Source organism: Thermomonas sp. S9 (assembly GCF_024704365.1).
Classification (GTDB): domain Bacteria; phylum Pseudomonadota; class Gammaproteobacteria; order Xanthomonadales; family Xanthomonadaceae; genus Thermomonas.
The window spans coordinates 892436-948375 of sequence record NZ_JAJDFY010000001.1; the positions used below are offsets into that span (position 1 = coordinate 892436).

46 protein-coding genes, 1 tRNA gene and 11 pseudogenes (2 of these 58 running past the window's edge) are annotated in these 55940 nt (G+C 71.1%); 37 read left to right on the forward strand and 21 right to left on the reverse strand.

All coding sequences use genetic code 11. The annotated features are described in order from the left end of the window. The 3 genes and pseudogenes from LJB71_RS04430 to LJB71_RS04440 all read left to right on the forward strand — a co-directional run. Positions 1-596, forward strand: a pseudogene (locus LJB71_RS04430) (YihY family inner membrane protein); it begins 677 nt to the left of the window's first position. A 5-nt stretch (positions 597-601) separates the two neighbouring features. Next, the gene (locus LJB71_RS04435) at positions 602-1171 is read left to right on the forward strand and encodes a TlpA disulfide reductase family protein (protein WP_259303237.1); all 570 of its coding nucleotides are present in this window, start codon (positions 602-604) and stop codon (positions 1169-1171) included. After that, entirely contained in the window at positions 1171-1440 is a 270-nt protein-coding gene (locus LJB71_RS04440; RefSeq protein ID WP_259303238.1) for an acylphosphatase, read from the forward strand. The genes LJB71_RS04435 and LJB71_RS04440 overlap by 1 nt, the downstream gene beginning before the upstream one ends. A gap of 17 nt (positions 1441-1457) precedes the next feature. On the opposite strand, the gene LJB71_RS04445 is transcribed toward LJB71_RS04440, so the two are convergent. The 5 genes from LJB71_RS04445 to hemA form a co-directional block, all read right to left on the reverse strand. Then, a complete protein-coding gene (locus LJB71_RS04445; protein ID WP_259303239.1) occupies positions 1458-2843 on the reverse strand; it encodes an Nramp family divalent metal transporter in 1386 nt (461 codons plus the stop codon). A gap of 143 nt (positions 2844-2986) precedes the next feature. Next, positions 2987-3766 carry a polyphosphate kinase 2 gene (ppk2, locus tag LJB71_RS04450; protein WP_259304734.1) on the reverse strand — a complete coding sequence of 260 codons (780 nt, stop codon included), beginning with the start codon at positions 3764-3766 and terminating at the stop codon, positions 2987-2989. Positions 3767-4206: 440 nt separating this feature from the next. After that, positions 4207-4665, reverse strand: coding sequence for a GNAT family N-acetyltransferase (locus tag LJB71_RS04455; protein WP_259303240.1), 459 nt, complete (start codon positions 4663-4665; stop codon positions 4207-4209). Positions 4666-4727: 62 nt separating this feature from the next. Next, entirely contained in the window at positions 4728-5816 is a 1089-nt protein-coding gene (prfA, locus tag LJB71_RS04460; RefSeq protein WP_259303241.1) for a peptide chain release factor 1, read from the reverse strand. After that, complete coding sequence (gene hemA / locus LJB71_RS04465; RefSeq protein ID WP_259303242.1) at positions 5813-7078, reverse strand: glutamyl-tRNA reductase; 1266 nt, start codon at positions 7076-7078, stop codon at positions 5813-5815. The genes prfA and hemA overlap by 4 nt, the downstream gene beginning before the upstream one ends. Positions 7079-7165: 87 nt before the next feature. On the opposite strand from hemA, the pseudogene LJB71_RS04470 reads away from it, so the two are divergent. From LJB71_RS04470 to ychF, 8 genes and pseudogenes are all read left to right on the forward strand, one after another. Continuing rightward, positions 7166-8870 (forward strand): annotated as a pseudogene (locus LJB71_RS04470) (tetratricopeptide repeat protein). A 185-nt stretch (positions 8871-9055) separates the two neighbouring features. Further along, positions 9056-9517, forward strand: a complete 462-nt coding sequence (locus LJB71_RS04475) for an outer membrane lipoprotein LolB (RefSeq protein ID WP_259304735.1) — start codon at positions 9056-9058, stop codon at positions 9515-9517. After that, a complete protein-coding gene (ispE, locus tag LJB71_RS04480; RefSeq protein WP_259303243.1) occupies positions 9514-10431 on the forward strand; it encodes a 4-(cytidine 5'-diphospho)-2-C-methyl-D-erythritol kinase in 918 nt (305 codons plus the stop codon). The genes LJB71_RS04475 and ispE overlap by 4 nt, the downstream gene beginning before the upstream one ends. Beyond that, positions 10410-10485: transfer RNA gene (locus LJB71_RS04485), tRNA-Gln, on the forward strand. Before ispE ends, LJB71_RS04485 begins: the two co-directional genes overlap by 22 nt. A gap of 66 nt (positions 10486-10551) precedes the next feature. Next, positions 10552-11509: pseudogene (locus tag LJB71_RS04490) on the forward strand (ribose-phosphate diphosphokinase). A gap of 108 nt (positions 11510-11617) precedes the next feature. Further along, entirely contained in the window at positions 11618-12274 is a 657-nt protein-coding gene (locus LJB71_RS04495) for a 50S ribosomal protein L25/general stress protein Ctc (protein WP_259303244.1), read from the forward strand. Between the two features lie 66 nt (positions 12275-12340). After that, a pseudogene (gene pth, locus LJB71_RS04500) lies at positions 12341-12926 on the forward strand (aminoacyl-tRNA hydrolase). A gap of 49 nt (positions 12927-12975) precedes the next feature. After that, positions 12976-14066: pseudogene (ychF, locus tag LJB71_RS04505) on the forward strand (redox-regulated ATPase YchF). Between the two features lie 88 nt (positions 14067-14154). On the opposite strand, the gene LJB71_RS04510 reads toward ychF, so the two are convergent. Further along, entirely contained in the window at positions 14155-15054 is a 900-nt protein-coding gene (locus LJB71_RS04510) for a PhzF family phenazine biosynthesis protein (RefSeq protein WP_259303245.1), read from the reverse strand. A gap of 29 nt (positions 15055-15083) precedes the next feature. Next, positions 15084-15950, reverse strand: a pseudogene (locus LJB71_RS04515) (PhzF family phenazine biosynthesis protein). A 127-nt stretch (positions 15951-16077) separates the two neighbouring features. On the opposite strand from LJB71_RS04515, the gene LJB71_RS04520 reads away from it, so the two are divergent. The 4 genes from LJB71_RS04520 to LJB71_RS04535 all read left to right on the forward strand — a co-directional run bounded on the left by LJB71_RS04520 (position 16078) and on the right by LJB71_RS04535 (position 22348). After that, a complete protein-coding gene (locus tag LJB71_RS04520) occupies positions 16078-18693 on the forward strand; it encodes a bifunctional aspartate kinase/diaminopimelate decarboxylase (protein ID WP_259303246.1) in 2616 nt (871 codons plus the stop codon). A gap of 25 nt (positions 18694-18718) precedes the next feature. Further along, positions 18719-20080, forward strand: a complete 1362-nt coding sequence (murL, locus tag LJB71_RS04525; protein ID WP_259304736.1) for a UDP-N-acetyl-alpha-D-muramoyl-L-alanyl-L-glutamate epimerase — start codon at positions 18719-18721, stop codon at positions 20078-20080. Positions 20081-20084: 4 nt separating this feature from the next. Next, a complete protein-coding gene (gene murD, locus LJB71_RS04530; protein WP_259304737.1) occupies positions 20085-21482 on the forward strand; it encodes a UDP-N-acetylmuramoyl-L-alanine--D-glutamate ligase in 1398 nt (465 codons plus the stop codon). An 83-nt stretch (positions 21483-21565) separates the two neighbouring features. Further along, positions 21566-22348 carry a dienelactone hydrolase family protein gene (locus LJB71_RS04535; RefSeq protein WP_259303247.1) on the forward strand — a complete coding sequence of 261 codons (783 nt, stop codon included), beginning with the start codon at positions 21566-21568 and terminating at the stop codon, positions 22346-22348. Between the two features lie 21 nt (positions 22349-22369). On the opposite strand, the gene LJB71_RS04540 is transcribed toward LJB71_RS04535, so the two are convergent. Next, positions 22370-23368: a polyprenyl synthetase family protein gene (locus tag LJB71_RS04540; RefSeq protein WP_259303248.1), complete on the reverse strand. Its 999-nt coding sequence runs from the start codon at positions 23366-23368 to the stop codon at positions 22370-22372. A 138-nt stretch (positions 23369-23506) separates the two neighbouring features. Here LJB71_RS04540 and ssb point away from each other — a divergent pair, with 138 nt between their 5' ends. Both ssb and LJB71_RS04550 read left to right on the forward strand, forming a co-directional pair. Further along, complete coding sequence (ssb, locus tag LJB71_RS04545; RefSeq protein WP_259303249.1) at positions 23507-23998, forward strand: single-stranded DNA-binding protein; 492 nt, start codon at positions 23507-23509, stop codon at positions 23996-23998. A gap of 35 nt (positions 23999-24033) precedes the next feature. Then, positions 24034-24531 (forward strand): acyl-CoA thioesterase, encoded by a 498-nt coding sequence (locus tag LJB71_RS04550; protein ID WP_259303250.1) that lies wholly within the window; start codon positions 24034-24036, stop codon positions 24529-24531. A gap of 102 nt (positions 24532-24633) precedes the next feature. Here LJB71_RS04550 and LJB71_RS04555 read toward each other — a convergent pair whose 3' ends face one another. Both LJB71_RS04555 and LJB71_RS04560 read right to left on the reverse strand, forming a co-directional pair. Next, positions 24634-25350, reverse strand: a complete 717-nt coding sequence (locus LJB71_RS04555) for a C40 family peptidase (protein ID WP_259303251.1) — start codon at positions 25348-25350, stop codon at positions 24634-24636. A 148-nt stretch (positions 25351-25498) separates the two neighbouring features. Continuing rightward, positions 25499-26065 carry a C40 family peptidase gene (locus tag LJB71_RS04560; protein WP_259303252.1) on the reverse strand — a complete coding sequence of 189 codons (567 nt, stop codon included), beginning with the start codon at positions 26063-26065 and terminating at the stop codon, positions 25499-25501. A 61-nt stretch (positions 26066-26126) separates the two neighbouring features. Between LJB71_RS04560 and LJB71_RS04565 the strand changes: the two genes are divergently transcribed. Together LJB71_RS04565 and LJB71_RS04570 are read left to right on the forward strand one after the other, a co-directional pair. After that, on the forward strand, positions 26127-26609 hold the full coding sequence (locus LJB71_RS04565) for a peptidylprolyl isomerase (protein ID WP_259303253.1): 483 nt from the start codon (positions 26127-26129) through the stop codon (positions 26607-26609). 46 nt (positions 26610-26655) lie between these two features. Further along, positions 26656-27918, forward strand: coding sequence for an FAD-dependent oxidoreductase (locus LJB71_RS04570; protein WP_259303254.1), 1263 nt, complete (start codon positions 26656-26658; stop codon positions 27916-27918). 83 nt (positions 27919-28001) lie between these two features. On the opposite strand, the gene LJB71_RS04575 is transcribed toward LJB71_RS04570, so the two are convergent. Together LJB71_RS04575 and parE are read right to left on the reverse strand one after the other, a co-directional pair. Beyond that, positions 28002-29954: an alpha/beta fold hydrolase gene (locus LJB71_RS04575; RefSeq protein ID WP_259303255.1), complete on the reverse strand. Its 1953-nt coding sequence runs from the start codon at positions 29952-29954 to the stop codon at positions 28002-28004. 202 nt (positions 29955-30156) lie between these two features. After that, the gene (gene parE, locus LJB71_RS04580; RefSeq protein ID WP_259303256.1) at positions 30157-32046 is read right to left on the reverse strand and encodes a DNA topoisomerase IV subunit B; all 1890 of its coding nucleotides are present in this window, start codon (positions 32044-32046) and stop codon (positions 30157-30159) included. 219 nt (positions 32047-32265) lie between these two features. Between parE and LJB71_RS04585 the strand changes: the two genes are divergently transcribed. The 8 genes and pseudogenes from LJB71_RS04585 to truD all read left to right on the forward strand — a co-directional run bounded on the left by LJB71_RS04585 (position 32266) and on the right by truD (position 39790). Continuing rightward, complete coding sequence (locus LJB71_RS04585) at positions 32266-33234, forward strand: glucokinase (RefSeq protein WP_259303257.1); 969 nt, start codon at positions 32266-32268, stop codon at positions 33232-33234. Positions 33235-33384: 150 nt separating this feature from the next. Further along, the gene (locus tag LJB71_RS04590; RefSeq protein WP_259303258.1) at positions 33385-35052 is read left to right on the forward strand and encodes a CTP synthase; all 1668 of its coding nucleotides are present in this window, start codon (positions 33385-33387) and stop codon (positions 35050-35052) included. 8 nt (positions 35053-35060) lie between these two features. Continuing rightward, positions 35061-35894, forward strand: coding sequence for a 3-deoxy-8-phosphooctulonate synthase (gene kdsA, locus LJB71_RS04595; protein WP_114960113.1), 834 nt, complete (start codon positions 35061-35063; stop codon positions 35892-35894). A 23-nt stretch (positions 35895-35917) separates the two neighbouring features. Continuing rightward, positions 35918-37210 (forward strand): phosphopyruvate hydratase, encoded by a 1293-nt coding sequence (eno, locus tag LJB71_RS04600; RefSeq protein WP_259303259.1) that lies wholly within the window; start codon positions 35918-35920, stop codon positions 37208-37210. A gap of 17 nt (positions 37211-37227) precedes the next feature. After that, entirely contained in the window at positions 37228-37563 is a 336-nt protein-coding gene (ftsB, locus tag LJB71_RS04605) for a cell division protein FtsB (protein WP_259303260.1), read from the forward strand. Further along, a complete protein-coding gene (ispD, locus tag LJB71_RS04610; protein WP_259303261.1) occupies positions 37560-38243 on the forward strand; it encodes a 2-C-methyl-D-erythritol 4-phosphate cytidylyltransferase in 684 nt (227 codons plus the stop codon). The genes ftsB and ispD overlap by 4 nt, the downstream gene beginning before the upstream one ends. Beyond that, a pseudogene (gene ispF / locus LJB71_RS04615) lies at positions 38240-38723 on the forward strand (2-C-methyl-D-erythritol 2,4-cyclodiphosphate synthase). The gene ispD and the pseudogene ispF overlap by 4 nt, the downstream one beginning before the upstream one ends. Next, the gene (gene truD, locus LJB71_RS04620; RefSeq protein ID WP_259303262.1) at positions 38720-39790 is read left to right on the forward strand and encodes a tRNA pseudouridine(13) synthase TruD; all 1071 of its coding nucleotides are present in this window, start codon (positions 38720-38722) and stop codon (positions 39788-39790) included. Before ispF ends, truD begins: the two are co-directional and overlap by 4 nt. A gap of 46 nt (positions 39791-39836) precedes the next feature. On the opposite strand, the gene LJB71_RS04625 is transcribed toward truD, so the two are convergent. Continuing rightward, positions 39837-40400, reverse strand: coding sequence for a Smr/MutS family protein (locus tag LJB71_RS04625; protein ID WP_259303263.1), 564 nt, complete (start codon positions 40398-40400; stop codon positions 39837-39839). Between the two features lie 72 nt (positions 40401-40472). Between LJB71_RS04625 and surE the strand changes: the two genes are divergently transcribed. The 4 genes and pseudogenes from surE to LJB71_RS04645 all read left to right on the forward strand — a co-directional run bounded on the left by surE (position 40473) and on the right by LJB71_RS04645 (position 43338). Next, positions 40473-41261, forward strand: a complete 789-nt coding sequence (gene surE, locus LJB71_RS04630) for a 5'/3'-nucleotidase SurE (protein ID WP_259303264.1) — start codon at positions 40473-40475, stop codon at positions 41259-41261. Further along, a complete protein-coding gene (locus LJB71_RS04635; protein WP_259303265.1) occupies positions 41258-41938 on the forward strand; it encodes a protein-L-isoaspartate(D-aspartate) O-methyltransferase in 681 nt (226 codons plus the stop codon). Before surE ends, LJB71_RS04635 begins: the two co-directional genes overlap by 4 nt. Then, positions 41938-42552: a YqaA family protein gene (locus tag LJB71_RS04640; protein ID WP_259303266.1), complete on the forward strand. Its 615-nt coding sequence runs from the start codon at positions 41938-41940 to the stop codon at positions 42550-42552. The genes LJB71_RS04635 and LJB71_RS04640 overlap by 1 nt, the downstream gene beginning before the upstream one ends. Positions 42553-42560: 8 nt before the next feature. Further along, positions 42561-43338 (forward strand): annotated as a pseudogene (locus LJB71_RS04645) (peptidoglycan DD-metalloendopeptidase family protein). 115 nt (positions 43339-43453) lie between these two features. On the opposite strand, the gene LJB71_RS04650 reads toward LJB71_RS04645, so the two are convergent. From LJB71_RS04650 to purM, 3 genes are read right to left on the reverse strand one after another with little or no spacing between them, the layout of a single operon-like run. Beyond that, positions 43454-44125 carry a DUF3108 domain-containing protein gene (locus LJB71_RS04650; RefSeq protein WP_259303267.1) on the reverse strand — a complete coding sequence of 224 codons (672 nt, stop codon included), beginning with the start codon at positions 44123-44125 and terminating at the stop codon, positions 43454-43456. A gap of 58 nt (positions 44126-44183) precedes the next feature. Beyond that, positions 44184-44828, reverse strand: coding sequence for a phosphoribosylglycinamide formyltransferase (gene purN, locus LJB71_RS04655; RefSeq protein ID WP_259303268.1), 645 nt, complete (start codon positions 44826-44828; stop codon positions 44184-44186). A gap of 10 nt (positions 44829-44838) precedes the next feature. Continuing rightward, positions 44839-45855 (reverse strand): phosphoribosylformylglycinamidine cyclo-ligase, encoded by a 1017-nt coding sequence (gene purM / locus LJB71_RS04660; protein ID WP_310649434.1) that lies wholly within the window; start codon positions 45853-45855, stop codon positions 44839-44841. Positions 45856-46214: 359 nt separating this feature from the next. Between purM and LJB71_RS04665 the strand changes: the two are divergent. From LJB71_RS04665 to hda, 3 genes and pseudogenes are all read left to right on the forward strand, one after another. Next, positions 46215-47141, forward strand: a pseudogene (locus tag LJB71_RS04665) (DUF2066 domain-containing protein); the annotation flags it as partial. After that, positions 47138-48291 (forward strand): annotated as a pseudogene (locus LJB71_RS04670) (AI-2E family transporter). The pseudogenes LJB71_RS04665 and LJB71_RS04670, both read left to right, overlap by 4 nt. A 2-nt stretch (positions 48292-48293) precedes the next feature. Continuing rightward, the gene (hda, locus tag LJB71_RS04675) at positions 48294-49004 is read left to right on the forward strand and encodes a DnaA regulatory inactivator Hda (RefSeq protein ID WP_259303270.1); all 711 of its coding nucleotides are present in this window, start codon (positions 48294-48296) and stop codon (positions 49002-49004) included. Here the strand turns inward: hda and murU are convergent. After that, a complete protein-coding gene (murU, locus tag LJB71_RS04680; RefSeq protein WP_259303271.1) occupies positions 48983-49699 on the reverse strand; it encodes an N-acetylmuramate alpha-1-phosphate uridylyltransferase MurU in 717 nt (238 codons plus the stop codon). The genes hda and murU overlap by 22 nt on opposite strands. Beyond that, positions 49696-50703 (reverse strand): phosphotransferase, encoded by a 1008-nt coding sequence (locus tag LJB71_RS04685; protein ID WP_259303272.1) that lies wholly within the window; start codon positions 50701-50703, stop codon positions 49696-49698. Before LJB71_RS04685 ends, murU begins: the two co-directional genes overlap by 4 nt. A gap of 52 nt (positions 50704-50755) precedes the next feature. On the opposite strand from LJB71_RS04685, the pseudogene LJB71_RS04690 reads away from it, so the two are divergent. Together LJB71_RS04690 and LJB71_RS04695 are read left to right on the forward strand one after the other, a co-directional pair. Next, a pseudogene (locus LJB71_RS04690) lies at positions 50756-52160 on the forward strand (mannose-1-phosphate guanylyltransferase/mannose-6-phosphate isomerase). A gap of 70 nt (positions 52161-52230) precedes the next feature. Continuing rightward, positions 52231-52683, forward strand: a complete 453-nt coding sequence (locus tag LJB71_RS04695; protein WP_259303273.1) for a hypothetical protein — start codon at positions 52231-52233, stop codon at positions 52681-52683. Positions 52684-52738: 55 nt separating this feature from the next. Here LJB71_RS04695 and cysK read toward each other — a convergent pair whose 3' ends face one another. Next, complete coding sequence (gene cysK / locus LJB71_RS04700; RefSeq protein WP_259303274.1) at positions 52739-53698, reverse strand: cysteine synthase A; 960 nt, start codon at positions 53696-53698, stop codon at positions 52739-52741. 197 nt (positions 53699-53895) lie between these two features. On the opposite strand from cysK, the gene LJB71_RS04705 reads away from it, so the two are divergent. After that, positions 53896-54861 (forward strand): LysR family transcriptional regulator, encoded by a 966-nt coding sequence (locus LJB71_RS04705; RefSeq protein WP_259303275.1) that lies wholly within the window; start codon positions 53896-53898, stop codon positions 54859-54861. A 51-nt stretch (positions 54862-54912) separates the two neighbouring features. Here LJB71_RS04705 and LJB71_RS04710 read toward each other — a convergent pair whose 3' ends face one another. Then, positions 54913-55110, reverse strand: a complete 198-nt coding sequence (locus tag LJB71_RS04710) for an energy transducer TonB (RefSeq protein ID WP_259303276.1) — start codon at positions 55108-55110, stop codon at positions 54913-54915. A 717-nt stretch (positions 55111-55827) separates the two neighbouring features. Beyond that, positions 55828-55940, reverse strand: partial view of an SIMPL domain-containing protein gene (locus tag LJB71_RS04715; protein WP_259303277.1) — the end only. The gene runs 631 nt beyond the window's last position; 113 of the gene's 744 nt are visible here — the last part of the coding sequence; its start codon lies beyond the right edge, outside the window; it ends in the stop codon at positions 55828-55830.

Below are 55940 nucleotides of genomic sequence, written 5' to 3' on the forward strand. Positions count from 1 at the left end.
GTTCGAACTGGTGAAGTCGGGGCTGGGGCTGTATCTGGGCACCTTCGATTCCTACCAGAAGCTGTACGGCGCGGTGGCGCTGGTGCCGATCCTGATGCTGTGGATCTACCTCAGCTGGTGCGCGATCCTGTGCGGGGCCTCGTTCGCCTCGTCGCTGGCCGCGTTCCGCTATCAGCCGAGGGCGCTGCGGCTGCCGCACGGGCACGAGCTGTACGGGTTGCTGCGCATGCTCGGCCGCTTCCGCCAGGCACGCGTGCGCGGCAAGGGCCTGTCCGAGGCGGACCTCCTGGCGCTGGAGCCGGCGTTGACCGACAGCTCAGCTGCAGGATCTGCTGGACCGGCTGGCGGCGATCCAGGTGGTGCAGCGCGCGGAAAGCGGCGAATGGCTGCTGGCGCGCGATCTCGACGAGGTGCGCCTGGACGAGCTGTACGAAGCCGCACGGCTGCGGGTGCCGCTGGCCGAGGTGCCGATCCCGCCGCCCGAGGATGCGCTGGGCGCGGCGGTGCGTGCGGCGATCGCGCAGTTGCGCGAGCCGCTCGGCGATCTGCTGCGGCGGCCGGTGTCCAGCGTGTATGCCGATCTTCCCGAGGAATGAAGCCGATGTCCGTCCCCCGTCTTTCGCTGATCCTGCTGCCGCTGTGGCTGGCGGCCTGTTCGCGCGCGCCGCAGTCGCCGGCGCCTTCCGCGCCCGTCGCTGCACCGGCGTCGACGCCATCGGCGCCCGCGCCGGCGCCGGGCGATGCCGCCGCCGCGCAGCGCCCGCAGCTGCGCGTCACCACCCTGGACGGCGCGGCCTACGACCTTGCCGCGCAGCGCGGCAAGTGGGTGCTGGTCAATTACTGGGCCACCTGGTGCGGGCCGTGCCTGAAGGAGATGCCCGAGCTGTCGGCGCTGGCGGCGATGCGGCCGCACATCGCGGTGATCGGGCTGGCCTATGAGGACACCGATGCGAGTGTTCTGCGCGCGTTCCTGGCCAGGCATCCGGTGGTGTACCCGGTGGCGCAGGTGGACGTGTACGACCCGCCGCGCGACTTCGGCGCGCCGCGCGGGTTGCCGACCACCTGGCTGATCGCGCCCGATGGCCGGGTGGCGCGCAAGTACACCGGGCCGGTGACGGCGCGGATGATCGAGGACGACATCGCCGCTGGCGGCGGGCCGAAGGCGGGCTGATGCAGGCCGCGCGCTTCCACGTCTCCGGGCGCGTGCAGGGCGTGTCCTACCGCGCCGCCACCCGCGCGCAGGCGCAGCGCCTGGGCCTGCGCGGGCATGCCCGCAACCTGGCCGATGGCCGGGTCGAGGTGCTGGCGGTGGGCGCGCCGCAGGCACTGGAGGAACTGGCGCGCTGGCTGCGGCAGGGGCCGCCGCGGGCGCGGGTGGCGGAGGTCGTGCGCGAGGACCTGGCGTCGCCGCCGGACTGCGACGGCTTCGCCATTGGCTGACGTGTCCGGGCGTCGCCTCAGCTTCCGCGCAGCAGGCCGGCCAGCGGCCACAGGTTGAGGGCCACGATCAGCACCGTCACCAGCCAGCCCAGCAGGTTGATCGCGCGGGTGTTGGCGAGCGCGCCCATCAGCTCGCGGCGCGCGGTGAAGCGCATCAGCGGCACCAGCGCGAACGGGATGCCGAACGAGAGCACCACCTGCGAGAACACCAGCACCCGGGTCGGATCCAGCCCGAGCAGGATCACCACCAGCGCCGGCACCGCGGTCAGGCTGCGCCGCAGCCACAGGCTGATGCGGAAGCCCACGAAGCCCTGCATCACCACCTGTCCGGACAGGGTGCCGACCGCGCTCGAGGACAGTCCGCTGGCCAGCAGCGCCACCGCGAACGCGCTCGCGGCCACCGGGCCGAGGGTATGGCCCATCTTCGCCCACACCGCGCCGAGGTCGTCCATTCCCTGCTGGCCGGCGAATGCACCGGCCGCCACCGCTAGCATCGCCAGGTTGATCAGCCCGGCCAGGCCCATCGCCAGCAGCACCTCACGCCGGGTCTGGCGCATCAGCGCCGGCTTTTCCGCCTCCGGTACCACCAGCCGGTGCTGGGTCAGGCTGGAGTGCAGGTAGATGACGTGCGGCATCACCGTCGCGCCGAGGATGCCGACCGCCAGATACGTCGCCTCCGGCCCCGGTAGGCGCGGCACCAGCAGCCCTTCCAGTGCCGGCGCGACCGCGACCTGGGTGAACAGCAGTTGCACCCCGAAGGTGAGCGCGATCACCCCCACCAGCGCGGCGATCGCCAGCTCGATCCCACGGAAGCCGTGCTGCTCCAGGTACAGGATGCCCATGGTGGCCGCGAACGCCAGCACCACCGCGGCTTCCATCGGCAACCCCAGCAGCAGATGGAAGCCGAGCGCGGCGCCGAGGAATTCGGCGAGGTCGGTGAAGATCGCCACCAACTCGGCCTGTACCCAGTAGAACCACACCAGCGGCTGCGGCCAGTGGTCGCGGATCACTTCCGGCAGGTTGCACCCGGTGGCGATCCCGAGCTTGGCCGACAGCCCCTGCACCAGCATCGCCATCAGGTTGGCCCACAGCACCACCCACAGCAGGGTGTAGCCGAACTGCGAACCGGCCTGCAGGTTGGTGGCGAAGTTGCCGGGGTCGATGTAGGCCACCGAGGCGATCACCGCTGGGCCGATGAACGGCAGCAGGCGCATGCGGCCGCGGGAGCGCAGCGCCGACAGCGCGGCGTCGCGGGTGCGGGCATCGAGCTTGGCGCTGATCGCGTTCATGCCATCGACGGCGTGGGGTGGTCCGGGGTGGGGATGCGGCAGGCCATAGCGATGGGTGCGGACGATCGCGATGGCGCGTTCGATCACATTAGTCGATGCGGCGGGGTGTTCCATTCGAAAATCTCGATCATCACCATCGGCGCCACCGATGCACATGGCAAGGGTGGCAGGCGTGGCGTGAACGCATGGCGGCAGCGCCGCAGCGGAGGATTTCCGCAGTGTGCCTGTGCAGACGCTTGCCCGCCCTGATCGCGCGCCTAATCCTGTGTCCAGGAAGGCAGCGGCCTGAGCGTGCCGAAGCGTTCGCGCGCGGGCTTGCCGGGCAGCGGCGGCAGGTCGAACACCGGCTCGGGCACATCGGTGGCGGGCAGGTGATCCAGCAGGTCGCGGATCAGGGTCAGGCGGCCGCGGCGCTGGTCGTTGAAATCCACCAGCCGCCACGGTGCGTGGCGGGTATGGGTGGCCGCGAGCATGGCCTCGCGCGCGCGGGTGTAGTCGGTGTAGCGGGTGCGCGCGGCCACGTCCACCGGCGAAAGCTTCCAGCGCTTGAGCGGATCGGCGCGGCGCTCGGCGAAGCGGGCTTCCTGCTCGGCCTGGTCGCAGGTCAGCCAGTACTTGAACAGCAGGATGCCGTCGTCCACCAGCAGCTTTTCGAACACCGGCGCCTGTTTCAGGAAGGCGGCGACCTGCGCCTGGCTGGCGTAGCCCATCACCCGCTCGACCCCGGCGCGGTTGTACCAGCTGCGATCCATCAGCACGATCTCGCCCGCGGCGGGGAGGTGCGGTACGTAGCGCTGGAAATACCACTGGGTGCTTTCGCGTTCGGTCGGCTTGGGCAGCGCCACCACCCGGAACTGGCGGGTGTCCAGGTGCTGGCTGATGGCCTTGATCACGCCGCCCTTGCCGGCGGTGTCGCGGCCCTCGAACAGCACCAGCAGACGCTGGCCGGCGTGCCTGACCCAGCGCGCGGCGGCATCCAGTTCGAGCAGCATCGGCTCCAGCGCCGCTTCATAGGCCTTGCGCCTGAGCGGCTTCATGCCGGCTTCCCTGCGCCGCGGCGCGGGCCTGCGGGGGGCGGTATCGCCGGCTCCGGCATTGGTCGCCAGGCCGCGCGCCACCTCCAGCAGCGCGCCCTGCTGGCGCGGAGACAGCGCGCGATAAGCGGCCAGCAGCTGGTGCTCGCCGCGGGTGCGCGCCGGGTCCAGGGTCTGCGCCAGCTCCGCCAGCAGCGCGCCGGCCGGCACGCCCAGCGCGCGCGCCAGCGCTTCGGCCTGATCTCGCCCCGGCAGCTTCTCGCCCTTCAGCCAGGCGTTGACGGTGCCGATCCCGGCGCGCGGGATCGCGGTGGCGATGTCGGCCACGCTCAGGCCGCGGGCCTTGCTGAGCAATCGCAGGGTGGCATCGATCGGCACCGGCAGGCCCTCGGCATGGACGACGCCGGCAGTGTAGGCCGCCGTCGCCAGGGCTGCACGCGCGCTCAGTGTACGCCGGCGGCGAAGTCCAGCGAGTACCACTGGGTAGCGTCCTCGCGCCAGCCGGCGGCGCGGTACAGCGCGCGCGCGGCGGCGTTGTCCCGCGCGGTTTCCAGCGCGATGCCGGCGGCGCCATCGCTGCGGGCGAACGCGGCGGCGGAATCCAGCAGGGTGCGGCCCACCCCGCTGCGGCGCGCGTCCGCGGCGACGTATAGATCATTCAGGACCCACAGGCGCGCCGTGCGTACCGAGGAAAAAATGGGGTAGAGCTGCGCGAAGCCGACCGCCGCGCCGTCGCGGCGGGCCAGCAGCGCCACCGCCTCGCCCAGACGCAGGCGGCTGCGCAGCCACTCGCGCGCCCGCGCCAGGTCGGCCGGCTGGCCATAGAACTGGCGGTAGGCGTCAAACAGGAGGGCGAGATCATCGAGATCGGCGGGGCCGGCGCGGACGATGGCGAGCGGCATGGCAACCTCATGTGGAATGGATATCGCGCGGACGGGCGGGATGGACACCATGGGGCGCTGGGTCAGGTTTCGCGTGCCAAGCGTGCCAGCGCTTCGGCCTGCTGCTCCTGCTGCAGGCGATCGATCAGCGGATCGAGCGCGCCGTCCAGCACGTTGGGCAGGTCGTACAGGGTCAGGCCTTCCACCCGATGGTCGGTGATCCGGCCCTGCGGGAAGTTGTAGGTGCGGATGCGCTGGCTGCGGTCGCCGCTGCCCACCTGCAGCTTGCGGTCGGCGGCGGTGGCGGCGGCGCGCTTTTCCAGCTCGGCTTCCACCAGCATCGCCTGCAGGCGCTTCATCGCCTTGTCGCGGTTGGCGTGCTGGCTGCGCTCGGTCTGCGATTCCACCACCAGCCCGCTCGGCAGGTGGGTGATGCGGATCGCCGATTCGGTCTTGTTGACGTGCTGGCCGCCGGCGCCCGAGCTGCGGAACGTGTCCACCTTCAGGTCGGCGGGATTGATGACGATCTCGGTGTCGCCCTCGGGCTCCAGCGCGATGATCGCCACCGTCGCCGCCGAGGTGTGGATGCGGCCCTGCGATTCGGTGGCCGGCACCCGCTGCACGCGGTGGGTGCCGGCTTCGTACTTCAGCCGCGCATACGCGCCTTCGCCCTCGATACGCGCGATGATTTCCTTGTAGCCGCCGTGTTCGCCGGGATTGGCCGATTCCACTTCGACCCGCCAGCCGCGCGCTTCCGCATAGCGCGCGTACATCCGGAACAGGTCGCCGGCGAAGATCGCCGCCTCGTCGCCGCCGGCACCCGCGCGCACTTCCAGGTACAGGCCGCCGTCGTCGCGCGCGTCCTTCGGCACCAGCTGCGCCAGCAGCTCGCGTTCCAGCTGCGCCAGGCGCGCACTGGCAGTGGCGATTTCGTCGTCCGCCAGCGCGCGCAGCTCCGGATCCTCGCGCAGCGCCTGCGCGGCTTCGAGGTCGGCGCGCGCGCGCGCCTCCGCCGCCAGCGCATCGGCCAATGGCTGCAGGCTGGAGAACTCGCGCGAGAGCGTGCGGAACCGCGCGGGGTCGGCCGCCACCGCCGGATCGGCCAGCAGGCGCTCCACTTCCTCGCGCCGTTCCAGCAGCGCTTCCAGCTTGCGGCGCAGGGCCGGGGTCATGGGTGCCCGTCGCCGGTATCCGCGGGCGGGAACAGCCGCGTCGCGGCGCGCGCCAGTTCGGCATCGCCGCCGCGCGCGGCTTCGCGCAGGGCCACCGTGGGGGCATGCAGCAGGCGGTTGGTCAGGGTGTGCGCCAGCAGCTCCAGCGCCTGCTCCGGCGGTAGCCCGGCGGCGAGCTGGGCGCGCGCCTTGGCCAGCGCCTCGGCGCGTGCCGCCTCGCCGTGTGCGCGCAGCTGCAGCAGCGGCTGCTGGCGGGCGCTGGCCTGCCAGGTTTCCATGAAGCGGGCCGCCTGCAGTTCGATGATCGCCTCCGCCTGCTGCGCCGCTTCGCGCCGGCTGCGGCGGTTGTCCTCGATCGCGCGCTGCAGGTCGTCCACGGTGTACAGGAACACATCGCGCAGCCCGGACACGTCCTGCGCGATGTCGCGCGGCACCGCCAGGTCGATCAGCAGCATCGGCCGGTGCCGGCGCAGGCGCAGCGCGTGCTCGATCTGCACCCGGTGCAGGATCGGAGTGCGGCTGGCGGTCGCGGCGATCACGATATCGGCCTCGGCTAGGTGCCGGTCGAGTTCCTCCAGCGGCAGCGCGATCCCGCCATGGCGGCTGGCCAGCGCCTGCGCGTGGGCGAGGGTGCGGTTGGCGATCAGCAGGCGCTGCACGCGTGCCTCGGCGAGATGGCGGGCGGCCAGCTCGATGGTCTCGCCGGCGCCGATCAGCAGCACGCTGGAGTCGTCCAGGCGCGCGAAGTTCTCCTCCGCCAGGCGCACCGCCACCGAGGCCACCGAGACCGGGTTGGCGCCGATGCGGGTGTCGGTGCGGGCGCGCTTGGCGGTGGCGAACGCCTGCTGGAACATCCGGTCCAGCGGCCCGCCCAGGGTGCCGGCCGCGCGCGCGGCGGTCCACGCCTGCTTCACCTGGCCGAGGATCTGCGGCTCGCCCAGTACCAGCGAATCCAGCCCGCTGGCGACCCGGAACAGGTGGCGCACCGCCTCGCCGTCGCGATGGCGGTACAGGTAGGCGTGCAGGTCCTCGCCGGCGCCGGGGTGCCGCGCCAGCCAGTCGGCCAGCGCGCGGCCGTCGCCTTCGGCATGCGCGTACAGCTCGGTGCGGTTGCAGGTGGACAGCAGCACCGCCTCGCGCACGCCGTCCACGCCACGCAGGGTCTCCAGCGCCGGCGGCAGCGCCTCGGCGGCGAACGCCACCCGCTCGCGCAGGGCAACCGGCGCGGTCTGGTGGTTGATGCCGAGGACGAGCAGGGGCATGGGCGGGAATGGCGTGGACGCGGCGGAATTCGTTCAGGCGCCTGCGCTAAGCTGCGGGCCCGACCAATCATTGTAGCCGCCGCGCCCATGCCCATCCCGCATCGTCCAGGTCTGCGCCTGCTCGTCCTGCTGCTGGCGCTGGCCTGCGCCGCCCCGGCCCTGGCCGCGTCGCCGGCGGCGAAGCCTGGGCCGAAGCCGGCCGCGCAGGCGGCGCGGGTGGATCCGCTGGAGGCCAGCATGGCCGGCGAGTTCGCCCTGCAGGGCGGGCTGCTGCCGGAGGCCGCGCGCGACTACCTGGCCGCGGCGCGTGCCGCTGCCGACCCGGTGTTGGCCGAGCGCGCCACCCGCATCGCGCTGCTGGCCGACCGTGACGCGCTCGCGGCCGAGGCGCTGGCGACCTGGCGCCAGCTGCAGCCGCAGGACAGCCAGGCGCGGCAGATGATGGCGGCCACCCTGGCCCTGCGCGCCGGGCAGAAGGCGCCGGCGCGGCGGGAGCTGCGCCGGCTACTGGCCGCGGACGACGGCTGGCAGGCCGCGCTGGCGGCCCTGACCGGGGCGGTCGGGCGGCAGCCGGCGCTGGTGGTGGCGATGGTGGGCGAGATCGTCGATCGCGGCGAGCTGCCCGCGCAGCTGCAGGCCTGGCTGGCGTTCGGCGGGCTGGCACAGCGGCTGGAGCAGCCGAAGCTGGTCGATCGCATCGTCGCCCAGGTGGTGAAGCGCTTCCCCGGCGAGCCGCGGGTGGCCCTGCTGCGCGCGCAGTGGCCGCGCGAGGCCGGTGATCTGGAGCAGGCGCGCGCGGTGCTGGACGCGGTGCCGGCGCCGGCCCGGCGATCGACCGCCCTGCGCGGCGGCCTGGCCAGCGAATACGAGGCCCTGGGCGACGCCGCGCGCGCCGCGCAAGTGCTGGCGTCCGGCCCGCAGGACGATTCCACCTATGCGCGCCGCGCCGACCTGCTGGACGGCTTGGGCGACAAGGACGGGCTGGCCGCGCTGTACGCCGAGCTCAAGGCCGGCGCCACCCAGCCGAATCCGATGCGCCGCCTGCTGCTGGGGCAGGTGGCCGAGCTGCTGCAGCGCTACGACGAGGCGCTGGCCTGGTATGCCAGCGTGCCCGGCAGCCGCGCGCAGGTACTGGCACGGCTGCGCGCGATCGGTGTGCGCCATGCGATGGGCAAGAAGGCGCAGGCTTACGACGAGGTGCGCGCGCTGCAGTCCGATGCCGCGCTGGATGACGATGCGCGCCGCGACGGCTACCTGCTGGAAGCCGAGCTGCGGCAGAAGGACGGTGACGTTGCCGGCGAGCGCGATGCCTACGCGCGCGGGCTGGCGGCGTTCCCCCGACAACCTCGAGCTGCTGTACGCACGCGCCCTGATGTGGGAGCGCCAGGACCAGATCGACCGCGCCGAGGCCGACCTGCGCCGGGTGCTGGTGATCGCGCCGGACAACGTGGCCGCGCTGAACGCGCTGGGCTACACCCTGGCCGACCGCACCACCCGCTACCGCGAGGCGCTGGAGCTGATCGACCGCGCGCGCGTGGCCGATCCCGGCAATGCCGCCATCATCGACAGCTACGGTTGGGTGCTGTTCAAGCTGGGCAAGCCGCGCGACGCGCTGGAGCAGCTGCGCCGCGCCTATGCCCTGCAGAAGGACCCCGACATCGCCAGCCATCTCGGCCAGGTGCTGTGGGTGCTGGGGCGCAAGGACGAGGCGCGCCGCTATTTCGACGATGCGCGCAGGCGCGATCCGGGCAACCGCTCGCTGCAGCGCGCGCTGCGGGAGACCGGCGCGTGAGCCTGCGCGCGGGCGCGGCGCTGGCCGCGTTGCTGGGGCTGGCCGGCTGCGCATCGCTGCCGCCGCCGGCTGCGCCGGTGGGCGATCCGGATGCGGGCGCAGCGGCCCAGCGCCTGCGCCTGCAGGCCCTGGGCCTGGGCGGCGACGGCGATTGCGCCGCCCCGGCCTGGCGGCTGTCCGCGCGGGTGGCGCTGGCCAACGGGCGCCAGGGTGGCAGTGGCCGGCTCGACTGGGTGCAGGGCGGGGGCCAGCTGCACCTGCAGCTGTCGGCCCCGGTGACCCGCCAGGGCTGGGAACTGGACGTGGATGCCGGCGGGGCCACCCTGCGCGGGCTGGAGGGTGGCCCGCGCCGGGCGGCGGATGCCGCCGGCCTGCTGCGCGACTCCACCGGCTGGGATATCCCGCTGGCCGCGCTCGGCTGCTGGCTGCGCGGCGCGCAGGCCCCGGCTGCGGCCTTCGGCCCGGCGCGGATCACCTACGCCCCCGACCTGCTGCCGCGCCGAATCGAACAGGCCGGCTGGGTGGTCGAGTACGCCGGCTGGGCCCCAGGCAGCTTCGACGGCCCGGCCCTGCCGCTGCGGGATCGAGGCCCGCCGCGGCGAGGATCGGGTGCGCCTGGTGGTGGATGCCTGGGGTGGGCGCGATGACTGAGGCGCGCGCGGATGCCCGCACTGGCTTCCCCGCGGTGGAAGGCTGGAGTGCCTGGCCGGCGCCGGCCAAGCTGAATCTGTTCCTGCACATCACCGGCCGCCGCCCCGACGGCTACCACGCGCTGCAGACCGTGTTCCGCCTGCTCGACTGGGGCGATACCGTGTTCCTGCGCCCGCGCGCGGATGGCCGCCTCCTGCGCGCCGGCGCCGGCGTGCCCGGCGTCGCGGCGGCCGACGATCTCCTGCTCCGCGCCGCGGATCTGCTGAAAAAAGAGACGAACTGCGCGCAAGGTGTGGAAATCGGCATCGAAAAGCGCATTCCGATGGGGGGCGGCTTCGGCGGCGGCTCGTCCGATGCCGCCAGCGTGCTGGTGGCGCTGGACCGGCTCTGGGGCCTGCACCTGGGCGAGGATCGGCTGGCCGCACTGGGCCTGCGGCTGGGCGCGGACGTGCCGGTGTTCGTGCGCGGGCGCAACGCTTGGGCCACCGGGGTCGGCGAGCAGTTGGTGGCGATCACGCTGCCCCCGGCCTGGTACCTGCTGGCCGACCCCGGCGTGCATGCCTCCACCGCGGCCCTGTTCCAATCCCCTGAATTGACGAAGGATGCCGCGCCCGCGACAATAGCGGACTTCCTTTCCGGGAACGTGCGCGGCAACGCGTTCGAGCCGGTCCTGCGCCGGCGCGAGCCCGCCGTCGAGGCGGTGTTCGCCGCGCTGGCACAGGTCGGGCTGCCGCGGTTGACCGGCTCCGGCAGCGGCTGTTTCGTGGAATTCGCGAACCGCGGTTCCGCCGAAGCGGCACTGGCGGCGCTGCCGGCGGGCGTGAACGCCTGGCTGGCGCGCGGCGCGGAACGGTCGCCACTGCTGGATGCGGTGGAGCGTCATCCAACAGGGGCGTCGCCAAGTGGTTAAGGCACCGGGTTTTGATCCCGGCATACGTAGGTTCGAATCCTTCCGCCCCTGCCAGCCTGTCCCTGCCGTCCCCGGTTTCCGCCCCGCCCACCCCCATCGCCCTCCAACGCGGTCATCGCCATGCAGGACAATCCCAACTTGCTGGTCTTCTCGGGCAACGCCAACAAACCGCTGGCGAGCGCGGTGTGCCGCGAGCTCGGAGTGCGCCCCGGCAAGGCGCTGGTGAGCCGCTTCTCCGATGGCGAGGTGCAGGTCGAGATCGAGGAGAGCGTGCGCGGGCAGGAGGTGTTCGTCATCCAGCCCACCAACGCGCCGACCGCCGAGAACTTCATGGAGCTGCTGGTGCTGATCGACGCGCTCAAGCGCGCATCGGCGGCCAGCGTCACCGCGGTGGTGCCGTACTTCGGCTACGCCCGCCAGGACCGCCGCCCGCGCTCGGCGCGGGTGCCGATCACCGCCAAGGTGGCGGCCAAGATGTTCGGCGCGGCGGATGCCGACCGGGTGCTGACGGTGGACCTGCACGCCGACCAGATCCAGGGCTTCTTCGACATCCCGGTGGACAACGTGTACGCCTCGCCGCTGCTGCTGGCGGATATCTGGCGCGTGCACGGCACCGACAACGTGATCGTGGTGTCGCCCGACGTCGGCGGCGTGGTGCGCGCGCGCGATCGCCAAGCGCCTGGATGATGCCGAGCTGGCCATCATCGACAAGCGCCGGCCGAAGGCCAACGTGGCGACGGTGATGAACATCATCGGCGACGTCGAGGGCAAGACCTGCGTGCTGGTGGATGACATCGTGGACACCGCCGGCACCCTGTGCGCCGCCGCCAACGCGCTCAAGGAGCGCGGCGCGCGCAAGGTGGTCGCCTACTGCGTGCACCCGGTGCTGTCGGGCGCGGCGCTGGACAACATCAACCGTTCGTCGCTGGACGAGCTGGTCGTCACCGACACCATCGCGCTGTCGCCGGCCGCCCAGGCCTGCGCCAGGATCCGCCAGCTGAGCGTGGCCGAACTGCTGGCCGAGACCATCCGCCGGATGGCGTTCGGCGAATCGGTCAGCTCGCTGTACGTGGATTGATCCCATCCGCGCCGCTGGTCCGCCGGCGGTGCCCCCACTCACCTGGTCGCGGGTGAGTGTCTTCGCCGCCGCGAGGCGGCTTCATCGCAACGAGAAGTGAGTCATCCCATGTCCGAACACACCATCAAGGCCACCAGCCGCAACGTCGAGGGGAAGGGTGCGAGCCGCCGCCTGCGTCGTGCGGCCCAGCTGCCGGCCATCGTCTACGGCGGCAAGTCCGCTCCCCAGGCCATCCAGATCGAGCACGAGCAGATCTGGCTCGCCAGCCACCACGAGTGGTTCTATTCGTCGATCCTGAACCTGGACATCGACGGCAAGGTCGAGCAGGTCCTGCTGCGCGACATGCAGCGCCACCCGTACAAGCAGCTGATCCTGCACCTGGACTTCCAGCGCGTGGACGCCAGCCAGGCGCTGCGCACCAAGGTCCAGCTGCACTTCCTGAACCAGGAGAAGTCACCGGCCGGCAAGACCAGCGGCGTGGTCATCACCCACGAGCTGACAGAAGTGGAAGTGAGCTGCCTGCCGAAGGACCTGCCGGAAGCGATCGAGGTCGATCTGGCCGAGCTGGCCGTGGGCGCCGTGGTGCACCTGTCCGACCTCAAGTTGCCGGCCGGCGTCGAGCTGCCGGCGCTGAAGCTGGGCAAGGAGCACGACGTGGCCGTGGTCATCGCCAAGCACGCCAAGGAAGAAGAAGTGACGGACGAGGCGGCCCCGGCCGCGGCCGAGGTGCCGGCCACCAAGGCCGCCAAGAAGGACGACAAGTAATCCCAGGCGCATCGTCCCGGCGCGCGGCCTGGCCGCCGCCGGGACGGTTGCGGCGGGAGAAGCGCGATGGCCGGTCTTCGTCTCATCGTCGGGCTGGGCAACCCCGGTGCCGAGTATCTGCGAACCCGGCACAACGCCGGGTTCTGGTTTATTGACGCGCTGGCGCAGGCCCGCGGCGCGCGCTTCGGGCTGGAAAGCAGGCTGTTCGGCGAGACCGCGAAGGTGGACATCGCCGGCCAGCCGGTGTGGCTTGCTGCGCCCGGCGACCTTCATGAACGCCAGCGGCAAGTCGGTCACCGCCGCGCTTCGCTACTGGAAGATCGCGCCGGAGGAGATGCTGGTGGCGCACGACGAGCTGGACCTGCCGCCGGGCGTGGCGCGCCTGAAGTTCGACGGCGGCCACGGCGGCCAGAACGGGCTGCGCGACACCATCCGCCTGCTCGGGCACGCGCGCTTCCACCGCCTGCGCATCGGCATCGGCCATCCCGGCCACAAGGATCAGGTGACGCCGTGGGTGCTCGGGCGCCCGGGCGCGGCCGACGAGGCCCTGATCCTGCGCGCGATCGGCAATGCCGCCGACGTGCTGCCGCTGGCGGTGCGCGGCGATTTCATGGAGGCGATGACGCGGCTGCACACGCCGCGCTCGCCATGAGTTCATCGCGCCGGCAACTGGTCGGCGCGGCAACGGAGCAAGACGCATCATGGGCATCAAATGCGGCATCGTCGGACTGCCGAACGTCGGCAAGTCCACCCTGTTCAACGCGCTGACCAAGGCCGGCATCGCCGCGGCCAACTTCCCGTTCTGCACGATCGAGCCGAACGTCGGCGTGGTGCCGGTGCCGGACCCGCGGCTCAATGCGCTGAGCGAGATCGTCAAGCCGCAGAAGGTGATCCCGACCGCGGTCGAGTTCGTGGACATCGCCGGGCTGGTCGCCGGCGCGGCCAGCGGCGAGGGCCTGGGCAACAAGTTCCTGGCGCATATCCGCGAGGTGGACGCGATCTGCCACGTGGTGCGCTGCTTCGAGCACCCCGACGTGATCCACGTCGCCAACAAGGTCGATCCGATCGCCGACATCGAGACCATCGACACCGAGCTGGCGCTGGCCGACCTGGAGTCGGTGGACAAGGCGATCGCCCGCTACGAGCGCGTGGCCAAGGGCGGCGACAAGGACGCCAGGGCGAAGATCGAGGTGCTGGGCAAGCTGCGCGCCGCGCTGGACGCGGGCAAGGCCGCGCGCACGGTGGCGCTGGACGAGGAGCAGCGCGCGCTGGTGCGCGAGCTGTTCCTGCTCACCCTGAAGCCGGTGATGTACGTGGCCAACGTGCTGGAGGACGGCTTCACGGACAACCCGCACCTGGACGCGGTCGCGCGCGCGCGGCCGGCGAGGGCGCCGAGGTGGTGCCGGTGTGCGCGGCGATCGAGGAGGAGCTGAGCCAGCTGGACGAGGCCGACCGCGATGCCTTCCTGGCCGACCTCGGGCTGGACGAGCCGGGCCTGAACCGGGTGATCCGCGCCGCCTACAGGCTGCTGGGGCTGCAGACCTACTTCACTGCCGGCGTGAAGGAAGTGCGCGCGTGGACGGTCAAGGCCGGCGCCACCGCGCCGCAGGCCGCGGGCGTGATCCATACCGATTTCGAGAAGGGCTTCATCCGCGCCGAGACCATCGGCTACGACGACTTCATCAAATACCGCGGCGAAGCCGGCGCGCGCGACGCCGGCCGCCTGCGCCTGGAGGGCAAGGACTACCGGGTGCAGGAAGGCGACGTGCTGCACTTCCGCTTCAACGTCTGACCTCCGCGCCGGTTGCACCACGACGAAGCCGCGCCCTGGCGCGGCTTCGTCAGGTCGGCAGTCCGCCGGCGCGGCTGGCCGGTGGCGGTCAGCCCTGCGGCCAGTCCAGCGCGCCGCGTACCACCGGCACCGCCCGCCCACCGGACCAGACCTCGCCCTGCGCATCCACGGTCAGTTCGAGGATGGCATCAACGCCCACTTCGCGGCCCTGGCTGACGCGGTAGAAGCCGCCCGGGCGGGGCGGCAGCGCGCCGCGCTCGGCCAGCCAGGCGGCGAGGGTGGCGTTGGCGGCGCCGGAGGCGGCGTCCTCGAAGCGTGCCGGGGCGCCGACGAAGGCGCGCACCGCGTAGTAATACACCGGGTCGTGGCTGCGCGCGTACACGAACAGGCCCATGCTGTCGGTGGTCTCGGCCAGCGCGGCGATCGCGTCCCAGTCGGGCTGCACGCTGCGCAGGTGCGCCTCGTCGGCCAGTTCCACCAGCCACCAGCGGCGCCCGCCGTCCATCAGCACCGGCGGCAGCGCGCCCAGGCGCAGGCCGGCCAGCGCGGCGGCGAGGCGGGCATCGTCGGGCGCGGCGATTTCCTGCACCCGCGCGCGCGGCGTGCGCACCGCCAGCGTGCGCGTGGCGCCTTCGCCGCGCACGCGCAGCGGCAGCAGGCCGGCGATGCCTTCCTGCACCAGGAACTGCGCGCCCTCCGCGTCGATGCGCGGCTTGACCAGCCCCGCATCCAGCAGCGCATATGCGGTGCCGACGCTGGGGTGGCCGGCGAACGGCACTTCCCGGCGCGGACTGAAGATGCGGATGGCGTGGGTGGCCTTTGGCGTGCTGGGCGGGAACACGAAGGTGGTTTCCGGCAGCCGCGTCCAGCGCGCGATGGCCTGCATCGCGGCACCGTCCAGGCCCTGCGCGTCCAGCACCACCGCCAGCGGATTGCCGGCGCCGGGGCGGGAGGCGAACACATCCAGTTGCACGTAGCGGCGGGGCATGGCGGGGGGGCGCGAAAAGGGCGCGCAGCTTACCAGTCCAGCCGGCCTTCGATCACCTGCTGCACCTGGCCGCCGATCCAGACCTCGCCATCGCCATCCACCCGCACCGAGACCCGCCCGTCGCGGCCCAGTTCGCGGCCCTGGCTGGCGACGTAGGCACCGTCCGTGCCGGGCAGCCGCCCTTGGCGGTGCAGGCAGGCGGCGATGGCGGCATTCGCGCTGCCGGTGACCGGGTCTTCCGGCACGCTCACCGCATCGCCGGGGCAGAACGCGCGCACCGCCAGCGCGTGGGTCGCGGCTGCTTCAAAGGCATACACCGCAACCCCGGTGGCGGCGGTGGCATTGGTCCAGGCGGCGATCGCGGCGAAATCCGGGCGGAACGCGCGCAGGGCGACCGCCGAGGCGGCTTCCAGCGCTCACCAGCGCGGGCCGTTGTCCCACAGCGTGGCCTGCGTGCCGGGCGCGATCAGGGCGTCCAGCCCGTGCGGCAGCGGGTCGCCATGACGCGCGACTTCGCGCGCACGCGGACTGCGCACGAACGGCAGCAGCTGCGCGCCCTGCATCTCGATGCGCACTGGCAGGCGCCCGGCGCCGCACTGTTGCACCAGCCTGCCGGCGCTGGGTTGCGCCAGGCGATGCTGGGCCGCGGCCCAGGCCGCGCCCACGCTGGGGTGGCCGGCGAACGGCAGTTCGCTGCCGGGGGTGAAGATGCGGATGCGGTAGTCGGCGCCAGGGTCGGGCGGCAGGAAGAACACGGTTTCCGACAGGTTCAGCCAGGCGGCCAGCGCCTGCATCGCCGCAGTGTCCAGATCCTGCGCATCCAGCACCACGCCCAGCGGGTTGCCCTGACCCGGGCGGGCGGCGAACACATCCAGCTGCAGATAACGACGGATCATGGCGGGCAATCGACGGACGCAGGGGCGGGGCCGCTAGAATGCACCAGTGCCGCGGCTCGCGGCATTTTCTTCGTCTGCGTCTCCCCGGCGTCCCGACCCCATTCCATTTCCTGTTTCCTGCGGATCCATGTCCACACGTCCCCCCGCGTCCGATGCTGGCTGGCTGGTGCTCAAGTTTGGCGGCACCTCGGTCTCCAAACGCACGCGCTGGGACACCATCGGGCACCTGGCGACCGCGCGACTGCAGGAGGCGCCGCGGGTGCTGGTGGTGGTGTCCGCGCTGTCGGGCGTCACCAACGCGCTGACTGCGATTGCCGACGGCGCGGCGGATGCCGCCGCGCGGGTGACGCAGCTGGAGACGCGCCACCGCGACTTCGCCGTCAAACTCGAGCTGGAAGCCGAGGCCGTGCTGGGCGCGCGCCTGGCCGCGCTGCGCGACCTGCTGGACGACCCGCGCGCAGCGACGCGGCCGCTGGACTGGCAGGCCGAGGTGCTGGCGCAGGGCGAGCTGTTGTCCTCCACGCTTGGCGCCGCCTACCTGCGCGCGCAGGGGCTGGACATCGGCTGGATGGACGCGCGCGACTGGCTCACTGCGCTGCCGCCGCAGCCCAACCAGAGCGCGTGGGCGCAGCGGCTGTCGGTGAACTGCCAGTGGCAGGCCGACGCCGGCTGGCGCGCGCGCTTCGCCGCCCAGCCCAGCCAGCTGCTGATCACCCAGGGCTTCATCGCCCGGCATGGCGATGGCGGCACCGCGATCCTCGGACGCGGCGGCTCCGACACCTCGGCCGCTTATTTCGGTGCGCTGCTGGGTGCGCGCCGGGTGGAGATCTGGACCGACGTGCCCGGCATGTTCAGCGCCAACCCGCGCGAGGTGCCGGACGCACGCCTGTTGACCAGGCTGGACTATGCCGAAGCGCAGGAAATCGCCACCACCGGGGCCAAGGTGCTGCACCCGCGCTCGCTGCGGCCGTGCCGCAACACCGGCGTGCCGATACTGATCCTCGACACCGAGCGCCCGCACCTGCCGGGCACCCGCATCGACGAGGCCGCCGAGCCGGTGCCCGGCGTGAAGGCGATCAGCCGCCGCAACGGCATCGTGCTGGTGTCGATGGAAAGCATCGGCATGTGGCAGCAGGTGGGCTTCCTGGCCGACGTGTTCGAACGCTTCAAGCGCCACGGGCTGTCGGTGGACATGATCGGCTCGGCCGAGACCAACGTGACGGTGTCGCTGGACCCGTCCGAGAACCTGGTCACCACCGACGTGCTCTCGGCGCTCTCGGCGGATCTGGCCGAAGTCTGCCGGGTCAAGGTGATCGCGCCGTGTGCGGCGATCACCCTGGTCGGGCGCGGCATGCGCGCGCTGCTGCACAAACTGCAGGACGTGTGGGCGATGTTCGGGCGCGAGAACGTGCACCTGATTTCGCAGTCCTCGAACGATCTCAACCTGACCTTCGTGGTGGACGAGGCCGCAGCCGACGGCATGCTGCCGAAGCTGCACGCGGCGCTGATCGACTCCGGCGCGATGCCGGTGCACGAAGCGGAGGTGTTCGGCCCGCGCTGGCGCGAGATCGAAGGGACTTTCCGGCCGCGGCCGGCGCCGTGGTGGCGGATGCCGCAGGCGCGCGCGGCGCTGCTGCTGCTCGCGCAAGGCAACACCCCACGTTATGCCTACCACCTGCCGACGGTGCTGGCGCGCGCGCGCCAGCTCCAGGCCATCGCCGCGCTGGACCGCCGCTATTACGCGATCAAGGCGAACGCGCATCCCGCCATCCTGCGTGCGCTGGTGGACGAAGGCTTCGGGCTGGAATGCGTGTCGCAGGGCGAGCTGGAGCGCGCCTTCGCGGCGCTGCCCGGCCTCGACCCGGCGCGCGTGCTGTTCACCCCCAGCTTCGCGCCGATCGCCGAATACCGGGCGGCGCTGGCGCGCGGGGTCACCGTCACCGTGGACAACGTGGAGCTGCTGCGGCGCTGGCCGGAGGTGTTCCGCGGACGCGTGCTGTGGCTGCGCATCGACCTCGGCCACGGCGACGGCCATCACGCCAAGGTCAATACCGGTGGCAGAGAGGCCAAGTTCGGGCTATCGGCGCAGCGGGTGGACGAGTTCGTGGACGCCGCGCGCGCGCTGGACGTGCGCATCACCGGCCTGCACGCGCACCTGGGCAGCGGGATCGAGACGGTGAGCCACTGGCAGCAGGTGGTGGATGAACTGGCCGGCTTCGCGCGCCGGATCGGCAGCGTGGAGGTGCTGGACATCGGCGGCGGGTTGCCGATTCCCTACAGCGCCGACGACGAGCCGTTCGACCTCGACGCCTGGGCGGCCGCCCTGGCGGCAGTCAAGGCCGTGCATCCCGCATTCCAGCTCGCGATCGAGCCAGGCCGCTTCCTGGTGGCGGAGGCCGGTGTGCTGCTGGCGCGCGCGACCCAGGTGGTGGAGAAGGACGGCGTGCTGCGGGTCGGCCTGGACGCCGGCATGAACGCGCTGATCCGCCCCGCGCTGTATGACGCCTGGCACGACATCCACAACCTGTCGCGGCTGGACGATGGCGCCCGCTACGACTTCGACGTGGTCGGCCCGATCTGCGAGTCCAGCGACGTGTTCGGCCACCGCGTCAAGCTGCCCGCCGCCACCGCGCCGGGCGACGTGATGCTGATCGCGGACGCCGGCGCCTACGGCTTCAGCATGGCCAGCACCTACAATCTGCGCCCGCTGCCGGCCGAGGACATCCTCGCCGGCGGCGCCTGACACGCCGCGCATGCAACGGATTCCCATGACCGACTGGACCTTCCACCGCGACGCCATCCGTACCTTCCGCTTCGTGCGCTGCGGCTTCGATGCGCAGACCGGCGTCGCGCAGCTGGTGTACGCCTTCGACGACGGCCCCGAACTGGTCGAGACCGTGACCGTGCCCGGCGCGCCGTTCGCACTCGACGGGGCGCGTGCGGCCGCGGTCCAGCGCGCCCTGCACCTGCTGCATCTGATCGCCGGGGTCAGCTACTACAAGGCGGCGGTGCCGGGCGAGATCCGCATCGAGGGCGCGCCCATCGACGCCGCCACGGCCGCGCTGCTGGAGCGCGTGTACCGCAACGGCCTGGGCGAATTCGCCTACCGCAACGGGCTGGACCTGCGCGACCGGCTGCGCTTCCCCGCGGAGGACGCGCCGACGCCGGCCGCCCCCGCGCTGGGCCTGCGCCCGCATGCGCTGGTCGCCATCGGCGGCGGCAAGGATTCGCTGGTCAGCATCGAGGCGCTGCGCGCCGAAGGCGTCGCCCAGACGGTGACGTGGATCGGCGGTTCGCAGCTGATCGCCGCCTGCGCCGCGCATACCGGGCTGCCCACCCTCAACATCGGTCGCCAGCTCGCGCCGCAGCTGTTCGAGTTCAACCGCCAGGGCGCGTGGAATGGCCACATCCCGGTGACCGCGGTGAACTCGGCCATCCTCGCGCTGGCCGCACTGGTGCTGGGCGTGGACCAGGTGGTGTTCTCCAACGAGCGCTCGGCCAGCTACGGCTCGCTGATCCCCGGCACCGGCGAGGTGAACCACCAGTGGTCGAAGGGCTGGGCGTTCGAGTCGGCGTTCGGCGACCACCTGCAGTCGCACGTGGCCGCGGACCTGCACTACTACTCCCTGCTGCGTCCGCTGAGCGAGCTGGCGGTAGCGCGGCAGTTCGCCAAGACCGACCGCTACGACGCGCATTTCTCCAGCTGCAACCGCAACTTCCACATCCTGGGCGAGCGCCCCACCAGCCGCTGGTGCGGGGTCTGCCCGAAATGCCACTTCGTGTTCCTCGCGCTGGCGCCGTTCATGCCCAAGCCGCGGCTGGTGGGCATCGTCGGCCGCAACCTGCTGGACGACCCGGCGCAGATTCCCGGCTTCGACGCGCTGCTGGAATACCAGGACCACAAGCCGTTCGAATGCGTCGGCGAGGGCCGCGAGTCGCGCGCCGCGATGGCCGCCCTGGCGCAGCGCCCGGACTGGCGCGAGGACGCAGTGGTGCGCCGGTTCGCGCGCGAGATCCTGCCGCAGCTGGACGCGGCGGAGCTGGCCATCGAACCGCTGCTGGTGCCGGCCGGCGAGCACCGCATCCCGGCCGCGCTGTGGGAGCGCCTGCGTGTCCGCTTCGCTGCCTGAACCCCTGCGCATCGCCGATCTGGCCGGGCGCCGGGTGGCGCTGTGGGGCTGGGGCCACGAGGGGCGCGCCGCCTACCATGCGCTGCGCGCACGCCTGCCCGCGCAGGCGCTGACCCTGTTCTGCGCGCCCGCGGAAGCCGTGCAGGCCGCCGCGCTGGGCGATCCGCACCTGGTGGTCGAGACGGTCGCCAGCGGCGAACGCCTGGCCACGTTCGAGGTGGTGGTGAAGTCGCCGGGCATCAGCCCATATCGTCCTGAAGCCGTGTTCGCTGCGCAGCGCGGTACCCGCTTCCTCGGCGGCACCGCGCTGTGGCTGGCCGAGCGCGCGGATGACGACGGTGCGATTGCCAACATGCTGTGCGTCACCGGCACCAAGGGCAAGAGCACCACGACCGCGCTGCTGGCACACCTGCTGCGCGCGGCCGGGCTGCGCACCGCGCTGGCCGGCAACATCGGGTTGCCGCTGCTGGAGCTGCTGGACGCGCAGGCGCAGGCGTGGGCGATCGAGCTGTCCAGCTACCAGACCGGCGACGTCGCCGCCGCCGGCGTGCGGCCGCAGGTGGCCATCGTCACCAACCTGCATCCCGAGCACCTGGACTGGCACGGCAGCGAGGAACGCTACATCGCCGACAAGCTGGCGCTGGTGACGCAGGCGAAGCCGCGGATCGCGGTGCTCAATGCCGCCGACCCGCGCCTGGCGGCGCTGGCGCTGCCAGGCAGCGAGATCCGCTGGTACGGGGATGCGCGCGGCTGGCATCTGCGCGGGGATGCGCTGTACCGTGGTGATCAGCCCGTGATGGACACCGCGCAGCTGCCGCTGCCGGGCCGCCACAACCGCAGCAACCTGTGCGCAGTGCTGACCGCGCTGGACGCGTTCGGGCTGGATGCGCTGGCGCTGGCGCCGCAGGCCGCCGCATTCCAGCCGCTGCCGCACCGCCTGCAGCCGCTGGGCGCGCGCGACGGGCGGCTGTATGTCAACGACTCGATCAGCACCACGCCGATGGCCACGCTGGCGGCGCTGGAGGTGTATGCGGGCCGCCCGGTCGCGGTGCTGGTGGGCGGGCACGACCGCGGACTGCCGTGGGACACGTTCGCCGACGCCATGCGCACCCGCGCGCCGCGCGCGGTGGTGACCCTGGGCCAGAACGGTCCGCGTATCCACACCCTGCTGGTGCCGGTGGCCGCGCAGGCGGGCTTTGCGCTGGAAGCCGCGTCGGACCTGGAAGAGGCGATCGGCAAGGCGCGCGCGGCGCTGCCGGCGGGCGGCGTGGTGTTGCTCTCGCCCGGCGCGCCCAGTTTCGACGCCTATCCCAACTATGTGGCGCGCGGCCGCCACTTCGCGCAGCTGGCGGGGTTCGATCCCGAGGCGATTTCCGGCATCGCGGGCTTGGGCATCGCCTGAAGAAGCAATCGGCGCGCGGATTCACGCGCGCGGAAAGCGCCGGCGGTATCGTACAGCCTCCCTCTCATCGACGAGGTGCTGCCATGCGCCGCCTGCTGCTTGCTGCAGGACTCCTGCTTGCCGCCGCCCCCGCATTCGCCGCCATGCAGACCCGGCCCGTGGAGTGGACGCAAGGTGGCGACCATTTCAGCGGCTACGTGGTGTACGACGATGCCAGCCAGGCGCCGCGCCCGGGCCTGCTGATGGTGCCCGACTGGTATGGCGTCACTCCGGCCGCGCTGGACAAGGCCCGCCAGCAGGCCGGCCGTGATTACGTGGTGTTCGTGGTGGACATGTACGGCAAGGGCGTGCGCCCGGCCGATGACAGGCAGGCGCTGGCGCAGGTCAAGATGCTGTACCCGAAGCCTGCGCTGATGCGCGCGCGCATGCGGGCCGCGCTGGAGGCGTTCAAGTCGCAGGCCGGCAAGGTGCCGCTGGATAGCACGCGGATTGGCGCGTTCGGCTTCTGCTTCGGTGGCTCCTCGGTGCTGGAACTGGCGCGCAGCGGGGCCAAGCTGGCCGGCATCGTCACCTTCCACGGCGGCCTGCACACCGAATCGCCGGCCGCGCCGGGGTCGGTGAAGACGCCGCTGCTGGTGCTCAACGGTGCGGCCGACGAAAGCCAAAAGACCGCGATCGTCCCGTTCGAGCAGGAGATGGACCGCGCCGGCGCCGACTGGACCTTCGTCAACTTCAGCGGTGCGGTGCACTGTTTCGCGCTGGAGACCGCCAACAAACCCGGCTGCAAGTACGACCCGCGCGCGGCGCGGCGCGCATACGCGATGATGCATCAGTTCTTCGACGAGCAGTTCGGGCGGCCGCGCTGAAGCGGGGCGGGGACCGCGGCGTCAGTGGTCGCGGCTGACGGCGTAGCGGGCCAGCCCGCGCAGCGCCTCGGTGTAGGCATTGTCCGGCAGCGCGGCGAGCGCGCCTTCCGCAGCGCGCGCATGCTCCAGCGCGCGGGCGCGGCTGTAGTCCAGGCTGCCGGCGCGCGCGATCGCCGCCTGCACCGCCGGCATCCCGTCGCGGTCGCCGTGCTCGACGATCCGCCGCAGCTGCGCGCACGTGGCCGCGTCCGCCTGCCGCATCGCGTGGATCAGCGGCAGGGTCATCTTGCCCTCGGCGAGATCGTCGCCCAGGTTCTTGCCCAGGGTGGCGGCATCGGCGGCGTAGTCGAGCACGTCGTCGGCGATCTGGAAGGCATAGCCCAGGGCCAGCCCGTAGGCGCGCAGCGCCTGCCGGGTGGCAGCGTCCGCGCCGGCCAGCAGCGCGCCCAGCTCGGTGGCGGCGGCGAACAGGATCGCGGTCTTGCGCTCGATCACGCGCAGGTAGGCGGCCTCGTCGGTGTCGGGGTTGCGCACGTGCAGCAGCTGCAGCACCTCGCCCTCGGCGATCATGTTGGTGGTGTCGGCGAGGAGCTTCTGCACGTCCATCCGCTCCAGCTCCACCATCAGCTGGAAGCTGCGCGAATACAGGAAATCGCCCACCAGCACCGAGGCCGCATTGCCCCAGACCGCGTTCGCGGTGCGGCGCCCACGGCGCAGCTCGGATTCGTCCACCACGTCATCGTGCAGCAGGGTCGAGGTATGGATGAACTCCACCACCGCCGCCAGCTGGTGCGCATCCGCGCCGCGGTGGCCCAGGGCACCGGCCGCCAGCAGCAGCAGCAGCGGGCGCAGCCGCTTGCCGCCGGCGCCGATGATGTATTCGGCGATCTGGTTGATCAGCACCACGTCCGAGGCCAGCCGGCGGCGGATCAGGGCGTCCAGGGCGGCCATGTCGGGGGCGGCCAGCGCCTGGATCGCCTTCAGGTCGGGCACGGCATGGGCGGCAAGGATGGCGCTCATCGGTCGGTGGTGCAGGGAAAGACCGCAGTATAAGCGCTGCGGGATTTTCCGACCCCGAGATGCGGCCTGTGCCGCTGGCCGGCCGCTATACTGCACAGGCATCGTCCACCACGGGCGAAACGAGACGAGAGGCAATACATGGCACGTGGCGTAAACAAGGTGATCCTGGTCGGCAATCTCGGCAACGACCCGGACGTGAAGTACACCCAGGGCGGCATGGCGATCACCACGTTGAGCGTGGCGACCACCAGTGTGCGCAAGGACCGCGACGGCAACCAGCAGGAAAAGACCGAATGGCACCGCGTCAAGCTGTTCGGCAAGCTCGGCGAGATCGCGGGCGAGTACCTGAAGAAAGGCCGCCAGGTCTACATCGAGGGTCGCCTGGAATACGGTTCCTACGAAAAGGACGGGGTGAAGCACTACACCACCGACATCATTGCCGACGAGATGCAGATGATCGGCGGCGGCGACGGCCAGCGTGGCGGCGGCGAGAGTGGCGGCGGCTACCAGTCCCGCGGTGGCGGCGACCGGCCGCAGCGCAGCGCCCCGGCCCAGCGTCGTGAGCCCGCGGCAGCGCCGCCGCCGGCCAGTTTTGACGACGTGCCGTTCGACGACGACATTCCGTTCTAATTGTCTCGCCGCGCACGCCGCGGCACGGAGCCCGTATGAGCGGTCGCCAGCGCCAGTTGCGCATGCGTTTCCTCGCCGAGCCGTCGGACGTGAATTTCGGCGGCAAGGTTCACGGCGGGATGGTGATGAAGTGGATCGACCAAGCCGGCTATGCCGCGGCGGTCGGCTGGAGCGGCCAGTACAGCGTCACCGTGGCAGTCGGCGGGTTCCGCTTCGTGGCGCCGATCCGGATCGGCGATCTGGTCACGGTGGAAGTCACCCTGGTGTATACCGGGACGACCTCGATGCATTTCGCGGTGGACGTGCGTGCGCGCGATCCGCGCGCGGACCAGGCCGAGGCGCGGCTGTGCACCCATTGCGTCATCGTGTTCGTGGCGCTGGCGTCACCGGAAGGGCCCCCGGTGCCGGTGCCGCCGTGGCAGCCGGCGACCGAGGAAGACCGGCGCCTGGCCGAGTATGCGCAGCAGGTGATGGCGCTGGCGCGCAATGCCGAGCAGGCGATCGCGCGCTACCGGCCGGACGCCGGCGGCTGATTCGAGCCGGCCGTGGGGCGGGCCTGGATGCGGCGACGCCGCCCGTGGGCGGCGTCGAAGTTCCATTTTCCCTGCTGCTGCGGCTGGGCGCCGCGCCGGGGCTCAGCCCGCGGTGGGCAGCCGGCGCGCTTCCATGTACTTCTGCGCCCAGTAGCCGCTGGTCAGGCTGGAAATGGTGACATCGCGCCCGGTGCGCGGCGCGTGCAGGAACTGGCCGTTGCCGATGTAGATGCCGACGTGGTCGATCCGGCCGCGGCGGCCGAAGAACACCAGGTCGCCCTCGGCCAGCGCGTCGCGGCTGACGATGCGGGTGCCTTCGCTGGCCATCGCGCGCGAGACGCGCGGCAGGTCGATGCCGATGGTGCGGAACACGTAGCTGACCAGGCCGCTGCAGTCGAAACCGCCCTCCGGCGAACTGCCGCCGTAGCGGTAGGGCGTGCCGAGCAGGGTGAAGGCGCGCTGCAACACGCTCTTGATCAGCGAGCTGCCGTTGGTGTCGGCCGTGGCGGAGGCGCTGCCGCCCTTCTGCAGCTGGTCCTGCGCCTTCTGCAGGGCCTGCAGCTGCGCGGCCAGCGGCTGGTTGTCGGGGGTGGCGATGGCGGCGGCGGCCGGCAGCGCGGCGGCGATCGCCGGCAGCGGCGCCGCCGGGGCCGCGAAGGCGGCCGGTGCGGTCGTGGCCGCTTCGCCGGCCTTGGCCGGCGGCGGGTTCGTGGCCCATGCCGGCAGGCTGGCGGCGGACAGCGCCAGCGCAGCGAGGGCGGCGGGGAAACGACGATGTCGGGGGACGGTATGGCCGTGGGGCAGGCGATCTGTCTTCACGCGGTCATCACAGTGCCGGAAACGAACGGGGACTATGCCCGCCCGTGGCCGGCAAAGGGTTCAGAAAACGTTAGGGAACCCGGAGATGAGCAGGCGCGTTGCCCTGTTCAGGTGGTGCCGGTTGCGAAAATGTGACGGGATTCACCCTTTAGTGCAGCAGCCGCCGCGCGCCGCGGTAATGATCGCGCCACCAGGGGCCGTCCAGATGGTCCAGCCGCACCGTGCCGCCGCTGCTGGGTGCGTGCACGAACCGGCCTTCGCCCACGTAGATCCCGACATGGCTGACCTCGCCACTGGAGCCGAAGAACACCAGGTCGCCGCCGGCGAGCCGTTCGGGCGGGATGCGCGGGCCTTCCAGCGCGGCCAGTTCGCGGGTGGTGCGCGGCAGGCGGATGTCGAGCATGTCGCGGTACACGTAGCCGACCAGCCCGCTGCAGTCGAAGCCGCCTTCCGGGGTGTTGCCGCCGTAGCGGTAGGGCGTGCCGACCAGGCTGATGGCGCGGATCAGCACCGCGTTGGCCTTGGCAGGGTCGGCCGGCGGCAGCACCGGCCAGGCATGGCCGCGGTCGGCGGACGGCCGCACGGGGCGGGGCCCGGGGCCGCCGCCGCAGCCGGCCAACGCCGCCGTCAGGAGCAGCAATGCAAGGCATGGCGCCAGCCGCGCGTAGCGTCGATAATGCGGTTCCGGTCGCTGGTTGCAGTCGGCTGGTCTCATCCACGCGCAGTGTCGGCCCATCCGCCGGCGATCACAAGCGCCCCACCGAAAGCGAGCACCCATGAAGATCGAAAAAGACCGCGTCGTCCGTTTCCACTATGCCGTGGCCGAAGCCGGCCAGGCCCCGATGGAACGCTCGAAGGACGTCGGCGAGCCGCTGGCCATCCTGTTCGGCCGTGGCCAGATCATCCCGGGTCTGGAGAAGGCGATGGAGGGGCGGCAGGCCGGCGACAGTTTCAAGGCCGCCGTCGCTGCCGCCGAGGCCTACGGCGAGCGCCGGGAAGGGCTGATCCAGCGTATTCCGAAGAAGAACTTCGGCGACATGAAGCTGGAGCCCGGCATGCAGGTGGTGTTGAACACCAACTTCGGCCCGCGCGCGGTCACCATCGAGAAGGTGGGCATGAGCGTGGTGGACGTGGACCTCAACCATCCGATGGCGGGCAAGGACCTGGAGTTCGACATCGAGGTGGTGGACGTGCGCGAGGCGTCCGAGGAAGAGCTGGCGCACGGCCACGTGCACGGCGAGGGCGGCCACCACCACTGACGGCGGCGCCTGTCCCGCGCTGGCGCGGGGCAGGACAGGGGGCGACATGGCGACAGGTGCGACGGTCGATTGCCTGGTGGTGGGCGCGGGCGTGTCCGGGCTCGCCACCGCGCTGGCGCTGGTGGAGGCCGGGCGCGAGGTCACCGTGATCGACGCCGGCACGATCGGCAGCGGCGCCTCGCACGGCAACTGCGGCACCCTCACGCCCAGCCACGCTCCGCCGCTGGCCGGCCCGGGCACGCTGGCGCGGGTGCTGCGCTGGATGTTCACCCCGGACGCGCCGCTGTACGTCAAGCCCAGCCTTTCGCCCAGCCGCCTGCGCTGGTTCCTGGGCTTCGCCCGCCGCTGCAACGCGCGCGACTACGCCGCCAGCGCGCGCGCCAAGTACGCCCTGCTGGCGGATTCGCGCCAGCGCATCGCGGACTGGATCGCCCGCCACGGCCTGGAGTGCGGTTTTCACGAATCCGGCGAGGACTATGTCTTCCGCACCCGCCGCGCGCTGGAGTCGGAACTGGAGGATCTGCCCCTGCTGCGCGCGCTGGGGATCGACGTCGAGGTCTTTGACGGCGCTGCCTACGAGGCGCAGGAGCCGGCGCTGAAACCCGGCGTGGCCGGCGCCATGCGCTTCAGCGGCGATGCCGCGCTGCGGCCCGACCACTACGTGTCCGAACTGGCGCGCGTGCTGCGCCTGCACGGCGGGCACGTGTTCGAGCGTTGCCAGCTGCGCGGCCTGGCCCGCGATCGCCACGGCCTGCTGGCAGACACCAGCCGCGGCCGCATCCAGGCCCGTGACGTGGTGCTGACCACCGGCGCCTGGGCGCCGCTGCTGGCGCGTGCGGTCGGCCAGCGCTGGCTGCGCGGTGCGATCCAGCCCGGCAAGGGTTATTCGATCACCTACGCGCCGCCCGCGCTGCTGCCGAAGCGGGCGCTGGTGTTGATCGAGCCCTCGGTCTGCGTCACGTCCTGGCGCGGCGGCTACCGGCTGGGCAGCACGATGGAGTTCTCCGGCTTCGACGACAGCCTGAACGAGCGTCGCCTGGGCGCGCTGGAGCGCGGCGCGACGGAGTTCCTGCGGCAGCCGACCGGGCCCGAGGTGCAGGAGAAATGGTGCGGCTGGCGGCCGATGAGCCGCGACGACATCCCGCTGATCGGCCGCGCCCCCGGCCAGCCGGGCCTGTGGCTGAACCTCGGCCACGGCATGATGGGCGTGGGCATGAGTGCCGGTGGCGGCCAACTGCTGGCCGATCTGATCACCGGACGCGCGCCGGACCTCGACCCGGCCCCGTTCGATCCCGCGCGCCTCGCCTGAGGCGGGCGCGCAGCGCGGCCCGGATGCAGAAGGGCGGCTTGCGCCGCCCTTTCCGATGGGTGCCATGGCCGGGCTGGCCGCGCTCAGTTGCCTGCGGGCGCGGCCCCGGGGCCGATGTACTTGCCGAGGAATGCCTCCATCCGCTTGTAGAGCTCGGCGCGGTTCTCCGGCTTGTAGAAGCCATGGCCTTCGCCCTCTGCGATGAATGCTTCGACGCTTTTTCCCTGTGCTTTCAGAGCGGCTTCCATCGCCTTGTATTGGCTGAAGTCGGCTGTTTTATCATCACGCCCATGGATCAGCATCACCGGAACACCAATCGCATCGGCGTGGCGGGCAGGCGAAATCTTGGCTAACGCATCGGAGTCGGTGCCCAGTGTTCTGTCGAAGAACCTTCGCGAACGCTTCGATATCCCGTAATTTTTGTCAGTTTTGAGCATCAGCGGGAGGTCGTAGACACCGACGTAACCGATCGCGCAGCGATACATGCCAGGGTTGAGGATCGGCTGGATCAGCGCGGTATAGCCCCCGAAGCTTGCCCCAGAGGTGCAAATTCGCTTGGGGTCCGCCAATTTGTTGGCGATAGCCCAATGAACTCCATCGGCGATGTCATTTTGTATGGTGGTGCCCCACCCCTGCCAGCCGCTTCTCTGGAATGCCTCGCCGCGTCCGCCTGACCCCCGATAATTGATCTGCAATACGGCATAGCCGCGACTGGCAAGGAACTGAACCTGCTCATCGAAGCCCCAGGTGTCATAGATGCCGAATGGCCCTCCATGTGCCATTACGATCATGGGCTTCGGCCCGCTGCCCTTGGCAGTGAAGAAGCCAAACAGTTTCTGCCCATCGCGGCTGGCGAACTCGATCGGGCGGGTCTGGGCCAACTCCTCTGCTTTCAGCCCCGGCAAGTAATCGATGATTTTCTGGGCTTTGCGCGCAGTGCGGTCATAAACGTAATAACTACCAGGGTCGCGGTCGGACCAGACGCTGAACAGGACCTTGTTGCCATCCCGACTGAAGCCCCTGAACGACACCATTTCGCCGGGGAAGGCGGCCATCAGTCCGGAGTGGAGTTTGGTCCACTCCGAATTCGGCTCCAGATACTGTAAAGCGGGTTTTGCGGCATCGTAGGTCACGGCAAACGGGATGCCGTCTAGGCCAGAATAGAGAAACGCACTGACCGCAACATCCGGATCACCGGCCAGCTTCATGCGAGTGCCGGCCTTGAGGTCTATTTTGTAAGCCTGAGCAGGCTCAAGGGCATCCGTCACAAGCGCATAGACAGTGTTGTTGTCTGGCGCAAAGCGCACCGAATAGATCAGTCGGCCTGCTATGGATTTTGGCAGCGGCTGCCAGGGATCGCCTTTGTTTTTGCGGTATGCAAGCACGGGCTCGTCATTTTCGTCCCAAGTGGTCCGAAAGCGCGGTTCTCCGCCCTGGTCGAACTGGTATGAGGCCAGGCGGTCGCCGCGCTCGATTTCCTTGCGCTCGCCGGTGCGGGTATTGACCTTGAAGATTACGGTATCCGGCTCTTCACCACAGTCCCAGCAGGTGAAGTCGACGAGCGCCATCCCGGGCTCGTTATGCAATACTTTCGCGATTACCGATATGCCGCGATCTTTGCGCTTGCCGCGCTTGGTTTCAGTGTCGGGAACGAATCCGAACAGGATATCCTGATTCTTTGCCTTGATGTTGGTGCTGTAAAGCTCGCCCAGGGATACCGGTCTGGCCTTCAATGGTTCCAGCGATGCGCGTGATACGACCAACTGGTCATCCGCTGTCCAGTGGATGTTGGAAACATGTTGCTGGCTTCCGAAGCGCATGACTTGGGACTTGCCAGTTGCCAGATTTGTCACTTCGAGTGACGTCTCCATGCCATCTTTCGACGGGACTGCAAGCGCGATGTATTCGCCGGACGGCGACAATTCGACCTCCCAGGCCTCTGGGCGCTTGGTGAACTGTTCTGCTGGAATCGTTTGCGCATGCGCAGCCGGCAGCAATGCCAGTGATGCTGTCAATGCAAAAAAGAAATGTCGCATGTTCTCCCCGTAGCGTAGCTTACAACCCGGCATAGGATACCCACAAAACTCACGCTTTGGACTCCCTTTCGCTGGATTGATGGGTTGCTCACGCCTCAAGCGTCGCCAGGTCGCCCTTCTGCTCCAGCCGCGCCGCGGGGGATCGTCCGCGGCAATGAAGGTGGGGCCGTCGCAACGGCCGGGGGGCGATGGCGCGCCGGGTTCAGACGTCAAGCGTCGCCAGGTCGCCCTTCTGCTCCAGCCAGCTCTTGCGATCCGCAGCGCGCTTCTTGGCCAGCAGCATGTCCATCAGGCCGGCGGTGGCGGCGTCGTCGTCCACGGTCAGCTGGACCAGGCGGCGGGTGTCCACGTGCATGGTGGATTCGCGCAGCTGCTGCGGGTTCATCTCGCCCAGGCCCTTGAAGCGGGTGACGTTGACCGGGCCCTTGAGCTTCTCGCGCTGGATCTTCTCCAGCAGCAGGCGCTTTTCCTCTTCATCGAGCGCGTAGAACACCTGCTTGCCCACGTCCACCCGGAACAGCGGCGGCATCGCCACGAACACGTGGCCGGTGCGCACCAGTGCGGGGAAGTGCCTGAGGAACAGCGCGCTGAGCAGGGTGGCGATGTGCAGGCCGTCGCTGTCGGCATCGGCCAGGATGATGATCTTGCCGTAGCGCAGCCCCTCGATGTCGTCTTTGCCGGGGTCGCAGCCGATCGCCACCGCCAGGTCGTGCACCTCCTGCGAGGCCAGCACCTGCCCGGATGCCACCTCCCAGGTGTTCAGGATCTTGCCGCGCAGCGGCAGGATCGCCTGGAACTCTTTGTCACGTGCCTGCTTGGCGCTGCCGCCGGCGGAGTCGCCCTCGACCAGGAACAGCTCGGTGCGCGACAGGTCCTGGCTGATGCAGTCGGCCAGCTTGCCCGGCAACGCCGGGCCCTGGGTCACTTTCTTGCGGACGATCTGCTTCTCGGTCTTGAGCCGCGCCGAGGCGCGCTCGATGGCAAGCTGGGCGATCTTCTCGCCGAGCTCGACGTGCTGGTTCAGCCACAGCGAGAACGCGTCGTGGGCGGTGCCTTCCACGAACCCGGCGGCCTGCCGCGAGGACAGGCGTTCCTTGGTCTGACCAGAGAACTGCGGGTCGGTCATCTTCAGCGACAGCACGAAAGCGATGCGATCCCACACGTCCTCGGGCGCCAGCTTGACGCCGCGCGGCAGCAGGTTGCGGAAGTCGCAGAACTCGCGCAGTGCCTCGGTGAAGCCGGTGCGCAGCCCGTTCACGTGGGTGCCGTGCTGGGCGGTGGGGATCAGGTTGACGTAGCTTTCCTGCACCAGCTCGCCCTCGGGCACCCAGGCCACCGCCCAGTCCGCGCCCTCGGTGTCCTTCTTCAGCGACCCGACGAACAGCTCCGGCGGCAGCAGCTCGCGGCCGTCGAGCTCGTCCTTCAGGTAGTCGCGCAGGCCATCCTCGTACTGCCACTGCACGCGCTCGCCGCTGGCTTCGTCGAACAACGCGACGGCCAGCCCCGGGCACAGCACGGCCTTGGCGCGCAGCAGGTGCTTGAGCGCGCGCAGGTTGAACTTCGGCGTGTCGAAGTACTTGGGGTCGGGCCAGAAGCGCACGCGGGTGCCGGTGTTCTTCCTGCCCACCGCGCCCACCACCTGCAGCGGCGAAGCGCGGTCGCCGTCGGCGAAGGCCATGTGGTATTCGCTGCCGTCGCGCTTGATGAACACATCGACCTTCTTCGACAGCGCGTTGACCACGCTCACGCCGACGCCGTGCAGGCCGCCGCTGAAGGTGTAGTTCTTGTTGCTGAACTTGCCGCCCGCGTGCAGGCGGGTGAGGATCAGCTCGACCCCGGGGATCTTCTCCTCCGGATGGATGTCCACCGGCATGCCGCGGCCGTCGTCGGCTACCTCGCAGCTGCCGTCGGCGTGCAGGGTCACCTCGATGCCCTTCGCGTGCCCGGCCAGCGCCTCGTCCACCGCGTTGTCGATCACCTCCTGCGCCAGGTGGTTGGGGCGGCTGGTGTCGGTGTACATGCCGGGCCGGCGCTTGACCGGGTCCAGACCGGAAAGAACTTCGATGTCGGCGGCGTTGTAGCGGGTGTTCATGCGTGCGGACTGCGTGGGGACGCGGCAGGATGGGCGCGCGCGCGGTCGTGGTCAAGCGCGGGCGCGGCCGCTGCCGGCAGGGGCCATGGCCTACAATCCTGGCGGCGCTGGCGCATCCAGGTCGGCATCGGCAATCGGTTGGCATTCGGCGGTATTCGGCGGCGGCGCGGGGAGGTTCGATTGGGGGAGGCAATGGGCAGTGGCGCGACGGCGCCCGGGATGCGGCTGGTAGCGGCCGACGTCGGCGGCACCTATGCGCGGCTGGGCCTGGTGGATCTTGCGGACGATGGGTTCCGCGTCGGCTTCCACCGCCGCTACGCATGCGCGGCCTTCGCCAGCCTGGCGGCGGTGCTGCGCCAGTTTCGCCACGAGGCCGAGGCGGCGGGCGAGCGTGACATCCCGAAGGTCTGCGTGGTGGCCATTGCCGGCGTATTGCAGGGCGATGCCCTGCTCAACGGCAATCTGGCCTGGCCGGTATCGCTGGCGGCGACCCGGCGCGATGCCGGCATCGCGCAACTGCATCTGGTCAACGATTTCGAGGCGCTGGCGTGGGCGCTGCCGCGCATTCCGCGGGCGCAGTTCCTGCCACTGGGGGAGCCGGACGGCCTGCCGCGGCCGGTCCTGCTGCTGGGCCCGGGCACCGGGTTGGGCGCCGCGCTGCTGGTGGAGCACGCGGGGCGGCTGGTCGTGCAGCCCAGCGAGGCGGGGCAGGCCGCGCTGGCGGCAGGCACGCCGCTGGAGCTTGAGGTTGTACGTCTGCTGCAGGCGCGCTTCGGCCACGTGGCCAGCGAGCGGGTGTTCTCCGGGCCCGGACTGGTGACGCTGTACCAGGCGCTGTGCGCGCTGCGCAACCTGCCGCCGCGCTGGCAGGCGCCGGCCGAGGTGGTGGCGGCAGCGGACGGCGGACAGGACCCGCTCGCCGCCGAGGCAGTGAGCCTGCTGTGCGGCTGGCTGGGCAGCTTCGCCGGCGACCTGGCGCTGGTCTTCCGCGCGCGCTCGGTGTGCCTGGCCGGCGGCCTCACCGGGCATTTGCTGCAACACCTGCGCGATGGCGCGTTCATGCGGCGCTTCCTCGACAAGGGCGTGCTGTCCGACACCCTGCGCCAGGTCCCTGTGCACGCGTTGGAGCACGGCGACCTCGGCCTGGTCGGGGCCGCAGCCTGGCTCGCGGCGCAGCCGCGCACCTGAGGCGGGCGGTGTCTGCCCCGTCGGCGGAGCCGCTGGCAGCCCGCTTTGTGTATCCGGATCAATGGCTTAAGCCTGCGCGGCGTGGCGGGCGCCGTGCACGCGCCCGGGGCTTGCCGCTAGAATGCGCATTTCCAGCGACATGCTGCCGCCATGACATCCCCCGTTTCCCATACGCCCCTGCTGTTCGTCACCGGGGGCGTGGTGTCCTCGCTTGGCAAGGGCATCGCCGCCGCCTCGCTCGCGGCCATCCTCGAAGCCCGTGGCCTGCGGGTCACGATGATGAAGCTCGATCCCTACCTCAACGTCGATCCGGGCACCATGAGCCCGTTCCAGCACGGCGAGGTCTATGTCACCGACGATGGCGCCGAGACCGACCTCGACCTCGGCCACTACGAGCGCTTCGTCAATACCCGTCTGTCCGGGCGCAATTCCGTCACCACCGGCAAGATCTATGACACGGTGATCCGCAAGGAACGCCGCGGCGATTACCTGGGTGGCACGGTGCAGGTGATCCCGCACGTCACCGACCAGATCAAGCATTGCATCGACGCCGCCACCGCCGGCTTCGACGTGGGCATCGTGGAAATCGGCGGCACCGTGGGCGACATCGAGTCGCTGCCGTTCCTCGAGGCCATCCGCCAGCTGCGCATCGAGCGCGGCGCGGACAAGGCGATGTTCATGCACCTGACCCTGGTGCCGTACATCGCCGCCGCCGGCGAGCTCAAGACCAAGCCCACCCAGCACTCGGTGAAGGAGCTGCGCGGCATCGGCATCCAGCCGGACGTGTTGATGTGCCGCAGCGAGAAGCCGCTGCCGGCGGGTGAGCGCCGCAAGATCGCGCTGTTCACCAACGTGCCGGAGAAGGCGGTGGTGTCGGCGATCGACCTCGACAATATCCACAAGATCCCGCGCTGGCTGCATGCGCAGGCGCTGGACCAGATCGTGGTCGAGCAGCTGCGCCTGCAGGACAAGGCGCGCGCGGCAGACCTGTCGGAATGGGACGCGGTGGTGGATGCCGCCGAGCACCCGGACGACGAGGTGACGATCGCGGTGGTCGGCAAGTACATCGACCACAAGGACGCCTACAAGTCGGTGGCCGAGGCGCTGAAGCACGGCGGCCTGCGCCAGCGCACGCGGGTGAACCTGAAGTGGCTGGAGGCCGGCGACGTCGAGCGCGAGGGCGCGGCCGCGCTGCTGGCCGACGTGGACGGCGTGCTGGTGCCGGGCGGGTTCGGTGACCGCGGCTTCGAAGGCAAGGTGCTGACCTCGCAGTACGCGCGCGCCACCGGGCTGCCGTATTTCGGCATCTGCTACGGCATGCAGGCGGCGGTGGTGGACATGGCCCGCCACGAGGCCGGGCTGGCCGGCGCCAACAGCACCGAGAACGACCGCAACACCGCGCATCCGGTGATCGGCCTGATCACCGAATGGCGCACCCAGAGCGGTGAGGTCGAGCGTCGCAGCGAGGAGTCCGACCTCGGCGGCACCATGCGCCTGGGCTTGCAGGAGCAGCGCATCAAGCCGGGCACGCTGGCGCACGCGCTGTATGGCAAGGACGTGGTCGCCGAGCGCCATCGCCACCGCTACGAATTCAACAACCGCTACCGCACCCAGCTGGAGGCCGCCGGCCTGGTGATTTCTGCCGTGTCCATGGATGATCTGCTGGTGGAGATGGTGGAGCTGCCGCAGGCCGTGCATCCGTGGTTCCTGGCCTGCCAGGCGCATCCCGAGTTCCTGTCCACGCCGCGCAGCGGGCATCCGCTGTTCATCGGCTTCATCCGCGCCGCCCGCGAACGCCGGGCGGGCAAGCAGAAGTGAGCGCATCCATGGATCTTTGTGGCTTCAAGGTCGGGCTGGACCAACCGCTGTTCCTGATCGCCGGTCCCTGCGTGGTCGAGAGCGAGCAGCTGCAGATCGACGTGGCGGGGCAGCTGAAGGAGATCACCGGCAAGCTCGGGATCCACTTCATCTTCAAGTCCAGCTTCGACAAGGCCAACCGCACCTCGCTGCACAGCTTCCGCGGCCCGGGCATGGAGGAGGGCCTGCGCGTGCTGGCCGAGGTCAAGCGCCAGCTGGGCGTGCCGGTGCTCACCGACGTGCACGAGTACACCCCGATGGACGAGGTGGCCGCGGTGGTGGACGTGCTGCAGACGCCGGCGTTCCTGGTGCGCCAGACCGATTTCATCCGCAAGGTCTGCGAGGCTGGCAAGCCGGTCAACATCAAGAAGGGCCAGTTCCTGTCGCCGTGGGACATGAAGCCGGTGGTGGAGAAGGCCAGGTCCACCGGCAACACCCAGATCATGGTCTGCGAGCGCGGAGCCAGCTTTGGCTACAACAACCTGGTCAGCGACATGCGCAGCCTCGCGGTGATGCGCGACACCGGCTGCCCGGTGGTGTTCGATGCCACCCATTCGGTGCAGCTGCCGGGCGGGCAGGGTACGAGCTCGGGCGGCCAGCGCGAGTTCGTGCCGGTGCTGGCACGCGCGGCGGTCGCCGTGGGCGTGTCCGGCCTGTTCATGGAAACCCATCCCGACCCCAGCAAGGCACTGTCCGACGGCCCCAACGCCTGGCCGCTGGGCAAGATGGAAGCGCTGCTGGAAACCCTGCTGGAACTGGACGCGGCGACCAAGCGCGGCGGCTTCCTGGAACAGACCCTCTGAACATCCCTGGACGATCCAACACGATGACCACGATCACCCGCATCCACGCCCGCGAGATCCTCGACAGTCGCGGCAACCCCACCCTCGAGGCGGAAGTGACCCTGGCCGATGGCAGCTTCGGCCGCGCCGCGGTGCCCTCGGGCGCGTCCACCGGCACCCGCGAGGCGGTGGAGCTGCGCGATGGCGACAAGACCCGCTACGGCGGCAAGGGCGTCTTGAAGGCGGTGGGCAACGTCAACGGTGCGATCGCCGCGGCGCTGGCCGGCTTCGATGCTGCCGACCAGGCCGGGTTGGACAAGCGCCTGATCGACCTCGACGGCACCGAGAACAAGGGCCGGTTGGGCGCGAACGCGCTGCTGGGCGTGTCGATGGCGGCCGCGCATGCGGTGGCGGCCTCGCGCAAGCAGGCGCTGTGGCAGTCCCTGGCTGGCATGACCGGCGCGACGGCGATGCTGCCGGTGCCGATGATGAACATCATCAACGGCGGCGCGCATGCCGACAACAACGTGGATCTGCAGGAGTTCATGATCCTGCCGGTCGGCTTCGACCGCTTCTCCGAGGCACTGCGTGCCGGTGCCGAGGTGTTCCACGCGCTCAAGAGCGTGCTGAAAGGGCGCGGGCTGTCCACCGCGGTCGGCGACGAGGGCGGCTTCGCGCCCGACCTGCGCAGCAACGAGGAAGCGCTGGAGACCATCCTCGAGGCGATCGGCAAGGCCGGCTACAAGGCTGGCGAGGACATCGCGCTGGGCCTGGACGCTGCCGCCAGCGAGTTCTTCGAGAACGGCAAGTACCAGCTGACCGGCGAGGGCAAGCGCCTGTCGGCCGAGCAGATGGTCGAGTTCCTCGAAGGCTGGGTGCGCCAGTACCCGATCGTCAGCATCGAGGACGGCATGGCCGAGCAGGACGCGGCCGGCTGGAAGCTGCTCACCCAGCGCCTTGGCGCCCAGGTGCAACTGGTGGGCGACGACAATTTCGTCACCAATCCGCGCATCTTCCGCCAGGGCATCGCCGATGGAATCGCCAACGCGATCCTGATCAAGGTCAACCAGATCGGAACCCTGAGCGAGACGCTGGAGGCCATCGCGATGGCGCAGGCGGCCGGGTATGCCGCGGTCGTCTCGCACCGCTCCGGCGAAACCGAGGACACCACCATCGCCGACATCGCGGTGGCGACCACCGCGACCCAGATCAAGACCGGCTCGCTGTGCCGCAGCGACCGCGTGGCCAAGTACAACCAGCTGCTGCGGATCGAGGAGCAGCTGGGCGCCGCGGCGCGCTATGCCGGGCGCGAGGCGTTCGTGTCCCTGCGGCGCTGAAGGCGGCCGGGGCGGCGGTGAAATCCATGCGCTGGCTGCTGTTGGGTCTGCTGCTGTTGCTGGCGGCGCTGCAGTACAAGCTGTGGTATGGCAGTGGCGGCCAGCGCGACGTAGCCGCGCTCAAGGCGCAGGTCGCCGCGCAGGCGGCCGAGAATGCGCGCCTGCAGGCGCGCAATGATGCGCTGGCGGCGGAGGTGGCCGACCTCAAGGGCGGCGGCGAGGCGGTGGAGGAGCGCGCGCGCGTCGAGCTGGGCATGGTCAAGCCCGGCGAGACGTTCTACCGGGTGATCGACCGCCCGGCGTCGGCCGCGCCGGCGCAGCCGCCTGCGCATGAAGAAGAGCCTTCGCAATGAGCTGGGCGCTGATCCCGGCCGCCGGACGCGGCCTGCGCTTCGGTGGTGCGCGTCCCAAGCAGTACCTCGAGGTCGCCGGCAAGCCGCTGCTCGCGCACGCAATGGATGCGCTACTGGCGCATCCGCAGGTGGAGGGTGCGGTGATCGCGTTGGCGGCGGATGATCCCTACTGGCCTGGCTGGACCACGCGCCGGGGCAAGCCGGTGATCACCTGCACCGGCGGCGGCGAGCGCGCCGATTCGGTGCTGGCCGCGCTTGAGGCACTGCCTGCGAGCGTCGCCGACGATGCGCTGCTGCTGGTGCACGATGCCGCGCGTCCCAACCTGCACGCGGATGACATCGGCAGGCTGATCGCGGCCGCCGAGGCCTGCGCGGAGGGTGCCATCCTCGCCGCGCCGGTGCGCGACACCCTCAAGCGCGCGGACGGCGATGGCCGGATCGCGGCCACCGAGCCGCGCGAGCGCTTGTGGCGCGCGCTGACCCCGCAGGCGTTCCGCCGCGACCTGCTCCGGCGTGCGCTGCTGGCGGCGCGCGCGGACGGCGTGGTGGCCACCGACGAGGCGATGGCGGTCGAACGCCTGGGCCTGCGCCCGCGGCTGGTGGAAGGTCGCGAGGACAACCTGAAAGTGACCACTCCGGCGGATCTCGCGCTGGCGGCCTTCCTGCTGGAGAACCGCTGATGACCGACATCCGCATCGGCCAGGGCTTCGACGTGCATGCCTTCGGCGAGGGCGACCACGTGATGCTGGGCGGCGTGCGCATCCCGCACGAGCGCGGCGTACTCGCGCATTCCGATGGTGATGTCGCGCTGCACGCCCTGTGCGACGCCATGCTCGGCGCGCTGGCGCTGGGCGACATCGGCCGCCATTTCCCGCCGTCGGACGCGCGCTGGAAGGGCGCCGACAGCCGCGCCTTCCTCCGCCACTGCGATGCGCTGCTGCGCGCGCGGCTGGCGGGTCGGCAACTGCGACCTCACCGTGGTCTGCGAGGCGCCCAGGGTCGGCCCGCATGCGCAGGCGATGCGCGAGGTGATCGCGACCGACCTCGGCATCGGCATCGAGGCGGTCAGCGTGAAGGCCACCACCAGCGAAAAGCTCGGTTTCACCGGTCGCGGCGAAGGCATCGCCGCGCAGGCGGTCTGCCTGCTGGTGCGCGCGTGAGCGATGCCGGACTGCCGGAGGAGGCTCCGCGCGATCCGCTGCCGCGCGCGCATGGCGCGCCGGTGCTCGCCGCGCGCATGCGCAGCACGGCCGCGGACTTCTTCGTGGAGGAACTGCCCGGGTTCGCGCCCAGCGGAGCCGGCGAGCACCTGCTGCTGACGGTCGAGAAGCGCGGCATGAACACCGCGTTCGCCGCACGCCGGATCGCGCAGTGGGCGGGCGTGGCGGAGTCGGCGGTGGGCTACGCCGGGATGAAGGATCGCCACGCCGTCACCCGCCAGCGCTTCAGCGTGTGGCTGCCGAAGAAGCAGGCGCCGGACCTGGCCGCGCTCGAGGCCGACGACCTGCGCGTGCTGGAGCATGCCTGGCACGCGCGCAAGCTGCCGCGCGGCGCGCTGGCCGGCAACCGCTTCGTGCTGGTCTTGCGCCAGGTCACAGGTGAGCGCGCGGCGATCGAGGCACGGTTGCAGGCGCTGGCCGAGCGCGGGCTGCCCAACTACGTCGGCGAGCAGCGCTTCGGGCGCGGCGGCGGCAACGTGGCGCAGGCAGTGGCGATGTTCGCCGGGCGCCGGGTCAGGCGCGAGGAGCGCGCGCTGCTGCTGTCGGCGGCGCGTTCGGAACTGTTCAACCGGGTGCTGGCGGTGCGGGTCGCGCAGGACTGCTGGGATCGCCCGCTGGAGGGCGAGATGTGGCTGCTGGACGGCCGTCGCAGCGTGTTCGGGCCGGAGCCGTTCACGCCCGGGCTGCAGGCGCGGCTGGACGCGTTTGACATCCATCCCAGCGGCCCGCTGTGGGGTGCGGGCGAACTGCGCAGCGCGGGTGCTGCCCGCGAACTGGAGCTGGCCGCGCTGGAAGGCGATACCGCCACCCGCCTGCGGCGCGGGCTGGAAGAGGCGGGCCTGGCGCAGGAGCGCCGCGCCCTGCGCCTGCGCCTGCAGGACCTGGCCTGGGGCTGGCCGGCGGAGGATGTGCTGGAATTGCGCTTTGCGCTGCCGCCCGGCGGCTATGCGACGACCGTGTTGCGCGAGCTGGGCGCGGTCGTGGATGCGGCCGCGCCATCGCAATGAGCGGGACGCCCCGCGCCTTCGTCGCGAGCGAGGGCGGGGGGCGGCTTCAGTGCTTTTCCAGCAGCACCAGCACCGCGCCGGTGCCGCCCTGCGCGGCCGGCGGGGAGTGGAAGGCGAGCACGTCGCCGCGCTGGCGCAACAGGCGGTCCACCAGGTTCTTCAGCACCGGCAGGCGTTCCTCCGAATTGCGGCCCTTGCCGTGCACGATCCGCACGCAGGCCACGCCGTGCGCGCGGCAGTCGCGCAGGAAGGCGCGCAGCAGGTCCTCCGCCGCGCGTGCGGGCAGGCCGTGCAGGTCCAGTTCCTCCTGCGCCGCATAGCCGCCGCGCGCCAGCGTCTTCAGCACCCGCGGCGGCACGTCCTCGCGCCGGTAGGCCAGCGGGTCGCCGGCCTCCAGCGCCGACACCAGCAGCTGGCGGAACTCCTGCCGCGCGGCGTCCTCGTCGCGGCGGGCCATGCGGGCCGCGGGTTTCGGCTTCGGCGGCGCGGGTGGCGGCGGCGCGGGCGGCAGCGGACGCACCCGGCCGGCGTCGGCGCCGATCGCGGCGCGGAACAGGCTGGCGTCGTCCTCGGCGGCAGCCGGATCGTCGGCGGGCGGGGCCTTGCGCATGCGCCACAGGGTACCGCGAAGCGCGCCGGGCATCCGGTATCATGCCCGCATGCACATCGTTCCAATGCCGTGATGCGGGTCCTGGTCAGCAACGACGACGGCGTCGATGCCCCCGGCATCCACGCCCTGGCCCGGGGACTGCGCGATGCCGGCCACGACGTGGTGATGGTGGCGCCCGACCGCGACCGCAGCGGCGCCAGCAATTCGCTGACGCTGGACGCGCCGATCCGGGTGCTGCGCATGGACGATCGCACCTGGAAGGTGTACGGCACGCCCACCGACTGCGTGCACGTGGCGGTCACCGGGATGCTGGAGGCGCTCGGCCTGGAACCCGACATCGTGGTGTCCGGCATCAACAACACCGCCAACCTGGGCGACGACGTGATCTATTCGGGCACGGTGGCGGCGGCGATGGAAGGCCGCTTCCTGGGTCTGCCCGCGGTGGCGGTGTCGCTGGTGACCGAGGACCATCGCGGTTTTCATTACGCCAGCGCCGCGCGCGCCGCGGTGGAGATCGTCGAGCGCCTGCGCCGCGATCCGCTGCCGGCCAGCACCATCCTCAACGTCAACGTGCCCGACCTGCCGTGGGAGCGCATCCGCGGCTTCGAGACCAGCCGCCTGGGCCATCGCCACCGCGCCGAGCCGTGCACGCCGCAGCAGGACCCGCGCGGCCGCCAGTGGTGGTGGATCGGCGCCGCCGGCGACGAGCAGGACGCCGGCCCCGGCACCGACTTCCATGCGGTGCGCAGCGGCCATATCGCGATCACTCCGATCCACGTGGACCTCACCCGCTACCAGGCGCTGGAGCAGGTAGCCGGCTGGGTGGATGGGCTGGCCGCGGCGCTGGAGGCGCGGCCGTGATCGCGCGCCTGCGCCTGCAGCCGGCGGATGTCGGTATGGGCCTGACCGGGCAGCGCGTGCGCGACCGCCTGATCGAGGACCTGCGCGGCGGCGGGATCGCCGACGAGCGCGTGCTGAACGCCATCCGCACCGTGCCGCGGCACCAGTTCGTGGACGAGGCGCTGGCCAGCCGTGCCTACGAGAACAACGCGCTGCCGATCGGGCACGGGCAGACTATCTCGCAGCCGTACGTGGTGGCCAAGATGACCGAGGCCCTGCTGCGCGACGGCAGCCCGAAGCGGGTGCTGGAAGTCGGCACCGGCTCCGGCTACCAGGCGGCGGTGCTGGCGGCGCTGGGCCTGGAGGTGTTCACGGTGGAGCGCATCGGCGACCTGCTGCGCACCGCGCGCAAGCGTTTCCGCGCGCTCGGCCTGCATGTGCGCAGCAAGCACGACGACGGCCGCATCGGCTGGCCGGAGCAGGCCCCGTTCGACGCCATCATCGTCACCGCCGCCGGTCCCGCGCTGGTGGAGGCGCTGCTGGAGCAGTTGGCCCCCGGCGGCGTGCTGGTGGCCCCGGTCGGCACGGCCGGCGCACAGACTTTGCTCCGCTTGTGCAAGGACGCCGATGGCGCGATCACGCAAGAGGATCTCGGTGCGGTGGTATTCGTGCCGCTGCTGTCGGGGATGATCGACTGATGCGCCTGTTCGGCCCGTTGTACCAGCGCACGCTGGCCTGGTCCCGGCATCCGAAGGCGCCCGCGCTGCTGGGCGGGCTCAGCTTCGTCGAGGCCATCGTGTTCCCGGTGATGCCCGAGGTGATGCTGGCGCCGATGTCCCTGGCGCAGCCGAAGCGGGCGTTCCGCTTCGCCGGGATCAGCCTGCTGGGCTCGCTGCTGGGGGCGGTGGTCGGCTATCTGCTGGGCCATTACGCCTACGAGCTGGTGAAGCCGGCGCTGTCCACCTTGGGCTGGCTGGAGCGGATCGAGGCCCAGGTGGAAGATCTGCGCGCGATCGTTGCGCATTCGCCGTGGCAGGCGTTCTGGCTGCTGGTGCTGGCCGGGTTCACCCCGATCCCGCTGAAGATCTTCACCTGGGCCAGCGGCGTGGTCGGCGTGCCGCTGCTGCCGTTCCTGGCCGCGATGCTGGTCGGGCGCGGCAAGCGCGTGTACCTGCTGGCGCTGGTGATCCGGCTTGGCGGCGAGCGCGCCGAACGTGCGCTGCACCGCTGGATCGAGCACATCGGCTGGGCGGCGTTGGTGCTGCTGGCGGCGCTGGCCGGGTGGTTGCTGCTGCGCGGGCATGCGGCATGATGGCGGGCATGATCCCGCTGCGAATCCCCGCGCTGCTGCTGGTGGCTGCGCTCGTCGCCACCGGTTGCAGCTCATACCCGGGTCGTAAAGCCGCCGCGCGATGCCGCGCCCGGTCGCGCGGTCGGTGCGCCCGCGCCGGCGGTGCGGGTATCCCAGCCCAAGTACGGCGCGACGGTGGTGGTGCAGCGTGGGCAGACGGTGTACCGGATCGCCACCGAGAACGGCATCACCCCGCTGGACCTGGCGCTGTGGAACGACATCGCGCCGCCCTACACCATCTATCCCGGGCAGCGCCTGCGCCTGTATCCGCGCGACGGGAACGTGGCGTCCAGCACGGTGCCCGCGCCCGCCAGCACGCGTCCGCCGCCCGCGCCTGCATCTGCACCTGCATCCGCGCCCGCGCCGGTCGCCAGCAGTTTGGCCTGGCAGTGGCCGGCGCAGGGCAGCGTGGTGGGCACCTATGCCGCGGGCGATCCCACCCGCCAGGGCGTGGACATCGCCGGCAAGGCCGGGCAGCCGGTGCGCGCCGCCGCCGACGGCGTGGTGGTGTATTCCGGCTCCGGGCTGGTGGGCTACGGCGAGCTGATCATCGTCAAGCACAACGACCAGTGGCTGTCGGCCTACGGTCACAACCGCGCGCGCCTGGTCAACGAGGGCGCGCTGGTCAAAGCCGGCCAGCAGATCGCGGAGATGGGCCGCAGTGGTGCCACCCGCGACATGCTGCACTTCGAGATCCGCTACAACGGCAAGCCGGTCGATCCGCTGGAATACCTGCCCCGCCGCTGAATTGCCGCACCCGCCGCCGCGTCCCATCGCGATGGTCAGCCAGGATGCGGACGGCGCGAGGCCGCATGCACGGGCCTCGGAAAAATTGATTCGATGCAGGCGCCAGTGCGCGCGCTCAGCGCACCGACTTCAGGGTCAGCTCCAGCTCGTCCTGGCCATTCTTGCGTTGCAGGATGCGCGCCGGGGTCGGCAGGCCGTCCACCACCCACACCAGCACCTGCTTGTCGTCGCTGGTGCGCGCGATCTTGGTGGCGGCGCGCGCCTGGCCGGCGACGGCGACGGTGTCCTTGCCGAGGTTCTGGTAGGTCTGCACGTGCGCGGTGCCGTTGTCCACCACCCGGTAGCGCAGCGGCTTGCCGGCGGCCACGTCGCGCACGATCGCCAGGTTCACCAGCATGCCGTCGAGGTCGCCGTCCTGCAGTGTGACCGGTCCTGCGCGGTCGGGCTTCACGTCGCCGCTCCAGCGCGCCTCGCGCCGGTCCCAGTCGTAGCGGGCGTCCTTCTGCGACTTCTTGAACAGCAGCTGCGCGGTGTCGCTGCCGGACAGCGGGCGGAAGGTGCCGCCGGCCTCGTCGAACACGGTCGCCTGGCGCGCACTGCCGACCGCGTTCTGCACGGTCAGCGCGTAGTTCCAGCGGCCGCCGTCGGCCTGCTGCAGGCTGATCCGGGCGGTGGCCGGCACGCCTTTCCAGCTGGCGTCGTAATCGGCCACGAACGGCTTTACTGCCCAGGCCTGAGCCGTGGCCAGCAGCAGCGGCAGCAACACGAACGGGCGCAATGCCTTCATCGGGATTCCTTGCATGACCGGAACGAACGGGCGGGGCGGTGCGTGGAGGGCGGGGCCGTCACGCCGGGGCCGACTCTAGCGGCCGCGGCGTAAACACCGGCTGAGCATCGATGTACACGCGCCCGTCCCGTTCAGCCAGACGGCCGGCGGCGGCCAGGCGCAATACCTGCAGCAGCAGCGGGTGCTCCACCGCCAGCACGCGCGCCGCCAGCGCGTCGGCATCATCCCCAGGCAGCACCGGCACCCGCGCCTGCGCGATCACCGGCCCGCCGTCCAGTTCGGCGGTGACGAAATGCACGCTGGCGCCGTGCTCGGCATCGCCGGCCTCCAGCGCGCGCTGGTGGGTGTGCAGGCCCTTGTGGCGCGGCAGCAGCGAGGGGTGGATGTTGAGCAGGCGGCCGGCGAAGCGCTGCACGAACCCGGGGCTGAGGATGCGCATGTAGCCAGCACACACGATCCAGTCCGGCGCGCTGGCGGCGACCGCGTCGCCCAGCGCCGCGTCGAAGGCGTCGCGGCCGCCGCAGGTCTTCGGCGTGCGCGCCCAGCGCAGCGCTTCCGGTACCCGCTGCAGGGCCTGCGCCTCGGGCCTGTCGGAGAACACGCCGATCACCTGCGCATCGAGAGTGCCGGCGGTAATCGCGTCGAGGATGGCCTGCAGGTTGCTGCCGCGGCCGGAGGCGAGGATGGCGAGGCGGGCGGTCATCGGGCTGGTATCAGCCGATGCGCAGGCGCTCGCCGTCGCGCGGCGCGGTGACCTGGCCGATCCGCCAGTGCGCAAGCGACAGGCGGTCGAGGTCGGCCTCCACCGCGGCCGCGTCGGCCGGGTCCACCATCAGCACGTAGCCGATGCCGCAGTTGAAGGTGCGCCACATTTCCGCGTCCGCCACGTTGCCTTCGCGCTGCAGCCAGTCGAACACCGCCGGCCGCGGCCAGCTGGAGGTGTCGATGTCCAGCCCCAGCGGGGCGGGGACCACGCGGATGATCTTCTCCACCAGCGCGCCGCCGGTGACGTGCGCCATCGCGTGGATGTCGTGCCGCGCCAGCAGCTCCAGCACCGGTTTGACGTAGATGCGGGTCGGTTCCATCAGCGCATCGGCCAGGCTGACGCCGCCGAGGTCGAGGTCCAGCGGATTGCCGGCGCGTGCGAGGATCCTGCGGATCAGCGAATAGCCGTTGGAATGCGGGCCGCTGGAGGCGATGCCGATCAGCACGTCGCCCGCGCGCAGGCGGCTGGAATCGACCAGCCTGGATTTTTCCACCGCGCCGACGGTGAAGCCGGCCAGGTCGTATTCGCCCGGCGGGTACATGTCGGGCATTTCCGCGGTCTCGCCGCCGATCAGCGCGCAGCCGGCGAGTTCGCAGCCCCTGGCAATCCCGGCGACCACGTTCACCGTGGTCTCGACGTCGAGCTTGCCGGTGGCAAAGTAGTCGAGGAAGAACAGCGGTTCGGCGCCCTGCACCAGCACGTCGTTCACGCACATCGCCACCAGGTCCTGGCCGATGCCGGCGTGGCGGTTCAGCTGCCTGGCGAGGATCAGCTTGGTGCCCACGCCGTCGGTGCCGGAGACCAGCACCGGCTCCTTATAGCGGCCGGCGAGGTCGAACAGCCCGCCGAACAGGCCCACCCCGCCCAGCACTTCCGGGCGCAGCGTGCGCCGGACCAAGGGTTTGATGCGTTCGACCACGGCGTTGCCGGCGTCGATGTCCACCCCGGCGTCGCGGTAGGTCAGGCCGGGGGAAGGGGAGGGCTGGGTGGTCACGGCGGACTCGGGCAGGCGCGGGAAGCGCGCGATTTTAACAGCCGCCGGGTGCTGCCGCCGGTGCGGTCATGGACGCGCCCGCCCGGCTGCGGCAACATTCCGGCACGAGGCCGGGGTGTCCGGCAGGCGAGGATGGCCGATGCAAGCAACACCGCAAGGGATCGCGCGGGCATGGCCGCGGCTGTTCGGGCTGTGGCTGCTGCTGGCTCTGCTGGCGCCGGGTGCGGCGCTGGCGCAGCGCACCGAGGGCGACCGCGCCGCGGCGCAGGGGCCGTACCAGGCCGAGGTGAGCGTGCGCAACCAGACCGACGGCGAGCGCGACAAGGCGTTCGCGCGCGCTGGCGCAGGTGCTGGCGAATGTCACCGGCAATCGCGAGGCGGCCCTGCGCGACGGCGTGCGCGACGAACTGGCGAATGCCAAGGACTACGTCGACAGCTACGACTACCGCCAGGACGAGGGCATCGGCCCGACCGGTGCGCCCAGCTTCCAGACCATCTTGGTGGTGCGCTTCCGGCCGGCCGACGTGGACGATCTGGTGGATATGTTCGGCCTGCCGCGCTGGCCACAGCCGCGGCCCAAGCCGGTGCTGTGGCTGGCGATCGACGATGGCAGCGGCCCGCGCCTGGTCGGGCTGGGCCAGGTGAACGCCGCGCGTGCGATCCTGGATGCCGCCAAGGCGCGCGGCTACGCACTCGGTCTGCCGGTCGGCAATGCCGCCGAGATGGCGGCGGTGGGCGCGATCTGGCGCGGCGACGTGGGTGCGATCAGCGCGCTGTCGCGCCGTTACAGCCCGCCGATCCAGCTGATCGGCAAGCTTTACCGCACTGCCGGGGGCTGGGCCGCGGACTGGACGTTGGTGGACAACGGCAAGGTGCTGGGCAGCTGGCAGACCAGCAATCCAGACGCGCGCCGGGCGATGGCGGGCGGTGCCGACGGGGCCGCCGATGCGCTGGCGCGGCGCTATGCCAGGGTCAATCCCGATGCGGCGCCGGGCCAGTTCCGGCTGCGCGTCCTGGGCCTGCACGGCAGCGACGACTATCTGCGCCTGGCCGGCTACCTCGACGGCCTGCCGGTGGTGCGCCGGGTCGTGCCGGTCAGCGCCAGCCCGGACGCGCTGGAGCTGGAGGTCGATCTTGCCAGCGGGCTGGCCAACTTCAGCCGCTACGTCGGTCGCGCCGGGGTGCTGGTCCCGGCGCCCGCTACCGGCGATGGCAGCGCGGGCGCGCCCGCGGCATTTCTTCTGGGCGGAAAATGAGCATGCAGCGCGATCAGGATCTTGCGACCATCGCCGCGTTCTACCGGCGGGTGCAGTGGACTGCGCTCGGACTGGGGCTCGTATGGTGCCTGTGGCTGCTGGCGCCGATCCTGAGTCCGTTCGCATTGAAGCTGCCCTGCTGGGCTGGCTGGGCGACCCGATGGTGGACCGCCTGGAGCGGCGGATGTCGCGCAACAGCGCGGTGGTGCTGGTGTTCGCAGTGATGATCCTGGTCCTGCTGCTGGCCGCGGTGCTGCTGGTACCGCTGCTGGAGAGTCAGGTCATGATCCTGGTGGATTCGCTGCCCGGCTACCGCGACTGGTTCGTGCAGACCGCACTGCCGTGGATCGAGCGGCGCACCGGACTGCAGATCCTGGCGTGGCTGGATCCGCAGCATCTGTTCCAGCTGATCCGCGAGCACTGGCAGGGCGCGGGCGGCATCGTGGCGGTGATGCTCGGCTACGTCTCGCGCTCGGGCTTTGCGCTGGTGACCTGGCTGGCCAACATCGCACTGCTGCCGGTGCTGACCTTTTTCTTCCTGCGCGATTGGGATCTGATCGTGAGCAAGGTCGCTGCGCTGATCCCGCGCGACCACTACGCCACCGTGCGCCGGCTGGCGCTGGAAGCGAATGAGGTGCTGGGTGGATTCCTGCGCGGGCAGCTGCTGGTGATGCTGATGCTGGGCATCCTGTACGCGCTGGGGCTGTGGCTGGTGGGGCTGAAGCTGGGCATCCTGATCGGCGTGGTGGCGGGACTGCTGACCTTCGTGCCGTATCTGGGGCCGGCCGCGATCATCCTGTTCGGCGGCATCGCCGCGCTGGTCCAGTTCGGCGACTGGCAGCATCTGGCGGGGGTGGGCATCGTGTTCGGCGTCGGCCAGGTGGTGGAGAGCTTCCTGCTCACGCCGGTGCTGGTGGGCGACCGCATCGGCCTGCATCCGATGGTGGTGATTTTCGCGGTGATGGCCGGCGGCACCCTGTTCGGCTTCCTCGGCATGCTGCTGGCGCTGCCGGTGGCGGCAGTGATCAACGTGCTGCTGCGCTACGCGCAGGAGCGCTACCGCCACAGCCGCCTGTATGCGGGCGACACCCCGGCGATCCTGCTGGATGCCGCGCCGCCGCCGGGCGGCGGCGACCAGGACGCGGGCTGACGATGACGGAGACGTTCGGCCCGCAGCTGCCGCTGGCGCTGCGGGCGCCGCCGGACCAGCGTCTCGACCGCTACCTGCAGGCCCCGGAGGGCTTGCTGCCGCAGCTGCGCGCGCTCGCCGCCGGCAACGCGGCCACGGCCGCTGGGGTGTATCTGCATGGCGCACCCGCCACCGGCAAGACCCATCTGCTGCTGGCCTGCTGCGCCGAGGCGCAGGCGTCCGGCCGCCAGGTGGCCTACCTGTCGCTGCGCGGTCTACGCGGGCGCGTGCGCCTGGCCAGCGAGGGGCTGGAGCGCGCCGAGCTGCTGGCGCTGGACGATCTCGACGCGGTGGCCGGCGAGCACGCGGACGAAGTCGCGCTGTTCGACCTGCACAACCGCCTGCGCGATGCCGGGCGCGTGCCGCTGTACGCCGCCAGCGCCGCGCCGGATGCGCTGGGCCTGGTATTGCCCGACCTGCGCTCGCGGCTGGCGCAGTGCGCGCGCTGGGCGTTGCCGGTGCTGGACGATGCCGGCCGCGCCGAATTGCTGCGCCAGCGCGCCGCCGCGCGCGGGCTGGAGTTCGACGCCGCCGCGCTGGACTGGCTGCTGCGCCGCGCCAGCCGTGACCTCGCCAGCCTCACCGCGCTCTTCGAGCGTCTCGATCGCGCCTCGCTCGCTGCGCAGCGGCGGCTGACCGTGCCCTTCCTGCGTCAGGTGCTGGGGGTGGACTGAGCGCGCAGCGCCGCATCCAGCCGCTGCAGCCGCTCCGGCGTGCCCACGTCGGTCCAGCGCCCGCGGTGATGCTCGCCGCTGATCGCACCGTGCGCCATGTGCGCGCGCAGTAGCGGCGCCAGCGGGAATTTCGGTTTGCCGTTGGCGCGCATGGGCGTGGAGATGAGGTCGCGCCAGTCATCCAGCAGCTGCGGGCGATAGAGGCCGATGCCGGCATAGGTGAGCTTGTAGTCGCCATCGGGATGCACGCGCCCATCGCTGCTTAGCGCGAAATCGCCGTGTGGCGCATGCGGCGGCGGATCCACCAGCACCAGATGCGCCAGCCCCGCAGGCGCGCGCGGCAGGCGGGCGAAGTCGTAGTCCGTCCACACATCGCCATTGACCAGCAGGAAGGGGGCCTCGCCCAGCAGCGGCAGCGCGTTCCACATGCCGCCGCCGGTTTCCAGCGGGGTGTCGCCCTCGTAGGCATAGTGCAGGCGCAGGCCCCAGCGCGCGCCGTCGCCCAGCGTGGCGGGGAACTGCTCCGCCAGCCACGAGGTGTTCACGACCACATCGCGGATGCCGAGCGCTGCCAGCTTTTCCAGATGCCAGACGATCAGCGGCTTGCCGCCGACGCGCAGCAGCGGCTTGGGCGTGGCGTCGGTGAGCGGCCGCATGCGCTCGCCCAGGCCGGCGGCGAAGATCAGCGCCTTCATGCGGCCAGCTTCGCGAAGGCGGGCTCGAGCGTGCGCTCCAGCAGCTCGCGCAGCGGGTCGAGTGCACGGTATTTCGGCACCACCGCATCGAGGTAGGCGAGGAAGCGCGGGGCATCCGCGAGGTAGCGCGGCTTGCCGTCGCGGTGGTGCAGCCGCGCGAAGATGCCGAGGATCTTCAGGTGCCGCTGCACGCCGCACCAGTCGGCATCGCGCAGGAACACCTCGAGCGCGGGCACCGGCAGGCCCGCATCCACGGCGTGCGCGTGATACTCGCGCAGCCAGCCGTCCACGCGCGCTTCCGGCCAGCTCAGGAAGGCATCGCGCAGCAGGCTGACCGGGTCATACCCGATCGGCCCGCGCACCAGGTCCTGGAAGTCCAGCACGGCCGGGCCGTCGGTGGCCGGCATCAGATTGCGCAGCATGTAATCGCGGTGTACCGGGACCTGCGGCTGTGCCAGCAGGTTGTCCATCAGCCGGCGCTGTGCCAGCTGCAGGCGTTCGGCCTCCTCGCAGTCCAGAGTGATGCCGAGGTGGCGGCGCACGAACCACTCCTCGAACAACCCGGCGTCGCGCTGCAGCAGCGCCTCGCCGAACACCGGGATGTCGGCAGGCAGGGAAATCGACTGCAGCCGCACCAGCTGCGCGATCGCCGCCTGCATATGCACATCGGCGTTGCCGGCATCGATCACCTGCGCCAGCGTGGGGCCGCCGAGGTCCTCCAGCAGCAGGAACCCGGCGCCCACGTCACGCGCGAGCACCTGCGGCACGCGCACGCCGCCGGCTTCAAGCAGGTCGCGGATGCGCAGCCACGGGCGCACGTCCTCCTGGCCGGGCGGTGCGTCCATCACGATGCGCGCGGGCGTGGCGCCCAGCGTGCGCCAGTAGCTGCGCAGGCCGGCATCGGTGGAGGCGCGTTCCAGCCCGACGTCGGGCTGGCGCAGGGCGGCGCGGACCCAGGCCAGGCGCTGGGCGGCACGGGCGTCGTCGGTGGCGGGGTCGCTCATGCGCAAAGGGTAAACTGCGGCCCGGTCTTTGCGCAGTCGTAGGAAGGCACCCGTGGCGAAATTGCAGCCCGTCCTGTTGTCCGGCGGTTCCGGCACGCGTCTGTGGCCACTCTCGCGCGAGGCCTATCCCAAACAGTTCCTGCCGCTGGTGGGCGATGACACCCTGCTGCAGGCCACCTGGCGGCGCGTGGCCGCGCTGGCGGATGCCGCGCCGATCGTGGTCGCCGGCGAGGAGCACCGCTTCCTGGTCGCCGAGCAGCTGCGCCAGATCGGCGCGCCCACGCCGGCGATCCTGCTCGAACCTGTGGGCCGCAACACCGCCCCGGCGATCGCCGCCGCCGCGCTGCAGGCGATGGCCGCAGGCGACGACCCGCTGCTGCTGGTGCTGCCCTCCGACCACGTGGTGCGCGCCGCCGCCGCTTTCCAGGCCGCCGTGCGCGCGGCGATGCCGGCGGCCGAGGCGGGCAAGTTGGTGACGTTCGGGATCGTGCCGGCTGCACCGGAAACCGGTTTCGGCTATATCCAGGCGGGCCCTGGCGAGGGCGTGCGCCCGGTGCTGCGCTTCGTCGAGAAGCCGGATGCCGCCACCGCGCAGGCCTATCTCGCAGCCGGCGGCTATTACTGGAACAGCGGCATGTTCCTGCTGCGTGCCTCGCGCTATCTGGAAGAACTGCAGCGCTTCCGCCCGGACATCCTCGCCTCCGTGCGCGCCGCATTCGCCGCCGCCGCGCGCGACGGCGACTTCATTCGGCTGGACAAAACCGCGTTCGCGGCCTGTCCGGCGGATTCCATCGATTACGCGGTGATGGAAAAAGACCGACGCGGCCGCGGTGCTGCCGGTGGACATCGGCTGGAACGACGTCGGGTCGTGGTCGGCGCTGTGGGAAGTGAGCGCGCAGGATGCCGACGGCAACGCCCACCACGGCGACGTGATCGCGATCGACAGCCGCAACAGCTATGCCTACGCACGCCGGCTGGTGGCGCTGGTCGGCGTGGACGACCTGGTGGTGGTGGAGACCGACGACGCCGTGCTGGTGGCGCGCAAGGACAGGGTGCAGCAGGTCAAGGACGTGGTGGCGCGGCTGAAGGCCGAGGCGCGCCCGCAGGCGGTGCTGCATCGCGAGGTGCACCGTCCGTGGGGCAGCTACGACTCGATCGACATCGGCGACGGCTTCCAGGTCAAGCGCATCAAGGTCAAGCCCGGCGCGCGGCTGTCGCTGCAGTCGCACACCCGCCGCGCCGAGCACTGGGTGGTGGTGCGCGGCACCGCCCGGGTGACGCGCGACAACGACGTGTTCGAGCTGCTGCCCAACCAGAGCACCTACATCCCGATCGGCGCCAGGCACCGCCTGGAAAATCCGGGCCGGGAAATGCTCGAACTGATCGAAGTGCAGTCCGGCGACTACCTGGGCGAGGATGACATCGTCCGCTACGAGGACTTGTACGGGCGCACCTGAGGCGGTGGCGGCGGGCGCTCGCGCGATGCTAGCCTGCGCACCTCGTGCCACCATCCGGGGAGAGGATTGCATGAAGCGCGTTTTCGCCGCCTGCGTCGCGGCATCGCTGGCGTTGCCGGCCCAGCACGCCCGCGCCGGCGTGTATGCGGACGACCTGGGCAAGTGCCTGGTGTCGTCCACCAGCGATGCCGACAAGGCCCTGCTGGTGAAATGGATCTTTTCGGCGATCGCGCTGCAGAGGGACATCGCGCCCTACATCCGCATGCCGTCCGAGGTGCGCACCGACATCAACAAACAGACCGCCGGCCTGTACATGCGGCTGCTCACCGAGACCTGCCGCAGCCAGACCGCGACCGCGTTCAAGTACGAAGGCCAGGCCGCCATCGCCAGCGCGTTCCAGCTGCTGGGCCAGGTGGCGTCGCAGGGCATCTTCAGCGACCCGTCGGTCGAGGCCGGGATGGGCGAACTCACCCAGTATTTCGATGCCGACAAGCTCTCGCAGGTGCTGGACGCGGGCAAGTAGCCGCGCGCAGGCGCGCCCTCCCGGCCCGGGGTGGGTGCTGCCGCGAGGCGTGCGGTCACCCCAGCGTCGCCAGCCAGTCGTCGTCGCTGCCGTCGGGGATGTCGGCCATCAGCGCGGTGCTGAGGTAGCGCTCGCCGGTGTCGGGCAGCATGGCCAGTAGCACGCTGCCGGCCTGGGCCTCCTGCGCCAGTGCCAGCGCGGTGGCGGCGGTGCCGCCGGCGGAGATGCCGGCGAAGATGCCTTCCTCCGCGGCCAGCCGGCGCGCGGTGGCGATGGCGTCCTCGTCGGTGACGGTGCGCAGTTCATCGGCCACGCCGCGGTTGAGCACCTCCGGCACGAAGTCGGGGGTCCAGCCCTGGATCTTGTGCGGCTGCCAGGCCTCGCCCTTCAGCAGGGCCGCACCGGCCGGTTCGGTGGCGACGATGCGCACGTCCGGGCGCGCCGCCTTCAGCATCTCGCCGACCCCGGTCAGGGTGCCGCCGGTGCCCCAGCCGCTGACGAACACGTCCAGCCGGCGCCCGGCGAAGTCGCGCAGGATCTCGGCGGCGGTGGTGTTGCGGTGGAAGGCCGGGTTGGCCGGATTGGTGAACTGGCTGGCGAGGAACCAGCCGTGCCGCTCGGCCAGCTCGCGCGCCTTGCGCACCATGCCGCTGCCGCGCTCGGCGGCCGGGGTCAGGATGACCTTGGCGCCGTAGGCGCGCATCAGCTTGCGGCGCTCGACCGAGAACGTCTCGCTCATCACCGCGACGAACTTGTAGCCGCGTGCCGCGGCCACCATCGCCAGCGCCACGCCGGTATTGCCGGACGTGGCCTCGACGATGGTATCGCCAGGCTTGAGCAGGCCGCGGCGTTCGGCATCGAGCACGATGGCCAGCGCGAGACGGTCCTTGACCGATCCGCCGGGATTGAACGACTCCATCTTCACGTACACGCTGGCGTGCGCCGGCGCCAGCCGCTGCAGCTTGACGATGGGGGTGTGGCCGATGGTGTCGAGGATGCTGTCGTGCAGGGCCATGATGGGGTCTCGCGGATGCGGGGATGCCGCGTGGCGGCGCGGGCGGGGCGCGGCAGGGGGCTACCTTAGGCCTGGGCCGGCAAGCGCAGGAAATGGCCCGCTGCTGTTTGCTTATGCTTGGCAGGAATGAAGCGGGGGCGGCGGTGATGCCGCTATAATCATCGCATTATCAAGATGAAAAGATACGAGGGGCATCCATGACCCTGACCCAGCTGCGCTATCTGGTGGCGATCGCCGATGCCGGGTTCAACATCACCCAGGCGGCCGAGCGCGTGCACGCCACCCAGCCCGGGGTGTCCAAGCAGCTCAAGCAGCTGGAGGACGAGCTGGGGTTCCAGATTTTCCTGCGCAAGGGGCGCAGCCTGGAAGGCGTTTCCCCGGCCGGCGTGAAGGTGATCGAGAGCGCCCGCAAGATCCTCACCGAAGCCGCCAACATCCGCAGCTACGCCGCCAACGAGCGCGGCGAACATCGCGGCCGGCTGCTGCTGGCCACCACCCATACCCAGGCGCGCTACGTGCTGCCGCCGGTGATCGCGGAACTGGCGCGGCGCTATCCGCAGGTCAGCGTGGATCTGTTCGCGGCCGGCGATGCCGAGGTGCTGGAGAAGCTGGACGAAGCCGACTTCGGGTTGATCAGCACCGCCGGCCCGGCGCCTGCCACCAGCGGGGTGGTGGTGCCGCTGTACCGCTGGCGGCGGGTGCTGCTGGTGCCGGCCACGCATCCGCTGGCGGCACGCGAGGGGGCGCCCACGCTGGCCGAGCTGGCGCTGTACCCGCTGGTGTCCTACGAATCCTCCAAGCACCCCGATTCCTCGCTGCAGCGTGCGTTCGCGCAGGCGGGAGTGGCGCCGCAGATCGCGATGACCGCGCGCGACGCCAACCTCATCAAGACCTACGTGCGCGCCGGCATGGGCGCCGGGTTGCTGGCCGAGATGGCGGTGTCCGGGCGCGAGGACGCCGACCTGCGGGCGCTGCAGGCGCCGCTGGAGCTGCCGGAGTGCATCACCTGGGCGGTGGTGCCGCGCGGTCGCGTGCTGCGCGAGTACGCGTTGGTGCTGCTGCACGCGCTGGCGCCGCAGATCGATCCGCGCGACCTGCGCCGGGTCCTGGAAGGCCACCAGGACGCACGCTGGCCGGAGCCGCCGCGCTGGCGGCCGGCCTGAGGCGGTCGGCCCGACCCGGCATGTGCCATCCCTGGCGCATGCCTGCGGCGGTCAACCGCGTACTGTGAACTCCACCGGCACCAGCCCCAGCGCCTGCACCGGCTGGCCGTCCTGCAGCGCCGGCTGGAAGCGCCAGCGCTTGAGCACCTGTGTGCGGGCGGCCTCGTCCAGCATGCGGTAGCCGCTGCTGCGCGCTACCGTCACGTCCAGCGGGCGGCCATCCACGTCCACCAGCACCTGCAGCAGCACGGTGCCGGACAGCCGCTGCTGCAGGGCGGCGCGCGGATAGGCCGGGGCGGGGGGCGCTGAGGTAGGCCAGCTGCATCGGCTGTGCGATCGGGCCGGGTGAGGTCAAAGCGGGGCCGGGTCCGGCATCGTCGGTCGTGCCAGCGTCCGTCGCCTGCGCCGGGCCGGTATCGCTGCGGATGACCGGTGCCGGATCGGACACGGCCGGGATGCGCCTGTCCGCGCGGGTCGGCGGCTGTGCGGACGCGGCCGCCGGCGGCGGCAGCGGCAGCGTGGTGACTTCGACCACCGGCGGCGTGCGCGGGATGATCCGCAGCTGCGGCGTGCGCGGTTGCGCGCTAGGCGCCGGCGGCGGCAGCGCCATCGGCACCATCAGCAGGCCGAACAGCAGCAGGTTGAGCGCCAGCGTCGCGCTCAGGGTCAGCACACGCGCGGCATCCGGGCGTGGGCGGGCGGCGGGCAGGGCGAAAGCGGAATGGGCATGGATCATGGTCGGTCTCCTTCGGTCGGCGCGAACGGGGAACCACGACGCGTGCGGCATGTGGCGGCCTGCACGCCCTTACGCTGCGACCACGGGCCGTGCGCTGGCAACGGGGTGGGTGCTGCGGGTTGGGCCGCGATTCAGGCAGGCGCCGGCGGTCGATACCCTGGCGGCGCAAACGACGAGGCCCGCGCGCGGCGGGCGGCGGGATGCGGGCGAGGCGGCGCGAGTGCGCGGCGTCAGTGCCCCAGCTCGAACACCATTTCGATCGTCACCGACACCGAACTTTCGCCAGCGGCGACCGCGGTGTCCTTCTCCATCATCGCCATCGGCGCGGCCGCTACGCGCATCA

What these genes read in the sequence shown, in the direction of transcription:
- LJB71_RS04510 (WP_259303245.1), bottom strand. Translation starts at nt 15,054, where the DNA reads ATGCCCCGCCGCTACGTGCAACTGGATGTGTTCGCCTCCCGCCCCGGC.
- LJB71_RS04455 (WP_259303240.1), bottom strand. Translation starts at nt 4,665, where the DNA reads ATGCCGCTCGCCATCGTCCGCGCCGGCCCCGCCGATCTCGATGATCTC.
- LJB71_RS04540 (WP_259303248.1), bottom strand. Translation starts at nt 23,368, where the DNA reads ATGAGCGCCATCCTTGCCGCCCATGCCGTGCCCGACCTGAAGGCGATC.
- LJB71_RS04650 (WP_259303267.1), bottom strand. Translation starts at nt 44,125, where the DNA reads ATGAAGGCATTGCGCCCGTTCGTGTTGCTGCCGCTGCTGCTGGCCACG.
- LJB71_RS04590 (WP_259303258.1), top strand. Translation starts at nt 33,385, where the DNA reads ATGACATCCCCCGTTTCCCATACGCCCCTGCTGTTCGTCACCGGGGGC.
- murU (WP_259303271.1), bottom strand. Translation starts at nt 49,699, where the DNA reads ATGAAGGCGCTGATCTTCGCCGCCGGCCTGGGCGAGCGCATGCGGCCG.
- purN (WP_259303268.1), bottom strand. Translation starts at nt 44,828, where the DNA reads ATGACCGCCCGCCTCGCCATCCTCGCCTCCGGCCGCGGCAGCAACCTG.
- LJB71_RS04560 (WP_259303252.1), bottom strand. Translation starts at nt 26,065, where the DNA reads ATGAGACCAGCCGACTGCAACCAGCGACCGGAACCGCATTATCGACGC.
- ssb (WP_259303249.1), top strand. Translation starts at nt 23,507, where the DNA reads ATGGCACGTGGCGTAAACAAGGTGATCCTGGTCGGCAATCTCGGCAAC.
- ispE (WP_259303243.1), top strand. Translation starts at nt 9,514, where the DNA reads ATGACTGAGGCGCGCGCGGATGCCCGCACTGGCTTCCCCGCGGTGGAA.
- LJB71_RS04570 (WP_259303254.1), top strand. Translation starts at nt 26,656, where the DNA reads ATGGCGACAGGTGCGACGGTCGATTGCCTGGTGGTGGGCGCGGGCGTG.
- LJB71_RS04445 (WP_259303239.1), bottom strand. Translation starts at nt 2,843, where the DNA reads ATGGAACACCCCGCCGCATCGACTAATGTGATCGAACGCGCCATCGCG.
- LJB71_RS04625 (WP_259303263.1), bottom strand. Translation starts at nt 40,400, where the DNA reads ATGCGCAAGGCCCCGCCCGCCGACGATCCGGCTGCCGCCGAGGACGAC.
- LJB71_RS04495 (WP_259303244.1), top strand. Translation starts at nt 11,618, where the DNA reads ATGTCCGAACACACCATCAAGGCCACCAGCCGCAACGTCGAGGGGAAG.
- prfA (WP_259303241.1), bottom strand. Translation starts at nt 5,816, where the DNA reads ATGACCCCGGCCCTGCGCCGCAAGCTGGAAGCGCTGCTGGAACGGCGC.
- LJB71_RS04550 (WP_259303250.1), top strand. Translation starts at nt 24,034, where the DNA reads ATGAGCGGTCGCCAGCGCCAGTTGCGCATGCGTTTCCTCGCCGAGCCG.
- LJB71_RS04535 (WP_259303247.1), top strand. Translation starts at nt 21,566, where the DNA reads ATGCGCCGCCTGCTGCTTGCTGCAGGACTCCTGCTTGCCGCCGCCCCC.
- ispD (WP_259303261.1), top strand. Translation starts at nt 37,560, where the DNA reads ATGAGCTGGGCGCTGATCCCGGCCGCCGGACGCGGCCTGCGCTTCGGT.
- surE (WP_259303264.1), top strand. Translation starts at nt 40,473, where the DNA reads ATGCGGGTCCTGGTCAGCAACGACGACGGCGTCGATGCCCCCGGCATC.
- murL (WP_259304736.1), top strand. Translation starts at nt 18,719, where the DNA reads ATGACCGACTGGACCTTCCACCGCGACGCCATCCGTACCTTCCGCTTC.
- kdsA (WP_114960113.1), top strand. Translation starts at nt 35,061, where the DNA reads ATGGATCTTTGTGGCTTCAAGGTCGGGCTGGACCAACCGCTGTTCCTG.
- LJB71_RS04435 (WP_259303237.1), top strand. Translation starts at nt 602, where the DNA reads ATGTCCGTCCCCCGTCTTTCGCTGATCCTGCTGCCGCTGTGGCTGGCG.
- LJB71_RS04705 (WP_259303275.1), top strand. Translation starts at nt 53,896, where the DNA reads ATGACCCTGACCCAGCTGCGCTATCTGGTGGCGATCGCCGATGCCGGG.
- LJB71_RS04685 (WP_259303272.1), bottom strand. Translation starts at nt 50,703, where the DNA reads ATGAGCGACCCCGCCACCGACGACGCCCGTGCCGCCCAGCGCCTGGCC.
- hda (WP_259303270.1), top strand. Translation starts at nt 48,294, where the DNA reads ATGACGGAGACGTTCGGCCCGCAGCTGCCGCTGGCGCTGCGGGCGCCG.
- cysK (WP_259303274.1), bottom strand. Translation starts at nt 53,698, where the DNA reads ATGGCCCTGCACGACAGCATCCTCGACACCATCGGCCACACCCCCATC.
- eno (WP_259303259.1), top strand. Translation starts at nt 35,918, where the DNA reads ATGACCACGATCACCCGCATCCACGCCCGCGAGATCCTCGACAGTCGC.
- LJB71_RS04575 (WP_259303255.1), bottom strand. Translation starts at nt 29,954, where the DNA reads ATGCGACATTTCTTTTTTGCATTGACAGCATCACTGGCATTGCTGCCG.
- LJB71_RS04585 (WP_259303257.1), top strand. Translation starts at nt 32,266, where the DNA reads ATGCGGCTGGTAGCGGCCGACGTCGGCGGCACCTATGCGCGGCTGGGC.
- parE (WP_259303256.1), bottom strand. Translation starts at nt 32,046, where the DNA reads ATGAACACCCGCTACAACGCCGCCGACATCGAAGTTCTTTCCGGTCTG.
- ppk2 (WP_259304734.1), bottom strand. Translation starts at nt 3,766, where the DNA reads ATGAAGCCGCTCAGGCGCAAGGCCTATGAAGCGGCGCTGGAGCCGATG.
- LJB71_RS04565 (WP_259303253.1), top strand. Translation starts at nt 26,127, where the DNA reads ATGAAGATCGAAAAAGACCGCGTCGTCCGTTTCCACTATGCCGTGGCC.
- hemA (WP_259303242.1), bottom strand. Translation starts at nt 7,078, where the DNA reads ATGCCCCTGCTCGTCCTCGGCATCAACCACCAGACCGCGCCGGTTGCC.
- LJB71_RS04695 (WP_259303273.1), top strand. Translation starts at nt 52,231, where the DNA reads ATGAAGCGCGTTTTCGCCGCCTGCGTCGCGGCATCGCTGGCGTTGCCG.
- LJB71_RS04520 (WP_259303246.1), top strand. Translation starts at nt 16,078, where the DNA reads ATGTCCACACGTCCCCCCGCGTCCGATGCTGGCTGGCTGGTGCTCAAG.
- LJB71_RS04440 (WP_259303238.1), top strand. Translation starts at nt 1,171, where the DNA reads ATGCAGGCCGCGCGCTTCCACGTCTCCGGGCGCGTGCAGGGCGTGTCC.
- LJB71_RS04640 (WP_259303266.1), top strand. Translation starts at nt 41,938, where the DNA reads ATGCGCCTGTTCGGCCCGTTGTACCAGCGCACGCTGGCCTGGTCCCGG.